We start from the raw sequence: 54,732 nt of genomic DNA, 5'->3' as shown, positions 1-54,732 counted from the left end.
GCGTGGCCGGCCGGTGGCGAAACTCCTGCAGGATCGGGAACAGCGCGTACACCGTGGGCAGCGTCCAGTGGCCCGTCCGCCCGCACAGCGCGCCCATGCGCAGGTTCTCTTCCACGGTGAGCGAAGGAAACAGCATCCGCCCCTCGGGCACCAGCGCGATGCCGCGCCGCGCGATGCGCTCGGCCGGCTCGGCTTCGATCGCCTGGCCGTCGAAGCGGATGCCGCCACGGCTGCGCGAGCCCAGCCCGGCAATGGCGCGGATCAACGTCGACTTGCCCGCGCCGTTGGCGCCGATGAGCGCGGTGGCTTCGCCTTCCGCCACGTCGAGCGACAGGTCGAACAGCGCCTGCAGGTCGCCGTAGTGGCTGCACAGGTCGCGCACTTCAAGCAGCGGCATGGGTGTGCTCCTCTTGCGCGTCTTCGTCGCCCACGCCCATGTAGACCTCGCGCACCTCGCGGCTGGCCATGGCGGCGGCGGGTGTGTCTTCCAGCAGCTTGCGGCCGAAGTTCAGCACCATGATGCGGTCGGCCACGGCCATCAAGGCCTGCGCGATGTGCTCGATCCAGATCATCGCCACGTCCTGCTTCAGCTCGAGCACCAGCGCCACCAGCACCTGCACCTCGGCCTCGGTGAGACCGCCGGCGATCTCGTCGAGCAGCAGCAGGTGCGGCCGTGCCGCCAGGCCCTTGGCCAGCTCCAGGCGCTTGCGGTCCAGCAGCGGCAGGCGGCCGGCCGGCACGTCGGCGCGGTCGGCCAGCCCGGTGCGCTCCAGCACGGCCCAGGCCTGGCGCGCGGCCTGCGCGCGCGGCAGCCGCGCGGCGAAGGTGGCGGCGGCCAGTGCGTTCTCGTAGGCGCTCAGGTGCGCGAAGGGCTGCGGGATCTGGAAGGCGCGCGCCACGCCCAGCCGCGCCCGCGCATCGGCACGCAGCCCGACCAGCTCGCGGCCTTCGAGGCGGATGCTGCCGGCGTCGGGCACGGCCACGCCGGTGATCAGGTTGAACAGCGAGCTCTTGCCCGCGCCGTTCGGCCCGACCACGCCCAGGCACTCGCCGCGCGCGAGCGAGAGCGCCACCTGGTCGGCCACGACGATCTCGCCGTAGCGCTTGCACAGGCCGTCGATGACGAGGCAGTCGGTCATGCAGCTTTCAGCTGCGACAGCAGCTTGAGCTCGTCTTCCACCGGAATCTGCTTGGCGGTGCTGTTGTGCGTGATGACCAGCTCGTACGGGAACTTGCTGCCCGCCTTGGTCTTGCGCCACTGGCCCGCCACCATCGGCGTGACGGCCACGCTCTTGATCGGGCTGCCCTTGAAGTCGATGCGCCCCACCACCGAATCGAGCTGCAGGTTGGCCAGCGCGTCGCGCACGGCCTTCTTGTCCTTCGGGTTGGTGGCGTTCTTCAGCGCGGCAATGCCGACCTCGAACAGCGCGTGGCCGTAGCCGATGGGCTGCGTCCATTGCTTGCCGGTGGTCGCCTCCCAGTCGGCCGCGAGCGCCTTGGCGCTCTGGCCCGTCAGCGAGGACTTGAACGGGAAGTTGGGCGTCCACCAGACCTCGGTCGACATGCCGTTGCCCGCCGCGCCCAGCGACTCCACGGCGCTCGGGAACAGGAACGACGCGGCCATCGTCACCACCTCGGGCCGGTAGCCCGCCTGCTGCGCCTGCTTCCAGAACGTGGCGAAGTGGTTGGCATAGGCAAAGCCCGAGACGATGTTCGCGCGCGCCGCCTTGAAGCTGGAGACCTGGTTGCTGAAGTCGTCGGTCGCGATCTTGAAGAAGCCGCCGTTGGTCTCCTTGTAGCCGCGCTGCTTCGCACCGCCCGGGATGCCCGTGGCCGGATCGGCGAAGGCGTGGCCCGGGCCGTTGTCGATGTACAGCGTGCCCAGCGTGCGCTCCACCTTCAGCGGCTCCCACATGCCGAAGAAGTTCTTCAGCACGTCGTCGGCGCCCCAGAAGAAATGGAACGAGAACGGAAAACCTTTTTGCGGCGTGGAGCCGCGCCCGAAGGTGATGGCCTGCCACGGGCCCATGGTCGAGACCATCGGCACGCCGTTGACGTCGCACAGCTGGCCGGCGGCCAGCGCGGCGTCGCTGTCCTGCACCAGCAGCAGGTCGACCTTCTCGCGCAGCAGCAGCTCGCTGGACATGGTGGCGCCGCGGTTGGCGTCGGACTGCGTGTCGCGCACCACGATCTCCACCTTGTAGGTCGTGCCGCCGATGGTCAGGCCGTCCTTCAGCGCGGCGCGCACGCGCTCCAGGCTCCACGGATCGGCCTCGCCGAAGTTGGCGCGAACGCCCGACAGCGTGGTGAGGTAGCCGATCTTGATGGTCTTCGATTGCGCATGCGCCAGCGCGGGCACGCCGGCCAGCGCGGCCGCGCCGCCGCCGATGACGAGTTGGCGGCGCGTGAGGGCGCCGGAGGCTGCGGGGAAAAGGTCGGCGGACATGGAGGTTCTCCTTGGCGGATGAAGGATGGACAGGTCCGCATCCTCTCTCTGCGCGCCGCCGCGGCGTTATCGAAAACTGGCAAAACGCGGGCCCGTGCCCGCGGATGTCATTCGGGCCGCAGGTTCACCGACTTGGCGATGGCGCGGTAACGCTCCATGTCGGCCTGGTAGCCGCGGCGCAGCTCGGCCAGCGTCTGTTCGGGCGCCACCTTGCTGCCGCCGAGTTCCAGCGCGCGGCGCAGCTCGGGCTTGAGCATCATCTGGTTGAAGGCCGTGTGCAGCCGCTGCTGCGCTTCCTCGGGCACGCGGTGCGACACCTGGATGCCCGCCCACAGGCTGTAGACGAAGTCGTCCAGGCCCTTGCTGTTGCGGATCAGCGGAATGGCCGTGAAGCGCTCGTGCGGCGCCGAGGCCGCGATGCCCAGCGCCTTGACCTTGCCGGCGTCCAGCAGGTCGGGCACGTTGCCGGCCAGCGGCGCAAACACCAGGTCGATCTGCCCGCCCAGCAGGTCGTTCACCAGCGGCGCGAAGCCCTTGTAGGGCACGTGCAGCATCTTGGTGCCCGTCTGCTGCATGAAGCGCTCGCCCAGCAGGTGGTAGAGCGAGCCGGGGCCGATGCTGCCGTAGCTCAGCTCTTTCGTGTCGGGGCGGCGCAGCAGTGCGATGAGTTCGTCGACGCTGCCCACGCCCAGGTCCTTGCGCGCCAGCAGCACCATCGAGGTGACGGCCATCACGCCGATGGGGCGGAAGTCCTCGGCCTTGTAGCGCGCGCTGCTGAGCGTGAGCGGCGTGAGCATCAGCTCCATCGGCGAACCCACGAGCAGGGCCGAGCCGTCGGCCGGCGCGTTGGCCGCCTTCATCACGCCGAGCGAGCCGCTGGCGCCGGGCACGTTGTCGACGATGGCCGGCTGGCCCAGCAGCCGCGACAGCTCGGGCGCGGCCAGGCGCGCATTGATGTCGGAGCCGCCGCCCGCGGGGTAGGGCACGATCAGGTTCAGGGTCTTGCCCCCCAGGCCCTGCGCCAGGGCGGGCAGGGCGATGGGGGACAGGCCGGCGGCCAGGCCGGCAGCAATCAGCGAACGTCTGCGCATGGGTTCTCTCCTCGGGTTGTGTGAGATGTGTCGGAGTACGGGAAACAGGGGGCTTGCTACTGCAGCAGCAGCGGCGATTGCAGGTTCGCGAAGGGCACGGCCTGGTGCCAGCCGTGCGCCATGCGCAGCACGTCGAGGTCGGCGCCGGGGCGGCCGATGAGCTGCAGGCCCATCGGCAGGCCGCGCGTGCCCTCGGCCTGCGAGAAGCCGGCCGGGATCGCCATCGCGGGCAGGCCGGCGAGCGAGGGGCCGATGGTCACTTCCATCCAGCGGTGGTAGGTGTCCATGGCGCGACCGCCGACCTCGCGCGGCCAGTGCACGTCGGCCGGCAGCGGGAACACCTGCGCGGCCGGCAGCACCAGGAAGTCGAAGCGTTCGAAGAGCTGCAGCAGCGCGGCATGCCACTGCGTGCGCGTGACGGCCGCCTCGTGCAGCGCCGCGGCGCTCAGGCGCTCGCCCTGCTCGATCTCCCAGCAGGCCTCGGGCTTGAGCTGCGCGCGCGTGGCCGGATCGGCATGCAGCCCGCGCAGCGCGCCGGCGACGATGAAGCCGCGCAGGCGCAGCCAGGCGGTCCACAGGGCGTTGAAATCGAAAGCGGGCACGGCGGGCGTGACGCTGCAGCCCAGCGTGTCGAAATGCCGCAGCGCCGATTCGCACAGCGCCATCACGCCCGGGTCCATCGGCAGGTGACCGCCGAGGTCGCCGAGCCACGCGATGCGCTGGCCGCGCAACTCTGCATCGAGCGGTTGCGCGAAGGCCTCGCCGTCGCCGGCCAGGCTCAGCGGCGAGCGCGCGTCGTAGCCCGCCTGCACCGACAGCAGCCAGGCCACGTCCTCAGGCGTGCGGCCCATCGGCCCTTCGCAGCCCAGCTGCTGAAAGAACAGCTCCGGCCCCGGCCCGGTGGGCACGCGGCCCAGCGAGGGGCGCAGGCCGTAGACGTGGTTCCAGGCCGCGGGGTTGCGCAGCGAGCCCATCATGTCGCTGCCGTCGGCCACGGGCAGCATGTGCAGTGCGAGCGCCACCGCGGCACCGCCGCTGCTGCCGCCGGCCGCGTGCTCGAGGTTCCATGCGTTGCGCGTGGTGCCGAACACCGTGTTGTAGGTGTGCGAGCCCAGGCCGAACTCGGGCGTGTTGCTGCGCCCCACGAAGAGCGCGCCGGCGCGGCGCAGGCGCTCGACCATGATCGCGTCGTGGGGCGTGACCTGCTTCGCGAACACCGGGCTGCCCATCGTCGTCGGCAGGCCGGCGGTGGCGACGAAATCCTTCGGCGCCATCGGGAAGCCGTGCAGCCGGCCCACCGCGTCGCCGCGCGCCAACTGTGCATCGCAGGCGTCGGCCTGGCGCAGCATCTCCTCGGGCGCTTGCAGCGACACCAGCGCGTTGACCTGCGGGTTGAGGCGCGCGATGCGCGCGAGGCAGGTCTGCATCAGTTCGCGGCACGAGAGCTCGCGGCGTTGCAGGGCGGCGGCGAGCGAACGGGCGCTGGGAAGGGGTGGCAGCGTGGCGGACATATGGCGGTCAACGATAGCGACCGCCTCCGCAAGCAGGTATCAAAAAACGGCAAAACTGGCGCCCCGAAAACCGAGGGATTCCCCTCGGCCCGTGCACCGGATCAGTGCCTCGTGAGCGCCGCGCCGCGCAGCGTCTGCGAGGGCAGCTCGCCGAACTGGCGCCGGTAGTCCGTCGCGAACTGGCTCAGGTGCCAGAAGCCCCAGTGCGCCGCGATGTCCTGCACCGAGCGCGACTCGGGCCGCTTCAGTGCGCGGCGCACGCCGTTCAGGCGCAGCGCCCGCAGGTAGCGCGCGGGGCTCAGGCCCAGCGTTTCCTGGAAGCAGTAGTTCAGCTTGCGCTGGCTCGCGCCGATGCGGCTGCACACCTGCAGCATCGACAGCGGCTCGTCGGGCCGCGACATCATCAGCTCGCAGGCGCGGCGCACCACGCGGCGGTGCGCTTCGGTGGAACGCAGCTCGCGCAGGTCGACGTCTTCGGGCAAGGCGTTGAGCCACGCCAGCAGCACGTCGTCGCGCAGCTGCACCGTGGCGACGGGGTCGTCGAGCAGGCCGGGCATGGCGTCGAGCGCACCGAAGGCGCCGCGCAAGGTGCCGCGCAGCGACTGCATGGTGGGGTCGTCGAAGTGCAGCACCACGCGCCGTTCGAGCCAGGCCGGCGGCGCGCGGTCGTTCAGGCGTTCGGTGAGCGACTGCAGCAGCGCGTTGTCGACCACGATGCCCGTCAGCTCGAAGCCCGGCGGGCTGCACAGGTCGAGCTCGTCGCAGCGCCCGACCATCACCGATTCGGTGTCCAGCCGCTGGCCCGAGAAGCGCGCCTCGCCGTCCTGCCGGCAGGTGAGGGCGAAGCCGCAGCAGTCGGGGTTCATCTCGCCGTGCTGACGCAGCGCGCGGTTGGTGGTCTCGCGCACCAGCCGCAGGCCGGGCAGTTGCACATGGTCGAGAAAGCCGGCGAAGCTGCCGCCCGAGAGCATGTCGCACGCCAGGTGCCAGCCGTTCTGGCCGCTGGCGTAGGCGTCGATGTCGTGCGTGGACAGGGTCCAGCGCGTCGCGACGGTGGGGGCGGGGGCAGGAAGAACGGAGGCGGTCTGGCTGGTCATGGCGGTCCGGCGAAGCGGTGGCAGGGGTGCGAAGACCCGTGCCGGAAGCAATCTCCAGACCAGATTGTTTCGTTGACAACGATCTTAAAGTGACAGGGCAAACCCCTAAGCCACCCGATCGTGGCCTATTCGAGCTCGCCGCTGGGCTCGAAGCCGGTGGTGCTGTCGAACAGCTTCTGCACGATGGTCTGCAGCACCTGGCGCTCGTCGGCCGTGAGCTGCGAGAACAGGCGCTGCGCCGTGTCGTGCGCCAGCGGCACCATGTCGCGGTACAGCGCCAGGCCTTCTTCCTCGAGCGACACGATGACCTTGCGGCGGTCGTCGGCCGAGGGGTGCATGTTGGCCAGCCCCAGGTCCACCAGCCGATGCTGCGCACGGCTCACGCGGGCCTTGTCCATGCTCGTCTTCTGTGCGATCTCGAGCGCCGACAGTGCACCGTACTTGCCCAGCACCACGACGATGCGCCACTCCGGAATCTGCAGCGAGAAGCGGCTGGCAATCGACTGGCCCACCGTCTGGCTCACGCGGTTGGCGACCACCGAAAGCTGGAAGGGCAGGAAGGTCTCGAGGTCGAAGGCCGGGGCGCTCGCGGCGCTGCTGCGTGCCTTGGGCAGGGGCTTGGCGCTGGGCCGGGAAGGGGTACGTGAACGGGGCACGGTGAGGTCGTGGCGTGGAGGCGTCGTGAAAGAAGATCGGCGCGGACAGTATAGGAAGGCCCTTGCGCATCACGCACGAGGCTGCGCGAGGTTTGCCAGTTTTCGATAACGCGGCAAGGGGCTCGCTCCCTATCGTGCAGGGCATGGACTACCCCGAACTCGCACTGCACATCGCCGGCCAATGGCGCACGCAGACCGCCGGCGGCCGCCGCGCGGTCGTCAACCCCGCCACCGAAGCCACCCTCGCGCAGCTGCCGCTGGCCGGCCGCGACGAACTCGCCGAAGCAGCCGCGTCCGCGCGTCGCGGCTTCGTGCAGTGGCGCGGCAAGAGCGCGCTCGAGCGCTGCAACATCCTGCGCACCGCCGCGCAGAACATCCGCGAACAAGCGAAGACCATCGCGCAGGTGCTTACGCTCGAACAGGGCAAGCCGCTGGCCGAGTCGCTGCGCGAGGTCACGCTGTCGGCGGACATCATCGACTTCCAGGCCGAGGAGGCCAAGCGCCTGTACGGGCGCCTCGTGCCGCCGCGCGTCGAGGGCATCCTCTCGCAGTTGGTTGTGCGCCAGCCCGTGGGGCCGGTGGCGGCCTTCACGCCGTGGAACTTTCCGGCCAACCTGCCGGCGCGCAAGCTCGCGAGCGCACTGGCCGCGGGCTGCAGCGTGGTCATCAAGCCGGCGGAAGAAACGCCGGGCACCTGCATGCTGCTGGTGCGCGCCTTTCTCGACGCGGGCGTGCCGCCCGATGCACTGAACATGGTGTGCGGCGACCCCGCCGAGGTGTCGTCCTTCCTCATCGACCATCCGGCGATCGCCAAGGTGTCGTTCACCGGTTCGGTGGCCGTGGGCAAGCTGCTGGGCGAGCAGGCGGCGCGGCATGTGAAGCGCTTCACCGGCGAACTCGGCGGCCACGCGCCGGTGATCGTTTGCGACGACGCCGACTTTCCGTTCGCGCTCAAGCAGTCGCTGGCCGCCAAGTTCCGCAACGCGGGCCAGGTGTGCGCGTCGCCGATCCGCTTCTACGTGCCGCGCGCCCGCTTCGGCGAATGGAGCGAGGCCTTCGTGCAGGCCGCGCGCGCACTGCGCCTGGGCGACGGCACCGACCCCGCCACGCAGATGGGCCCGCTCGCGCACGCGCGCCGCATCGAGGACATGCAGCGCTTCGTCGACGACGCCGTGGCGCGCGGTGCGCAGCTGCTGTGCGGCGGCCACCGCGTGCAGCGCCCCGGCTTCTTCTTCGAGCCCACCGTGATCGCCAACGCACCCGCCGACAGCCGCGTGATGCGCCAGGAGCCCTTCGGCCCCATCGCCGTGCTGCAGCCCTACGACACGCTGGACGAAGCCATCGCGCAGGCCAACGCCTTGCCCTACGGCCTGGGCGCCTACGCCTTCACGCGCGACCTGCACACCGCGCACCGCCTGGGCGACGCGCTCGAGGCCGGCATGGTCGGCATCAACCACTTCGGCGTCTCGCAGCCCGAGATGCCCTTCGGCGGCTGGAAGGAAAGCGGCATCGGCCAGGAGATGGGCGCCGAGGGCCTGCTGCACTACACCGAGGTCAAGACCCTCACCGTCGGCGTGCCGTCCTGAGCACGCGCATCGAACACTTCCGGAGACCTGCATGACAACGAAAGAAGCCGCCGCCGTGGCGGCGCTCAAGCAAGACAACGCCCAGTACCTGTGGCATCCCATGGCGCATCCGCAGGCCATGCTCAAGACGAAGCCCGACATCATTGCGCGCGGCCAGGGCTGCTGGATCTGGGACGTCGACGGCCACAAGATGCTCGACGGCGTCGGCGGCCTCTGGGCCGCGAACCTGGGCCACAGCAACCAACCGGTGCGCGACGCCATCGTGGCGCAGCTGGACGAGCTGCCCTTCTACAACGTGTTCCGCGGCACCACGCACCCGCGCGCCATCGAGCTGTCGGCGCGCCTGGTCAAGACCATGGAACCCGACGGCGTGGCCGCCGTGTTCTTCAGCAACGGCGGCTCCGACGCGGTCGAGGGCGCGCTCAAGCTCGCGCGCCAGTACTGGAAGCTCAAGGGCCAGGCCGACCGCTTCAAGTTCATCGCGCTGCGCCAGGGCTACCACGGCGTGCACTTCGGCGGCATGAGCGTGAACGGCAACCTGAACTTCCGCCGCGCTTACGAGCCGCTGCTGCCGGGCTGCTTCCATGTCGACACGCCGTGGCTCTACCGCAACCCCTACACGCAGGACCCGGAAGAACTCGGCGAGATCTGCGCCATGCAGCTGGAGCGCGAGATCCAGTTCCAGGGCCCCGACACCGTGGCCGCCTTCATCGCCGAGCCGATCCAGGGCGCGGGCGGCGTGATCGTGCCGCCGCCCAACTACTGGCCGCGCGTGCGCGAGATCTGCGACAAGTACGGCGTGCTGCTCATCGCCGACGAGGTCGTCACCGGCTTCGGCCGCGGCGGCGCCATGTTCGGCACGCGGCTGTGGAACGTGAAGGCCGACCTGTGGTGCCTGGCCAAGGGCATCTCGTCGGGCTACGTGCCGCTGGGCGCCACCGCCATCGGCAACAAGGTGGCCGAGGTCTTCCTCAACGACCCCACGGGCCAGGCCGCGGTGGGCCACGGCTACACCTACAGCGCGCACCCGGTGGCGGCAGCCGCCGCGCTCGCCACGCTGGACCAGATCGAGGCGCTCGACGTGCCCGGCAACGCCGCGCGCGTGGGCGCGCATTTCCAGGCGCGCGTGCGGCCCTTCGTCGACAAGTTCAGCTTCGTCGGCGACGTGCGCGGCATGGGCCTCATGCTGGGCATCGAGATGGTGGCCGACAAGGCCACGCGCACCACGCTGCCGCGCGGCAACCCGATCGCCGCCAAGGTGGCGCAGGCGGCCTACCAGCGCGGGCTGATGGTGCGCATCTCGGGCCCGAACCTCATCCTCTCGCCGCCGCTGGTCATCACGCGCGAGGAGGTGGACTTCATGGTCGATGCGCTCGAAGGTGCGTTCGCCGACGTGGAAGCGACGCTGTGAGTGCATCGCCCACGATCCTGCTGATCGGCACCGCCGACACCAAGAGCGCCGAGCTGCTGTTCATGCGCGAATGCATCGAGGCCGGCGGTGGCCGTGTCGTCGTGATGGACGTGGGCGTGCTCGACGGCGCGCCCTTCACGCCCGACATTCCCAACACCGAGGTGGCCGCCGCCGCCGGCAAGACCGTGGCCGAGGTGGCGGCCAGCGGCGACGAGAACAGCGCCATGACGCTGATGGCGCGCGGCGCCGCGAAGCTCGCCGCGCGCTGGCAGGCCGAGGGCCGCATCGACGGCCTGCTCGCACTGGGCGGCACCATGGGCACCGACCTCGCGCTCGACGTGGCGCAGGCGCTGCCGCTGGGCGTGCCGAAGGTGCTGGTGTCGACCATCGCCTACTCGCACCTGCTGCCGCCCGAGCGCATTCCGCCCGACCTCATCATGGTGCTGTGGGCCGGCGGGCTCTACGGCCTCAACAGCCTGTGTCGCTCGGCATTGAGCCAGGCCGCCGGCGCGGTGCTCGGCGCCTGCCGCCAGGCCTGCGTGCCGGCCTTCGAGAAGCCGCTGGTGGGCATGACCTCGCTGGGCTCCAGCGCGCTCACCTACATGAAGACGCTCAAGCCCGCGCTTGAGGCGCGCGGCTACGAGGTCGCCGTGTTCCACACCACCGGCATGGGCGGTCGCGCCTTCGAGGCGCTGGCCGCCGAGGGCCGCTTCTGCGCGGTGATGGACTTTAGCCTGCAGGAGCTGGCCAACCAGCTCGGCGGCTCGTGCGTGACGGCCGGCCCCGACCGCCTGCTCGGCGCCGGCCGCGCGGGCACGCCGCAGATCGTCGCGCCCGGCGCCATCGACATGCTCGACTACCCGGCCTGGCAGTCCACGCCCGAAGGCCTGGAAGGCCGGCCCACGCACATCCACAACCGGCTGCTGGCCTCGGCACTGAGCGCGCCCGCGTTCCGACGTGGCGTGGCCGCCGAGATCGCACGCCGTCTCGCGCGCGCCGAAGGTGCCACCTGCCTGCTGATGCCGCTGCAGGGCATCGAAGGCTGGGACCGCCCGGGCGAGCCGTTGCACGACCCCGAAGGCCTCGCGGCCTTCACCGAAGCGCTGCGCGGCAGCGTCGATCCGGCGCGGCTCGTCGAGATCGATGCGCACATCAACGACGGCGCCTTCTGCGATGCCGCATTGCGCGTGTTCGACGCCTGGGTGGCCGACGGCACCGTGCCCGCAGGGAGCCGCGCATGAGCCCCGTCGCACAAGCCCTCGTGCTCGACTTCGGCGGCGTCATCAGCCGCACGCTGTTCGAGACCCACGCCCTGACCGAAGAGGCGCTGTCGCTGCCGCGCGGCACGCTCACCTGGCGCGGCCCCTTCGACCTCGCGAGCGATCCGCTGTGGCGCGACATGCAGGCCGACAAGCTCTCGGAGCGCGACTACTGGATGGCGCGCACGCGCGAGGTCGGCGCGCTGGTCGGCGAACGCTGGGACCGCATGGAGACCTTCGTGCAGCGCGCGCGCGGCGCCGACCCCGAGGCCGCCATCCGCCCCGAGGCGCTCGCGGCCATCGAGGCGGCGCGGCGCGCCGGCTGCCGGCTCGCCATCCTGTCGAACGAGCTCGACCTGTTCTACGGCGCGGGATTTCGCCAGCGCCTGCCCTTCATGAGCGCCTTCGACGTGGTGGTCGATGCCACGCACACCGGCATCCTCAAGCCCGATGCGCGCGCCTACCAGCAGTGCCTGGACCAGCTCGGCCTGCCCGCCGATGCCTGCGTGTTCGTCGACGACCAGCTGCGCAACATCGCCGGCGCGCAGCGCGTGGGCCTGCGCACGGTGCACTTCGACGTGATGCATCCGGGCGCGAGCTATGCGCAGGCGCTCTCGATGCTGGGCGTTTCTGCTTCTTCTCCCCTTTGACCGAGTTTGCGATGACCCCGACCTTCGAACCCACCGTGCCGCGCGAGCGCGTGCAGGCCCTGATGCAGGCCGAACAGGCGCGCTACGCGCGCACCCACGCGCGCAGCGGCGAACGCTTTGCGCAGGGCCAGCAGGCCTGGCTCTACGGCGCGCCCTCGCACTGGATGCGCCGCTGGATCGGCGGCTGGCCGCTGTACGTGCAGGACGCGCAGCTGCCCTACGGCGCGCGCTTCGTCGACGTGGACGGCAACGGCTACGCCGACTTCTGCCTCGGCGACACCGGCGGCATGTGCGGCCACGGCCACCCGGCGGTGGTCGAGGCGCTGACACGGCAGGCGCGCGTGGGCAGCTCGCTGATGCTGCCCACCGACGATGCGGCCTGGGTCGGCGAAGAGCTGTCGCGCCGCTTCGGCCTGCCGTACTGGAACCTCACGACCTCGGCCTCGGACGCCAACCGCGCCTGCATCCGCCTGGCGCGCATGGTCACGGGCCGCCCGCGCGTGCTGGTGTTTTCGGGCTGCTACCACGGCTCGGTGGAAGAGGCGCATGTGGAGCTGCGCGACGGCGCCGTCGCGATGCGCAACGACATCCACCCCAACGGCTTTCCGCACGACCAGCTGTCGGCCGTGGTCGAGTTCAACGACGTGCCCGCGCTGGAGCGCGCGTTGCGCGCCGGCGACGTGGCCTGCGTGCTGGCCGAGCCGGCCATGACCAACTACGGAATGATCGCGCCCGCGCCCGGCTTTCACGACGCGCTGCGCCGCCTCACGCGCGAGACCGGCACGCTGCTGGTCATCGACGAGACGCACACCATCTCGAGCGGCCCCGGCGGCTACACGCGCCAGCACGGGCTCGACCCCGACATGTTCGTGATCGGCAAGGCCATCGCCGGCGGCATTCCCGCCGCCGCCTTCGGCCTCAGCGCCGAGACCGCCGAGCGGGTCTGGCAGGTGCTGCCCAAGCTGCACCCGACCAAGCGCCAGTCGGCGCACGCCGGCTTCGGCGGCACGCTGGCGGGCAACGCGCTCACCGTGGCCGTGATGCGCGCGGTGCTCTCGCAGGTGCTCACGCCCGAGGCCTTCGATCGCATGCTGGTGCTCGCGCAGCGCCTGGCCGAAGGCGTCAACGCCAGCATCGCCGCGGCGGGATTGCCCTGGCATGCGACGCAGGTCGGTGCGCGCGTGGAGACGCTCTTTTGCGCCGACGCGCCGCGCAACGCGAGCGACGTGCGCCGCACGCGCGACGGCGAGCTCGAAGCGCTGCTGCACCTGTACATGATGAACCGCGGCGTGCTCATCACGCCCTTCCACAACATGATGCTGTGCTGCCCCGGCACCACCGAGCGCGATGTGGACGAGCACAACGCGGCCTTCGCCGAGTTCGTGCGGGAGTGCAAGGGATGAGCACGCCCGACCTCTTCGGCCTGCAGGGCAAGGTCGCGCTGGTCACCGGCGGCGGGCGCGGCATCGGCGCGGCCATCGCGCAGGTGTTCGCCGAAGCCGGTGCCTCGGTGCTCATCGCCAACCGCACCGGCAGTGCGGGCGAGGCCGTGGCGGCGGAACTGCGTGCGCGCGGCTTCGCGGCGCAGGCGATGGCCTGCGACATCGGCCGGCGCGACGAGGCCGAGCGCGCGGTGGCCGAGGCGGTGCGCGCGTTCGGCGCGCTCGACATCGTGGTCCACAACGCGGCCGTCAACCCCTGGGCCGCCATCGACGCGATGACCGACGCGCAGTTGGAGCACACGCTGGCCGTCAACCTCAAGGCCTGCTTCTGGCTCACGCAGGCCGCTGTGCCGCACCTGCGCGCGCGCGGCGGCGGGCGATTGCTCGTCACCTCGTCGGTGACCGGCCCGCGCGTGGCCATGCCGGGCAGCGCGCACTACGCGGCCAGCAAGGCCGGCGTGAACGGCTTCATCCGCACGGCGGCGCTGGAGTACGCGCGCGAGGGCATCACCGTGAACGGCGTGGAGCCGGGCTACATCGCCAAGCAGGGCGGTTCGCTGCTGTCCGACCCCGCGAAGGCCGCGCGCATCGCGCGCCACATCCCGGCCGGCGAACTGGGGCGGCCTGAAGACATCGCCTACGCGATGCGCTTCCTGGCGAGCCCGGCGGCGCGCTACATCACGGGGCAGACGATCGTGGTCGATGGCGGTTCGACGCTGCCTGAAAGCCCGTTCTTCGCGGAGCAACCAACATGAGCGCGCGCCTGCATGGCAAGGCCTGCCTCGTGGTCGGCGCCGCCACCGGCATCGGTGCCGCCGTGGCCGCGCGCTTCGCGGCCGAGGGCGCACGCGTCGCGGTGGCCGGCTGGCCGCGTCCGCAGCCAGTGGGCGAGGGCCCGGCCTTCGACTGCGACGTGACCGACGACGTGGCCGTGCGCGCCACCGTGGCCGCGGTGCAGACCGTGTTCGGGCGCATCGACGTGCTCGTGAACTGCGCCGGTATCGTGCGCAACGACGACGCGGCCGACATCGATGACGGCGACTGGCACCGCCTGCACGAGGTCAACCTCGGCGGCACCATGCGCTGCCAGCGCGCGGTGCTGCCCGGCATGGTGGCGCAGGGCGGCGGCGCCATCGTCAACATCGCCTCGGTCGCGGCCTTCAACGCCGGCGCCGGCATGGCCAGCTATGCGTCCAGCAAGGCCGGCGTGGTCGCGCTCACGCGCTCGGCCGCGCAGGCCTACGGCCCGCAGGGCGTGCGCGTGAACGCGCTGTGCCCCGGCTGGGTCGACACGCCCATGAGCCGCCAGGAGATGCGCGACCTGGCCGCCGAACGCGGCATCGACGAAGACGCCGCGCGCGCGCAAACGGTGGCGCGCATCGCGCTCGGCCGCATGGCCTCGCCCGAGGAGATGGCCGCCGTGTGCCTGTTCCTGGCCAGCGACGAAGCCTCGTTCGTGACCGGCGCGGCGCTGGTGGCCGACGGCGGGGCACGGGTGCCCGCCGCCGCGCGCGCCGTGTAAGCGCCGAGAGACGCAACGCCCCGGCGGGCGTATGCTTGCGCGCCGCAGAGGGTTTTCAAAGATGCTTCCCATCGTCGTTGCGCTCATGGCGACCGTCATCCTGCTGGTCTGGATGGGGTTCTTCATGATGGGCTCGCTGCCCTTGCTCGTGCTCTCGCACGACACCCCGCTGGATTCGCGCTTCATCCGCGGCCTGTTCAACGTGTACTACGTGGCCGTGGTGTTCACCGCGAGCGCGGCGGCGCTCAGCTATGCGTGGTGCGGCAAGCCTTTCTTCGCGGTCGGCATGGCCCTCATCGCCGGCCTGGCGTTCGCGCTGCGCCGCTGGCTCATCATTCCGCGCATGGACCTGCTGCGCCACACGATCCCGGCGACGGTCACGTCGATCGTGCAGTTCCGCAAGCTCCACATCGCGGGCATGGTGCTCAACGTGATGCAGCTGGGCACGGTGGCCTGGGCGCTCACGCAACTGGGGCTGTGAGCGGCGCCGGCCTCTCTGTCTCTAACGCAGGAACCGCCCTTCCTTCGTCACCCGCACCATCTCGATGAAGCGCGAGCCCGTGTTGCTCGCACCGGTGAAGTCGATCTCCATGTTGCCGATACGCAGCTTCATCGCCTTCAGCGTGGCGTGCAGCTTCGCGCGCGTGAGGTCGCGGCCGGTGCGGCGCAGGGCCTCGATCATCACGAGCGCGTTCACATAGCCTTCGTAGCTCAGGTAGCCGATGTCGACCTTGGCGCGCTCGGCCAGCTGGCGGAACTCGCGCGCGGTGGCGTCGACCTCGCTCCAGGGGTAGGGCACGATCTGCGAGATGGCCAGGCCGCTGGTCTTGTCGCCCACGAGCTTGGCCGTGACGTCGCCCGGCACGATCGACATGCCGTAGAACATCTGGCGACCGCCGGCGGCCCAGGCGCTCTTCATCACCTCGCCGCCGATGCCGCCGCCCAGGTACATGAGCACGGCCTGCGCCTGGCTGTCGGCCAGCGCCTTGCCCGAGGCCTCGTTGGCCGTGCCGTCGCCCTTCACGGGCACCGCGGCCACGGGCTTGAGCTTGAGCGTGTCGAGCGCCGACTCGACCAGCCGCGCCACTTCGGCACCGCCGGGGTTGTCCAGGTAGGCCACGGCGATGCGCGAGACGCCGATGGTGCTCAGGTGCTGCACCAGCGCCTGCGCCTCGCGCGCGAAGGTGGCGCGCACGAAGTAGCCTGCGCCCGCGACCTTCTCGCGCGCCGAGTCCGACACCGCATAGCCGCCCACCATCGGCGCGCCGCTCTGGCCCAGCACCTTGGCCGCGGCGGCCGTGGTGCCCGAGCCCACGCAGCCGAAGAAGGCGAAGGCGCGGTGCTCGGCGAGCAGCTTCTCGTAGTTGGCGACGGCCTTTTCGGGCTTGAGCTCGTCGTCGAGCGAGACCAGCCTGAGCTTGCGGCCCGCGAGCCCGCCCTGCGCATTGACCGCGTCGAAGGCCAGCCCGGCGCCGGCCATCACGACCTTGATCGGCACGCCCAGCGGCCCGCTCAGGATGCCGGTGTGGCCCAGGACGATCTCGCCGTCGCTGACGCCGTTCTCGGCGGCCAGGACGGTGGAAGGCAAGGAAAGGAGGGGGCCGAGTCCGGCCGTCGCCGCGGCCGAGGCGGCGAGAAAACGTCTGCGATGCATGGAACCGATTCCGCTTCTAGATACAACTGATAACAATTGAAAGCGAAAGCGAGTCCCCGCGCCGCCGGGGTTTACCCCCTGTGTTGCGCCGTGTCCTCGCCGGGCGGCTCGCGCAGCTGCCAGGCCGCGCAGACGGCCAGCGCGCACAGGCCGGCCAGCATCAGGAACACCTCGTCGAAGGCGGCCAGCCGCGCGGGCGTGCTCACCGGGTTGGCGAGCGAGTCGCCGTGCGCGGCCAGGCGCCATTCGAGAATGATGGCGCACAGGCTCACGCCCACCGCGCCGCCGAGCATGCGCACGAAGCTGATCGCGCTCGCGCCCTGCGGGATGAGCGGCTTGGCCAGCGGGCGCATCGACCCGAGGTTGAGCGAGGGCAGGATGAAGCCCAGCCCGATGCGCCCGACGATGGCGAACACCACCAGCAGCCACAGCGGGCTGTCCAGCCGCAGCACGGCCATGAGCGCGAACGACACCGCCAGCAGCGCCAGGCCGATGCTCACCAGCAGCCAGGTCGGTTGCTTGTCGGCCAGCCGGCCCACGCCCGCGATGGTGAAGGCCAGCACGATGCCGGCCGGCAGCAGGGTGGTGCCCACGTGCGAGGCCGACAGGTGCAGCCCCACCTGCATGTACACCGGCAGCAGGTAGGTCGAGCCGAACAGCGCGGTGCCGTAGATGAAGGCGACCAGGCTGCCCATGGCGAACTGGCGGTAGCGAAAGAGCGCGAGGTTCATGAGCGGCGCGCCGCCCGAGGCCATGAGCCGGCGCTGCCACCACACGAAGGCGGCGAAGGCGACGAGCGCGCCGGCCAGCAGCAGCGCAGCCTGCAGCGGCGAATCGCCGCGCAACTCGACCAGCCCGTTCAGCAGGCACAGCGTGCCCACGGTGCCCAGCGCCAGGCCGCGCGCATCGAGCCCGCTGCCGCGCGTCGCGGCCACGCCGCCGGGCGCGGTCTTGGGCACGAACCTGTAGGCCAGCCAGATCGAGGCCAGGCAGAAGGGCACCACCATGAAGAAGATCGAGCGCCAGCCGAACAGGTCGACCAGCACGCCGCCGATGCTCGGCCCGATGGCCGGCGCCAGCACCACGCCCATGCCGAAGATGCCGCTGGCGCGCCCCTGCTCGTGCGGCTCGAAGGCGCGCAGGATGATGATGGCCGGAATAGGCTGCACCACGCCCGCCGCCAGCCCCTCGGCCACGCGCGCCAGCAGCACCAGCGGGTAGTGGTTGGCCACGCCGCCCACGACGCCGCCGGCCAGCAGCAGGAGCATGGTGCCGACGTAGGTGCGCCGGTAGCCGTAGCGCGACAGCAGCCAGGGCGTGGTGAGCATCGACACCGTCATGGCCACCATGAAGCCCGAGCTGACCCACTGCGCGCGCTCCTGGCCCAGCGCGAAGTGGTGGCTCATGTCGGGGATCGCCACGTTGACGATGGTCGAGGACATGATGGACGCCATCGTCCCCACCATGACCGACAGCAGCAGGTACCAGCGGTAGCGCTCGCCGTAGCGGGCGCGCAGGGCGCCCATGGAGGGCGGCGTGTCAGGGGTTTGTGGGGAGGTCATGGGGCGGCGCAGGGACGGTCGCGGGTCCGTCGTCCTACAAGCATATCGGTGTTTGCGGCGTCGACCGCGCGCGGGCCGGTCGCACAATGCGGCGGCTGTCCCCTGTGCGTCAAGTCTCCAAAGAACAAGCCATGCATCCATCGCCCCCCGACTCCGTCCACGACCCGGCCGTGCCCGATGCCGCTCCCACGCTCGCGGCCGAACTCGCCGCGCCCACCGTCAGCCGCGCCTACCGCTGCCAGTGCGGGCGCCCCGTGTTCCTGCGCAACAGCGAGTGCCTGGCCTGCCACACGCCGCTGGGCTACGTGATCGACCGGCTCGGCGTGGTGCCGCTGGCGCCGGCCGAAGGCGAGGGCGCGCTGCCCGACACCTTCACCGTCTTCGGCGACCCGCACGGCGCCACCTACCGCCGCTGCGCCAACCTCATGACGCCGGCCGCCTGCAACTGGATGGTGGCGCAGCCGCGCGAGGGCGAGACGATTCCCGCCGACACGCAGGGCCTGGCGCCCGGCTACTGCCTGGCTTGCAGCGTCACGCGCACCATCCCCGACCTGTCGGTGGAGGCCAACGGCGAACTCTGGCGCAAGCTCGAGATGCCCAAGCGCCGCCTGATCTCGCAGTTGCTCGCGCTCGGCCTGCCGGTGGTGAGCCGCCATGCCGATCCGGTGCACGGACTGGCCTTCGATTTCCTCAGCAACATGCCGGGCGCCCCGCACGTGATGACGGGCCACGAGCACGGCCTGATCACGCTCAACGCGGAGGAGGCCGAAGACGCCGTGCGCGAGCGCATCCGCGCCGAGATGCACGAGCCCTACCGCACGCTGCTGGGGCACTTTCGCCACGAGATCGGCCACTACTACTGGGACCTGCTGGTGCTGCCCACGCGCTGGATCGACGACTTCCGCGTGCTCTTCGGCGACGAGCGCGCCGACTACGGCGCCGCGCTGCAGCAGCACTACGAACAGGGCCCGCCGCCCGACTGGGCGCAGCGCTTCGTCAGCAGCTACGCGAGCATGCACCCGTGGGAAGACTGGGCCGAGACCTGGGCCCACTACCTGCACATGGCGGACACCGCCGACACGGCGATGAGCTTCGGCATCGACGCGAGCAACGTGGAGCTGCAGAACGATTTGTTCACCGCCGCCGACCTGTGGCAGCCCGAGCATCCCGATGCCGCGAAATTCCTCGACTTCATCAACGGCTGGGTGCTGCTGACCAGCATGCTCAACGAGCTGTCGCGCAGCATGGGCCAGCCCGACTACTACCCCTTCGTGCTGCCGCGCGCGGCGGTGGGCAAGCTGCAGTTCATCCACGGCGTGGTCACCGCGCAGCGCAGCGGCACGGCGCCGACGATGGTGACGGCAGGGGATGTGGCGGAGGCTGCCGAGCCTGCACAGGGGCAGTCGCAGTCCCAATCCCAGTCGCAGGGCGACGTCGCTCAGTCCTGAGGCTGCGGCAGGCCCGCGGCGCAGCGCGCGCAGATGCAGGCCTGGCCGCGCAACGCCGGCGGCAGCGTGTCGAGCGGGGCCAGCGAAAAATCGGCGGCCATGCACCAGCAGGGCGGCTGCGCCTGCCCGGTCTCGCGCTCGACCTCCATCGCGCAGCGGTTCGCCTCGCCGCACAGCGGACAGCGCGCGGTGTCGATGACCACCGTCATGCGAGCGTGAAAGCCGGCAGCTTCTTCGGCACCGCCACGTTGCGCAGCGTCGCGTACACCGGCAGGCCGTCGCGGTAGGCGGGGTAGTCCTCGCCCGCGATCAGCGGCAGCAGGTAGCGGCGGCACTTCTCGGTGATGCCGTAGCCGTCGTCCGAAATGAAATCGCGCGGCATCGGCTTCTCGACATTGGCCACCGCTTCGAGCGGCGCCGCACCCAGCGTGTAGGCATAGGGCACCTCGCTCGTGCGCTCGATGGTCGGCATCACCGCGTTGCGGCCTTCGAGCGCCAGCTCGACCGCGCGCTGGCCCAGCTCGTAGGCCTGCTTCACGTCGGTGGCCGAGGCGATGTGGCGCGCCGCCCGCTGCAGGTAGTCGGCCACGGCCCAGTGGAACTTGTGGCCCAGCGCCTCCTTCACCATCTGCGCGACCACTGGCGCCGCACCGCCCAGCTGCGCATGGCCGAAGGCATCGCGCGCGCCCTGCTCGGCCAGGAAGGTGCCGTCGGGATGGTGGCAGCCCTCGGACACCACCACCGAGCAGTAGCCGTGCTGCTGCACCATGGCGTCGACGCGCGCCAGGAAGCGGGCCGCATCGAACTCGATCTCGGGGAACAGCACCACCACCGGAATGCCATGGTCGGCCACCAGCCCGCCGGCCGCGGCGATCCAGCCCGCGTGGCGGCCCATCACCTCGAGCACGAACACCTTGGTGGAGGTGGCGGCCATCGAGCGCACGTCGAACGAGGCTTCGAGCGTGGACACCGCCACGTACTTCGCCACCGAGCCGAAGCCCGGGCAGCAGTCGGTCAGCGGCAGGTCGTTGTCGATGGTCTTGGGCACGTGAATGGCTTGCAGCGGGTAGCCCATCGATTGCGACAGCTGGCTCACCTTGAAGCAGGTGTCGGCCGAGTCGCCGCCGCCGTTGTAGAAGAAGTAGCCGATGCCGTGCGCCTTGAACACCTCGATCAGGCGCTCGTACTCGCGGCGGTTTTTTTCGAGCGACTTGAGCTTGTAGCGGCACGAGCCGAACGCGCCCGAGGGCGTGCTGCGCAGCGCCGCAATCGCCTCGGCCGGCTCGGCACTGGTGTCGATCAGGTCCTCGGTGAGCGCGCCGAGGATGCCGTTGCGTCCGGCATAGAGCGTGCCGATGCGGTCCGGGTGCTGGCGCGCCGTCTCGATCACGCCGCAGGCGGAGGCGTTGATGACCGAGGTGACGCCGCCCGACTGGGCGTAGAAGGCGTTGAGGAGGGGCATGCGCGGCATTCTCCCGCAGCCCTTTCCATGGCGCCAGTGGTGCCAAATGCGGGGCGCTTCAGCGCCCGCCGAGGCCCATCGCGCGCGTGATCACCTCTTTCATGATCTCGTTGGTGCCGCCGTAGATGCGCTGCACGCGCGCGTCGGCGTACGCGCGGGTGATCGGGTACTCCCACATGAAGCCGTAGCCGCCGTGCAGCTGCACGCACTCGTCCATCACCTTGCACTGCAGGTCGCTGGTCCAGTACTTGGCCATGCTCGCGGTGGCGGTGTCGAGCTTCTCGGCCATCAGCAGCTCGATGCACTTGTCGACGAACACCTGCGCCACCTGCACCTCGGTCTGCAGTTCGGCCAGCGTGTAGCGCGTGTTCTGGTAGTTGCCCACGGGCTGGCCGAACACCTTGCGCTCCTTCACGTAGGCCACGGTGTGGTCGATGGCGGCCTGCGATGCGGCCACCGCGCTGATCGCGATCTGCAGCCGCTCCCAGGGCAGCTGCTCCATCAGGCAGACGAAGCCGCGGTTGAGCTCGCCCAGCAGCGCCTCGGCGGGCAGGCGCACGTCGTTGAAGAACAGCTCGGACGTGTCCTGCGCCTTCAGGCCCAGCTTCTTCAGGCGCTTGCCCTTCTCGAAGCCCGGCATGCCGCGCTCGACGAGGAACAGGCTCGTGCCCTTCGCGCCGGCGGCCGGGTCGGTCTTGGCGACCACGATCACCAGGTCGGCATGCCAGCCGTTGGTGATGAAGGTCTTGCTGCCGTTGAGCAGGTAGCTGCCGTCGGCCTGGCGGATGGCGCTGGTCTTCACGGCCTGCAGGTCGCTGCCCGCGCCGGGTTCGCTCATGGCGATGGCGCCGACCATCTCGCCGCTGGCGAGCTTCGGCAGGTAGTGCTGCTTCTGCGCCTCGGTGCCGTAGCGCAGGATGTACGGTGCCACGATCTCGTTGTGCAGGCCGAAGCCGATGCCCGTGAAGCCGCGCGCCCACAGCTCCTCGAACTGGATCACCGAATAGAGCAGGTCGGCGCCCGCGCCGCCGTAAGTGTCGGGCAGCGCCATGCACAGGAAGCCGTTCTCGCCGGCCTTGGACCAGACGGCGCGGTCCACGTAGCCCTGCTCTTCCCACGCGTCGTGGAAGGGCGCGATCTCCTTGTCCATGAAGCGACGGAAGCTGTCGCGGAAGGCCTCGTGGTCGGCGGTGAAGAGGGTGCGTTCGATGGTCATGGGGACGTCAGCGGGTTTCGAAAACAGGGGGGCGCTTCTGCAGGAAGGCGCTCACGCCTTCACGGAAGCTGGGGCGGTCGATGAGCGCGCGCTGGCGCTCGCTCTCGTAGTGCAGTTGTTCCTTCAGCGTGTGGTGCTCCGAGGCGTCGAAGGCCTCGCGGGCTTCGAGCACCGCATGCGCCGGCAGGCGCGCCAGGCGCTGCGCGATGGCGCGGGCCTCGTCCATCAGTTGCTCGTCGTCGGCGCAGGCCCAGATCAGGCCCCACTGCACGGCGCGCCCGGCGCTCAGGCGCTCGTCCAGCAGCACCATGCCCATGGCGCGCGCACGGCCGGCGCGGCGCGGGATGGCCCAGGTGCAGCCCAGGTCGGGCACGATGCCGAGCTTGGGCAGGAAGGGCAGGTAGAAGTAGGCGCTGCGCGCGGCGATGGTCACGTCGGCTGCGAGCGCCAGGCCCACGCCCGCACCGGCCGCCGGGCCGTTGACCGCGGCCACCACCGGCACCGGCAGCGTGCGCAGCGTCTCGATGAGCGGGTTGCTGAGCTTCTGCATCCACTCGGCGGTCTGGTCGCCGAGCGTCTGGCCGGGCTCGCCGGGCGGTGCCATCGCGCTCAGGTCGGCACCCACGCAGAAGGCCTTGCCGGCGCCCGTGAGGATCACGGCGCGCACCGTGTGGTCGTCGCGGATGCGCTCGAGCGCGTCGCGCAGTTCGACCTGCAGGTCTTTCGCGATCGGGTTCAGCTTGTGCGGCAGGTTCAGCGTGAGCGTGGCGATGCCGTCGGCCTGCTCGCACAGGATGCAGGGTTGGGGTGTGGGTTGCGGCGCGGTCATGCGAGCGCTGCGCCGAAAGTGGTGGTCATGGGCGTGTCCCTTTCAAGGCAAAGAAGGAAAACGGACGCCCAAAGCAAAAAGCCGCCTGTCGTCACGGCGGCGCGCGGTGCTGCTCCCTGCGGGGGCGGTCCATGGCATCGAGGTTCGATGCCACGGCGCCCGCGGTCAAGCCGGGGACAACCCGTGCAGCGCCAGTCGCCAAGGCGACCGCACGCGAGCCTGTGCGCGCGAGGCCGGGTTCGGCAGCGCGGCGGGCTGCGCGTCCGACACCGAGATGCACGACGACTCCAGCGCCGACACCAGCACGCGCCGGTGCTCGGTGCTCTCGAAGCGCTCGCCCGGCCCGAGCACGATGTCGCGCGGGTCGCGGTCGAGCGTGATCCACACCGCGCCGCTGCGGCACTCGATGCCCACGCCCGCGCCGTCGGGCACGGCGAAGACGGCGCGGCTGGGCAGGCTCACGTGGAAGCGCGAGCTCGACGAGGAGAAAAAGGTGGAAGGGGACCGGTCGGTGGTGCTCATGGGAACCTCCATTGCATTCGTGATACGAATGAATATAGTGAGCCGAACCCTCTCTTACACGCGGTCATTCGGAACTCGTTGCATGCCTCCAGAGAATGCGAAAACCCCTGCCGGCGAGCTCCCGCCGCTCGAGCTGCTGCGCAGCTTCGAGGCCGCCGCGCGCCGGCTCAGCTTCACGCTGGCGGCGGGCGAGCTGCACCTCACGCAGTCGGCCGTGAGCCGGCAGATCCAGCAGCTCGAAGCCAGCCTGGGCGTGCTGCTGTTCGAGCGCCGCCACCGCGCGCTCGTGCTCACCGAGGCCGGCGGCGTGCTGCAGCGCGCCGTCACCGACAGCCTGGAGCGCCTGCGCGACGCCACCGCGCGCGTGCGCGCCAGCGCCGCGCCGCGGCAGGTGTCGATCACCACCACGCCGGGCTTCGCGTCGCTGTGGCTCATTCCGAAACTGGCGCGCTTCACCGGCACGCATCCGCAGGTCGACGTGCGCGTGTCGGCCACGCTCGACGTGCTCGACCTGGACGTGAGCCGGCTCGACCTCGCTGTGCGCTTCGTGCCCATCGGCCGCGGCGTGGGCCCGGCGCTGTTCGAGGAGTCGGTGATCCCGCTGTGCGCGCCGCAGGTGGCCGCGTCGCTGCGCGAGCTGTCCGATTTTTCCAAGCTCACGCTGCTGACCATCGAATACCCGGACCACAGCGAAGCCCCGACCACCGACTGGGAGCCGTGGCTCAAGGTGATGGGGCTGGAAGACCTGCGCATGAAGAGCACGCTGCGCTTCTCGCAGTACGCCGATGCGGTGGCCGCCGCGGTGGCGGGGCAGGGCGTGGTGATCGGGCGCCTGCCGCTGCTGCGCGAACTGGTGCGCGACGGCCGGCTCGTGGCGCCGCTCGGCGAGGGCGCGGCATCGCACCGCGGCTACTTCATCGAGACGTCGCGACGCGCCGCGGGCAACCGCGACGCGCAGGACTTCGCGCAATGGCTGCGCGACGAGGCGGAGGCCGCGCAGCGGGCCTGACTCAACCGGGCAGCAGCACCTTGTTGACGACGTGGATCACGCCGTTCGACTGGTAGACATTGGCGATCGTCACCGCCGCGGTGCCGCCCTTGGCGTCGGTCACCCACACCGTGCCGCCGCTCATCGTCGCCGTGAGCGTGCCGCCGCTGGCGGTCTTGAGCAGCGCCTTGCCGCCGCCCGCGTTGATCGCGCTCATCAGCGCCGCGCTGTCCATGCGACCGGGCACCACGTGGTAGGTCAGCACCTTGGTGAGGGTGGCCTTGTTCTCGGGCTTGAGCAGCGTGTCGACCGTGCCGGCCGGCAGCGCCGCGAACGAGGCGTTGGTGGGCGCGAACACCGTGAACGGGCCCGGGCTCTTGAGCGTGGCCACGAGGTCGGCCGCCTTCACCGCGGCGACCAGCGTCGTGTGGTCCTTCGAATTCACCGCGTTGTCGACGATGTCCTTCGTCGGGTACATCGGCGCGCCGCCGACCATGGGGGTGGCGGCACTGCTGCTGGCGTTGCTCATGCCACTGCCGGCGCACGCGCCGAGCAGGACCGACACGCCGAGGGCGATCACGAGTTTTTTCATGGATGTCTCCTGGAAGGAAAGGCTCTGTGGAAACCGCCAACAGCTCGGAGGCGCGATGCGCTTGAGATGCCATACGGCGCGATGTGCGAAGCGGATTCAACGCGCGCGTTCGTGTCAGCTTTGCGCCACAGCGCTGCGTGCCCCGCTTGCGCGCGGCGCGAGCCCTCGCCAGAATCCGCCCTTCCTTTTTCAGCGACAGTTTTTTCCGACACCACGCACGGCGACGATCAACCTCCCGGGCGAGAACACCATTCAATGAACCGTTCACTGAACACCTGACGCACACCGACCGCCCCGGCCGGATGTGCTCCTTCGCATCCGCCGCGGCCGAATCGACAAGGGCCCCGCGCGCAACTGCATTCGCCGGGGCCTTTTTGTTTCTTTCGGAGTGTGTGCACATGAGTGCTCAACGAAAGGCCCGCGACGACGACAAGCGTCTGGGCCGGTTCTACTTTGCGGTGCCCGCGTCGGCACCGCGCAATCCCGTGGTGGCCGCGATGGCGCGCCGCGAATCCAGCCAGGGCGCGGGCCGCCACCTGCGCACCCACCGCGCCGAGCGGCGCGCGCAGAAGGTGGCGCTGCAGAAGGCCGCGCGCGATTTCGGGCGGAGGGCCGACGATGCGTGACGACATGGACAAGGTGATCGTCGAGCGTCCGCGCGGCGGCTGGCGCGTGCAGGGCGATGGCCGCCCGTGGCGCAACAGCCCCGAGCGCGGTTCGCACCTGGGCATGAAGCGCGGCCTGCAGCATCCGAAGTGGCTGAGCGAAAACCTCCAGCCGCTCAAGCGCTGGCTGCACAAGCAGGTGCACCGGCCGTGGGACAAGGTGTACGCCGAGCTGTGCGCGGGCATCGACCGCCGCAGCACGGTGCAGGCGCACATCTTCCTGCACGTCGACGACTTCGTGGCGCGCGACGCGGTGCTGTGCGACGGCGAGGTGCGGGTGCGGCCCTACCGCTGGGGGGACCGGCCCGGTGTGCCGCTGCACGAAGCGCCGGGTGTCGAGCTGTTCGTGCATCCGCTCACTGGCATCCTGCTGCCGAACCGGCGCCTGCGCGAGGCGCGCGCGGCGCGCCGTGTGGACCGGGCCGCGCGGCGCGGCGACACGCCGCATGCGGTCTATCACGTGATCGACGAGACCACGCAGTGGCACTGCGTCGACGGCTGCTGGTTCGAGGTCGTGCTCGCGAAGTTTCCCGAGCGCGCAGGCGCGGCGCAAACGGAGCCCAAGTGCTACGACGTGTTGCGCCGCTGCATGGTCACGCGCTGCGGTGCGGCGCGACGTTCAGCGCCGGGCCTGCCCACGCACTTCGACATGTACGGGCGTCATGACGTGTATGCCGTCGCCAAGCGCCAGCTGAGCCGGCGCGAGGTGCGGGCGCGGTTGGGGGATGCGGCGTGAGCACCGCAGCACGGCTGTTCGCGCGATGATCGGGCGGACTGACATCACCTGCCCCTGAAGGAGCGCGCCATGACCCTCGCTGCATCATCGAACTGGTTCGTCTGGGCGATCCTGTCGGCCGTCTTCGCCGCGATGACGGCCATCCTCGCCAAGCTGGGCCTGGCCGGCGTCGATGCCGACATGGCGACGCTGGTGCGCACCGTGGTGATCCTCGTCGTGCTCGCGGCCTTCGTGAAGGCCACGGGCAAGTGGAGCAACCCCTTCGAACTGTCGCCGCGCACCTGGGCCTTTCTGGTGCTGTCGGGGCTGGCGACCGGCGCGTCGTGGGTCTGCTACTTCCGCGCGCTCAAGATGGGCAATGCCTCGCAGGTCGCGCCGGTCGACAAGCTCAGCGTGGTGCTCGTGGTGCTCTTCGCCGTGATGTTCCTCGGCGAGCGCCCGTCCGTGCGCGAGTGGGGCGGCGTGGCGATGATCGCGGGCGGGGTGTTGATGCTGGCGATCAAGCGCTAGGCGGCGCCGTCGGGCGCACCAACGCCTTGGCCCTCGGCAACACCCAGAACGCCAACGTCCCCGCCGCCAGCATCCCGCTCACCGTAAGGAACACCGCGCGAAACGGCTCGCTGCCCTGGGCCACGGCCCAGGAGGCGGCGACGCCGGTGGTCCATTGCATCAGCGAGACGCCGAGGAACATCGCCATGTTGAGCAGCGCCATCGCGCGGCCCGTCACGGCCGCCGGGTAGGCGTTCTTGGTGTACGCGTACAGCAGCACGCTGTAGCCCGACAGCATGCCGTAGACGATCGGCAGGCCGATGTCGATGGCGCGCGATTGCGTGAGGGCCATGGCCGCGAACATCGCCGCGCCGGCGAAGGCGCAGCGCATCATCCAGCGCGTGCGGCGCGCACCGCCGGGGTCGAGGCGGCCGAACAGCATGGGGCTGGCCATGCCGGCGACGGTCATCACCAGCGCCACGTTGCCACTGGCCACGAGCGAGAGGCCGTGGCGGTCGTGCAGCACGGGGCCCAGCCACAGGCCGCGCAGCGTGATGAAGGCGGCATACGACACGCAGGCGAAGCACAGAAGCCCGAGCGTGTGCGGCATGGCGAACAGCGGCAGCAGGTCGCGCACGGCCTGGCGCAGCGACTGGCGCTCGGGTGCGGGGTCGTCCGATGCGATCGTCGTGCGCGCGGGCTCGTGCACGCGCCAGAAGATGACGATCCACGAGAGCACGGCGAAGGCGGTCAGCGCGGCATAGCCGGCGCGCCACGAGGCGGCTTCGATCAGCAGCGCCAGCGGCGTGCCGGTGAACAGGATGCCCATGCCCGCGAGGCTCATCACCAGCCCCGACATGGCGGTGAAGCGCGCGGCGTCGAAGTGCCGCGCGATGAACACGGTGCAGGCCAGGAAGGCCGGCGCGCAGCCCACGCCGATCAGCGCCTGCCCCAGCAACAGCGCGCCGAAGCCTGGCGCCACGGTGCACAGCGCAGCACCCGCGATGGCGAGCGGAAAGGCGGTGAGCACGGTGCGGCGCACGCCGAAGTGGTCGATCGACACGCCCATCGCGAGCTGCATGATGCCGAAGGTGAAATGGAAGGTGCCGGCCCAGGTGCCCAGTGCCTGCGGCGTGAGGCCGAAGTGCTGCGTGAGCGGCGTGGCCATCATGGCGCCGACGGTGCGAAAGGCCTGGCTCAGCGCGAAGGCGGTGGCCAGTGCGACCAGCATGGCCGCGGCCGAGGTCGACCCGCGGGTCGGGGGCGGCGAAGCCGTGTGCTTGTTCATCGGGAGAAACGGAGACCGGAGAGAGAAGAGGGGGCGGCGTCGATGCTACCGGCATGTCGCGCCCCATGCAGAACGGCGCCCGAGGGCGCCGTTCGTTGCGTGTCTCCGAGGCGTCAGCGCCGGCGGTGGCCGGCACTGCGCATGGCGCGCGTCAGGCCGCGGCCTTGACCTTCAGGCGCCAGGCGTGCAGCAGCGGCTCGGTGTAGCCGCTGGGCTGCTCGATGCCCTTGAACACGAGGTCTTGCGCGGCCTTGTAGGCGGGGGAGGTGTCGAAGTGGCCGGCCATCGGCTGGTACAGCGCGTCGCCGGCGTTCTGCTCGTCGACCACCTTGGCCATGCGCTGGAAGGCCTCGTCGACCTGCGCCTTCGTGACCACGCCGTGCAGCAGCCAGTTGGCGATGTGCTGGCTCGAGATGCGCAGCGTGGCGCGGTCTTCCATGAGGCCGACGTTGTGGATGTCGGGCACCTTCGAGCAGCCCACGCCCTGGTCGACCCAGCGCACCACGTAGCCCAGGATGCCTTGCACGTTGTTGTCGATTTCCTGTTGCTTCTCGGCGTCGGTCCACTTCGCTTCGGCAGCGATCGGCACTTGCAGCAGCGCGTTCAGGATGTTCTCGCGCTCGCCGTCGGCGTCGATCTTCTCCAGCTCTTGCTGCACTGCGGTCACGCTGACCTGGTGGTAGTGCAGCGCGTGCAGCGTGGCGGCGGTGGGCGAGGGCACCCAGGCGGTGTTGGCGCCGGCCTTGGGGTGGGCGATCTTCTGCTCGAGCATGGCGGCCATCAGGTCGGGCATGGCCCACATGCCCTTGCCGATCTGCGCCTTGCCGCGCAGGCCGCAGTTCAGGCCGACGAGCACGTTGTTCTTTTCGTAGGCGCCGATCCAGGCGCTGGACTTCATGTCGCCCTTGCGGATCATCGGGCCGCCCTGCATGGCGGTGTGCATCTCGTCGCCGGTGCGATCGAGGAAGCCGGTGTTGATGAAGGCCACGCGCGCGGCGGCTTCGGCGATGCAGGCCTGCAGGTTCACGCTGGTGCGGCGCTCCTCGTCCATGATGCCGAGCTTGACAGTGTTGGCGGGCAGGCCGAGCAGCTGCTCGACGCGGCCGAACAGCTCGCTGGCAAAGGCAACTTCGGCCGGGCCGTGCATCTTGGGCTTGACGATGTAGATGCTGCCGGTGCGCGAGTTGCCCTTGCGCTTGACGTCGATCATCGCGATGGTGGTGGTGACCACGGCATCCAGGATGCCCTCGGGGATTTCCTTGCCGCCTTCGTACAGGATGGCCGGGTTGGTCATCAGGTGGCCCACGTTGCGCAGGAACATGAGCGAGCGGCCGTGCAGCTTCAGCGGCTGGCCGTTGGCGCCGGTGTACTCGCGGTCGGCGTTCAGGCCGCGCGTGAAGGTCTTGCCACCCTTGGCGACTTCTTCGGTCAGCGTGCCCTGCACGATGCCCAGCCAGTTCGCGTACGCGACGACCTTGTCGGCCGCGTCGACCACGGCGACCGAGTCTTCCAGGTCGAGGATGGTCGAGAGCGCGGCTTCGAGCACCAGGTCGCTCACGCCGGCCGCATCGCTCTTGCCGATGGCGGTGCTGCGGTCGATGCGGATGTCCAGGTGGATGCCGTTGTGCTTGAGCAGCACCGACGAGGGCGCGGCGGCGTCGCCCTGGTAGCCGATGAACTGCGACGCATCGGCCAGGCCGGTGGTGCTGCCCTGCAGCGCGACGACCAGCTGGCCGTCCTTCACGCTGTAGCCGGTGGCGTTCTTGTGCGAACCGTTGGCCAGCGGGGCGGCCTGGTCGAGCACGTTGCGCGCGAACTCGATGACCTTGGCGCCGCGCACGGGGTTGTAGCCCTTGCCCTTTTCGGCGCCGCCGGTTTCGGGAATGGCGTCGGTGCCGTACAGCGCGTCGTACAGCGAACCCCAGCGCGCGTTGGCGGCGTTCAGTGCATAGCGTGCGTTGAGGATGGGCACCACCAGCTGCGGGCCGGCCTGCAGCGCGAGTTCGGAGTCGACGTTGGCCGTGGTGGCCTTCACGCCCTTGGGCTGCGGCAGCAGGTAGCCGATCTTTTCCAGGAAGGCGCGGTAGGCCGGCATGTCGGCGATCGGGCCGGGGTTCTTCTTGTGCCAGGCGTCGAGTTCGCTCTGCAGGCGGTCGCGCTCGGCGAGCAGGGCGATGTTCTTGGGCGCCAGGTCATGGACGATGGCGTCGAAGCCTTTCCAGAACACGTCGCTGGCCACGCCGCTGGCGGGCAGGACCTTCTCTTCGACGAAGCGGTGCAGTTCGGTCGCGACCTGGAGTCGGTGGGCGGTGGTGCGGTCGGTCATGTGTTTCTCCTTGGGGAACGCAATGCAAAAAACAGGAAATCGGGGGGCGGCGCAGCAGTGGGGCGCACTTGCCCCAGGTGAAGCCATGGGAGAACTGTATTCGATACTTTGCGGGCCAGTAAGAGCCGAAAGTGAGATTTATCTGTGACAAAAATGAATGTAATCGACCCAGGCCCCAGCCTCGCTTCAAAGGGTAGGCCCTGAGGCCGGCCCGGTGGCAGCTGTATATATTTAACTTCTTAAATAATCAGCTCCCGCCGCAATGATCCTCCTGGCTTCCAACGAAAACCCGCTCGGCATGCCCGAGTCGGCCCGCCGCGCCGCCGCCGCCGCCCTCGAAGGTGCGGGCAACTACCCCGACAGCAACGGCACCGCGCTCAAGCAGGCGCTGGCCGCGCGGCTCGACGTGCCGCCCGAGTGGCTCACGCTGGGCAGCGGGTCGAGCGAAATCCTCGAGCTCGCGGCGCAGGTCAGCCTCAAGCCGGGCGAGAACGTCGTCTATTCGCAGTACGGCTTCATCGTCTATGCGGCGGCCACGGCGCACGCCCATGCGCGCGCCACCGTCGTGCCCTCGCGCGACTTCGGCCACGACCTCGACGCGATGCGCGCCGCCATCGGCGACGACACCAAGCTGGTCTTCGTGGCCAATCCGAACAACCCGACCGGCACCTTCATCGATGCTGCGCCGCTGCGCGAGTTTCTGCAATCGGTGCCCGCGCACGTGACGGTGCTGCTCGACGAGGCCTACACCGAGTACCTGGCGCCCGCGCAGCGCTATGACAGCGTCGAATGGGTGCGCCGTCTGCCCAACCTGATCGTGGCGCGCACCTTCTCCAAGGCCTTCGGCCTGGCGGGGCTGCGCATCGGCTACGGCGTGTCGCAGCCGGCGCTCACGGCGCGCATGAACGCGCACCGCCCGCGCTTCAACGTGACGACGCCGGCCCAGGCCGCGGCCGTGGCGGCGCTGGGCGACGCCGACTTCCTGGCGCGCACCTACGAACTCAACACCGCCGGGCGCGAACAGCTCGCCGCGGGCTTCGCCGCGCTGGGCCTGCCGCAGGTGCCATCGTCGGGCAACTTCGTGATGGTGCAGGTCGGCGATGCGCCGGCCGTGCACGCGCGCCTGCTGGCCGCCGGCATCGAGGTCTCGCTGCTCGGCCCCTACGGGCTGCCGCAATGGCTGCGCGTGAGCGTCGGCCTGCCGGCGCAGAACGAGGCGCTGCTGGCCGCGCTGCGCTGACGACCCCACGCACACCGAAGAACAACCACCCCGAGGAGACCGCCCCATGCAACGCCGCCAGTTCGCAGCGCAGGCCGCTGCCGTCATCACCGCCACGGCGCTCGCGCCGATGGCGTTCGCGCAGGAGCGCACGGTGCGCATCCTGATCGGCTTCCCGCCGGGCGGGTCGGCCGACGTGGTCGCGCGCATCCTGGCCGACAAGATGCGCGTGTCGCTCGGACAGAACGTCATCGTCGACAACAAGCCCGGCGCGGCCGGCCGGCTCGCGCTGGCCGAGCTCAAGCGCTCGCCGCCGGACGGCAGCGTGCTCATCTTCTCGCCCAGCGGCGCGATGGTGATCCACCCGTGGCTGTATTCGAACCTTGGCTACGACCCCGCGAAAGACTTCACGCCGATCGCGCTCGGCAGCACCTTCGACTTCGCGGTCACGGCCGGACCGGGCGCGCCGGCGGGCGACCTGAAGGCGGTGCTGGCCTGGATGAAGGCCAACCCGGGCAAGGCCAACTACGCGACCTCGGGCGCCGGCACGGTGCCGCACTTCGCGGGCCAATTGCTGGCGCAGGCCTCGGGCGTGCCGATGACGCACGTCGCCTACCGCGGCGGCGCGCCGGCCGCGCAGGACCTCATCGGCGGACAGGTGCCGCTGATGGTGGACACCGCCTCGGAAACCATCGAGCACCACCGCGCGGGCAAGGTCCGCATCCTCGCGGTGACGGGCGAAAAGCGCAGCCGCGCGCTGCCCGACGTGCCGACGCTGAAGGAGGCCGGCATCAACGTGACGGCCGATGCCTTCTTCGGGTTGTACGGCCCGCCGGGCATGTCGCCCGAACTGGTCGCGCGCATCGACAAGGCCGTGGCCGACGCGCTGCGCATGCCCGATGTGCAGGAAAAGATCTACGCGCTGGGGCTCGTGCCGGCGCATGCGGGGCCGGCGGAACTCGCCGCCATTCAGGCGACCCATCTGAAACGGTGGGAACTGCCGATCAAGAACTCGGGGTTCAAAGCCGAGTCCTGAGGCGCCCGTATTTCTCCCTCCCCTTCCGGGGGAGGGCAGGGGTGGGGGCAAGCGGCGTATCCATCGCCAGCTGCTTGTCAAAGGCCGCGTGCCCCCATCCCAGCCTTCCCCCGGAAGGGGAAGGAGCAAGACCGTCAGACCTGCCCGCTGAGTTCCTTTGCAGCGGCGCGCACAGGTTCGACGTAGCGTTCGTCATACCGATGCGTCGGCATCGTCAGCGTGACCGCCGCGGCCAGGCCGCCATCCGCATGGAACACCGGCGCCGAGATGCCCGCCAGCTCGGCCGTGCGGTCGCCCACCAGCGCGCAATAGCCTTGCGCGCGGATCGCGTCGTACAGCTTGCGTTCCTTCGCGCCGCGCGGCCGTTCGGCCTCGGGCCCGAAGGCGATCAGCACGCGCGCGCCCGCGCCCCGGTCGTTGGGCAGCAGGTCGCCCGCGCGCACGTGGTCGCGCACCACGTGCGAGGAGTCGACGCGGAACTGGCACAGCCGCACCCAGCTGTCGCCCTGGTCCTGCCGCACGTGGTACGCCGCGCTTTCGCCGGTGGCGGCGGCGAGCGTGCGCAGCACCGGCAGCACGAGGCGGTCGAGCGACTGCGACGCCGCGTACAGCCCGTGCAGCCGCGCGATCTCCAGCCCCAGCGCGTAGCGCCCGTCGTCCTGCCGACGGATCAGCCGCGCGTGTTCGAGCGAAGCCAGCAGCCGCAGCACCGTGCTCTTATAGAGCTGCGTGCGCTCGGCGAACTGCGCGAGCGACAGCGCCTCGTCGCCGGGCCGGAAGGCCGACAGCAGGCTCAGCGCGCGGTCGACCGCGGCGGCGCCGCCGGGGGCGGCGTTGAGGTCGGACACCGATTCGGTCTGGGCTTTGCGGGGCATGGCGTGGCTTGACAGTCGGCGGGCTTGCCGATTTAATTCTGTTTAACGGAATATAGTTCTGCAAGATAGAACAGTCAAGAAAGAACCCGATGACCTCCCCCGACGTTCTCATCAGCGAGGTCGGTCCGCGCGACGGCCTGCAGTCCGTGAAGGCCTCCATGCCCACGGCCGACAAGCTGCGCTGGATCGATGCGCTGCATGCCGCCGGCCTGCGCGAGATCGAGGTCGCCTCGTTCGTGCCCGCGAAGCTGCTGCCGCAGATGGCCGACGCCGCCGAGGTGGTGCGCCATGCCATCACGCTGCCCGGCCTCGTGGTGATGGCGCTGGTGCCCAACCGCAAGGGCGCGCAGGCCGCGCTCGAGGCGGGCGTGCACAAGCTCACGATGCCGGTGTCGGCCAGCGTGGCGCATTCGCTGGCCAACGTGCGCAAGACGCCGACCGAGATGGTCGAGGAGGTGCGCGCCATCGCCGAACTGCGCGGCGCCCTCGCGCCGCAGGTGAAGCTCGAAGCGGGCATCTCCACCGCCTTCGGCTGCACGCTGCAGGGCTTGGTGCCGGAAGACGACGTGATCCGCCTGGCCGTGCAGTGCGTCGAGGCCGGCGCGCAGGAGGTCGGCCTGTCGGACACCGTGGGCTACGCCAACCCCGCGCAGGTGCGCCGCCTCTTCAAGCGGCTGCGCGCCGAACTCGGCGTGCACGCGGGCGCGGCCCACATGCACAACACGCGCGGCCTGGGCATCGCCAATTGCCTGGCCGCGTGGGACGAGGGCGTGCGCACCTTCGACGCCTCGCTCGGCGGCCTCGGCGGCTGCCCGTATGCGCCGGGCGCGTCGGGCAATGCGGTCACCGAAGACCTCGTCTTCATGTTCGAGGCCATGGGCGTGCGCACCGGCATCGACATCGACACACTCATCGCGGCGCGCGCGCCGCTCAAGGCCGGCCTGCCCGGCGAGCCGGTCTACGGCATGACGCCCGAAGCCGGCCTGCCCAAGGGCTTTGTCCAGGAAACCATCCCTCATGTCTGAAGCCAATCCCTTGCCCTACGCGGGCGTGCGCGTCGTCGAGTTCACCCACATGGTCATGGGCCCGACCTGCGGCCTGCTGCTGGCCGACCTGGGCGCCGAGGTCATCAAGGTCGAGCCCATCGAGGGCGACAACACGCGCCGCCTGCTGGGTTCGGGCGCGGGCTTCTTCCCGACCTTCAACCGCAACAAGAAGAGCATCGCGCTCGACCTGAAGAAGCCCGAAGGCGTGGAGGCCGCGCTGCGCCTGATCGCCACCGCCGACATCGTGAGCGAGAACTTCAAGCCCGGCACGATGAAGAAGCTGGGGCTCGATTACGACACGCTCGCCAAGCTCAACCCGCGCCTCATCTACGTGAGCCACAAGGGATTTTTGCCCGGCCCGTACGACCACCGCACGGCGCTGGACGAGGTGGTGCAGATGATGGGCGGCCTGGCCTACATGACCGGCCGCGCGGGCGATCCGCTGCGCGCGGGCACCAGCGTGAACGACATCATGGGCGGCATGTTCGGCGCCATCGGCGCCATGGCCGCGCTGCGCCAGCGCGATCTCACGGGCAAGGGCTGCGAGGTGCAGTCGGCGCTGTTCGAGAACAACGTGTTCCTCGTCGCGCAGCACATGATGCAGTTCGCCGCCACCGGCAAGGCCGCCGACCCGATGCCCAGCCGCATCTCGGCCTGGGCCGTGTACGACGTGTTCACGGTGAAGGACGGCGAGCAGATCTTCCTGGCGGCGGTCAGCGACAAGCAGTGGGCCATCTTCTGCAAGGCCTTCGGCCTCGAGGAGATGCTGGCCGATCCGCGCCTGAAGACCAACAACGACCGCGTGCGCGCACGCGACTGGATGATGCCGATCCTGCGCTCGCACCTCGCCAACCACAGCGCGGCCGAACTCAGCGCGGTGTTCGAGCAGAACGAGCTGCCCTTCGCGCCCATCACCAAGCCGCAGGAGCTGTTCGACGACCCGCACCTGAACGCCACCGGCGGCCTCGCGCCCGTGCGCATGAACGACGGCCACATGGCCAAGGTGCCGCTCGCGCCGTTCACGCTGGGCGGCGAACGCCCCGGCATCCGGCTGCAGCCGCCGCACATCGGCGAGCACAGCGCGGCGCTGCTGAAGGAAGTGGGCTACAGCGACGGCGACATCGCCGCGCTGCGGGCGCAAGGCGTCACGGCTGGCGACTGATCTTCGGTGGCGGGCGATATAGTTCCCGCGCCATGGACCGCCTCAAGCAGCTCGAATCCTTTGTCTCGGTCGCGACCCGCGGCAGCCTCACCGCGGCGGCCAAGGCAGAAGGCGTGGCGCCCGCGATCATGGGCCGTCGCATCGACGCGCTCGAAGAGCGCCTGGGCGTCAAGCTGCTGGTGCGCACCACGCGCCGCATCGCGCTCACGCACGAAGGCAGCGCCTTTCTCGAAGACTGCCAGCGCCTCTTGACCGAGTTCGCGAACGCCGAGGCCAGCGTGAGCGCCGGCGGCGTGAAGGCCAGCGGCCACCTGCGCGTGACCGCGCCGGCCGGCTTCGGCCGCCGCCACGTCGCGCCGCTGGTGCCGCGCTTTCATGCGCTGCATCCCGAGGTGACGATCTCGCTGAACCTCAGCGACCGCGTGGTCGACGTCACGGGCGAGAGCTTCGACTGCGCCGTGCGCGTGGGCGACCTGCCCGACTCGTCGCTGGTGAGCGTGCGCCTGGCCGACAACCGCCGCCGCTGCGTCGCGACGCCCGAGTTCCTGCGCCGCCACGGCGCGCCCAGGCACCCCGGCGAGCTGTCGCGCTTTGCCTGCCTCACGTTGTCGAGCGATGCCTCGCAGACGCGCGGCTGGGCCTTTCGCATTACCAGCGAGGAGGGCGTGCAGGAACTCATCCACCTGCGCCCCAGCGGCCCGCTCGACTGTTCCGACGGCCAGGTGCTGCACGACTGGTGCCTGGCGGGCCACGGCATCGCCTGGCGCAGCACCTGGGAGGTCGAGGCCGAGATCGACGCCGGCCTGCTCGTGCCCTTGCTCGACGACTTCGCCGCGCCGCCCAACGGCATCTATGCGGTGTTCACAGGCACCAAGCACCTGCCGCTGCGCGTGCGACTGTGGCTTGATTTCCTCAAAGCGCAGTACGGGCAGCCGGAATTCTGGGGCGGGCGGTCCTGAAAGCGTGACCGGGCGGCACAATGCTTTTTGCATTTGCTTGCAACCCCGATGAAGAAAGTTTCCGATGACCCTCGAAGCCATCCTCGCCTACCTGCATCTGTTGGCCATCCTCACGATGGTCGTGTTCATCTCCAGTGAAGCTGCGCTGTGCCGCGTGCAATGGCTCAATGCCGCCGTGGTCGAGCGGCTGGCCAAGGTCGACATGGTCTACGGCATTGCCGCCATCGCGGTGCTGGCCACCGGCATCGCGCGCACCTGGTGGGGCGTGAAGGGCACGGCCTGGTACTGGACCAACCCGCTGCTGCACGTGAAGCTCACGCTGTTCATCATCGTGGGCGTGCTGTCGATCTTCCCGACGCTGACCTACTTCCGCTGGCGCAAGACGCTGCGCGCCACGGGCAAGCTGCCTGCGGAGGCCGACATCCTGAAGACGCGCAAGCTGGTGATGATCCAGGCGCACCTGATCGCGCTGATCCCGCTGGTGGCGGTGTTTCTGGCGCGCGGCTTCGGCAAGTAATCAATACAAAGACAAAAAGAAAAGGCCCGCATGAGCGGGCCCCTTCGGGAGTAACAAATGTCAGCGCCGCAGACCGGCGCCGCGCCGGATCAGGCCTTGGCCGCGTCGGCTTCGCACTTCTTCATGAAGCTGTTCTTGGCGGCACCGGCCAGGGCCTTGCCGTTCTTGTCGAGGGCCTTGGCGGCGCAGGCGGGTCCGGCGGCGGCCTTGTTGCACTTCTTCATGAAGCTGTTCTTGGCGGCGCCGGCCAGGGGCTTGCCGTTCTTGTCGATGGCCTTGGCATCGCAGCTGGCGCCACCGGCGGGTGCAGCCGCGGCGGCAGGGGCTGCCGCAGGTGCGGCGGCGGCGGCGGGGGCCACGACCGGTGCGGGTGCCTTGTCCTGCGCGTAGGCGCTGAACGACAGGCAGGCGCCGAGCGCGACGGTGGAGGCGACCAGGGAAAGGAGCTTCTTCATGGTGGATATGTCCTTGCAAGGTTGGGTTGTGACAGACGCCCCGCCTTGGGGCCGACCATCCTAACGGGCGACATCGCCCATCGGATGACGATCGTTAACTGGGTCCGGGTTTGCCCCCGGTAAAATTCACAGATGCTATTGGTCAAACAGGAGCTGCTCGCGGCGCTCGCGAACACGCTCGAAACCCTCTCTCCCGGCGCCGGCGCCAAAGCCGCGTTCGAGTCGCCCAAGGTGGCGGCGCACGGCGATTTCGCCAGCACCGCTGCCATGCAGCTCGCCAAGCCGCTGGGGCGCAAGCCCCGCGAACTGGCCGAGGAACTGAGCGCTGCGCTGCTCGCCACCCCCGCTTTCGGCCAATGGGTCGAGGCCATCGAGATCGCCGGCCCCGGCTTCCTCAACATCCGCCTGAAGGCTGCCGCCAAGCAGCAGATCGTGCGCGAGGTGCTGGCCGCCGGCGAAACCTTCGGCCAGCAGCCCGCCACCGGCGAAAAGGTGCTGGTCGAGTTCGTCTCGGCCAACCCGACCGGTCCGCTGCACGTCGGCCACGGCCGCCAGGCCGCGCTGGGCGACGCCATCTGCAACCTGCAGGCTTCGCAGGGCCAGAGCGTGTGGCGCGAGTTCTATTACAACGACGCCGGCGTGCAGATCCAGACGCTGGCCAACAGCACGCAGCTGCGCGCCAAGGGCTTCAAGCCCGGCGACGCCGAGTGGCCCAGCGGCGAAAAGGCCCCGGCCTACAACGGCGACTACATCGCCGACATCGCCGAGGACTTCAAGGCAAAGAAGACCGTCAAGTCGGACGACCGCGAGTACACCGCCAGCGGCGACATCGACGACCTGGACAGCATCCGCGAATTCGCCGTGGCCTACCTGCGCCGCGAGCAGGACCTGGACCTGCAGGCCTTCCGCGTGCGCTTCGACAACTACTACCTCGAGTCCAGCCTCTACACCAGCGGCCGCGTCGAGGCGGCCGTGGCCAAGCTCGTGGCCGCCGGCAAGACCTACGAACAAGACGGCGCGCTGTGGCTGAAGTCGACCGACTACGGCGACGACAAAGACCGCGTGATGAAGAAGCAGGACGGCACGTACACGTACTTCGTGCCCGACGTCGCGTACCACATCGCCAAGTGGAAGCGCGGTTTCCACAAGGTCGTGAACATCCAGGGCACCGACCACCACGGCACCATCGCGCGCGTGCGCGCCGGCCTGCAGGCCGCGGGCGAAGGCATTCCCGAGGGCTACCCCGACTACGTGCTGCACACCATGGTGCGCGTCATGAAGGGCGGCGAAGAGGTCAAGATCAGCAAGCGCGCCGGCAGCTACGTCACGCTGCGCGACCTGATCGAGTGGACCAGCACCGATGCCGTGCGCTTCTTCCTGCTCAGCCGCAAGCCCGATACGGAATACACCTTCGACGTCGACCTCGCGGTCACCAAGAACAACGACAACCCCGTGTACTACGTGCAGTACGCCCACGCGCGCATCTGCTCGGTGCTCGCGGCCTGGGGCGGCGACGTGGCCGCGCTCAAGGCGGTCGACCTGTCGCCGCTGGACAGCCCGGCGGCCCAGGCGCTGATGCTGCTGCTGGCCAAGTACCCGGCCATGCTGACAGCGGCGGCGAAGGATTTCGCCCCGCACGACGTGACTTTCTACCTGCGCGAACTCGCGGCCAGCTACCACAGCTACTACGATGCCGAGCGCATCCTGGTGGACGACGAGCCGGTCAAGCTGGCGCGTCTCGCACTCGTCGCAGCGGCCGCGCAGGTGCTGCACAATGGCCTCGCGATCCTCGGCGTCAGTGCGCCGAACAAGATGTGAATCACCCTCTGAACATGAAGAAGACAAGCAGACAACGCGGCAACATCGTCATCGGGCTGATCATCGGCCTGGTGCTCGGTCTGGGCGTCGCCCTGGGCATCGCGGTCTACGTCACCAAGGTGCCGATCCCGTTCGTCAACAAGACGCAACGCGGCGGTGCCGAGCAGGACGAAGCCGAAGCCCGCAAGAACCGCGACTGGGACCCGAACGCACCGCTGGCCGGCAAGGCCGGCGCGCCCAAGCCGGCGGCCACGCCACCGGCCGCCACGGCCACCGGCCCGGTGAACCCGATCACCGGCGCCCCCGTCACCGCGGCACCGGGCACGGCGCCCACCACCGTCACCCCGCCGGTCACCGCCCCCGCCCCCGTGGTGGTGGCGCCCAAGCCGGCACGCCCCGCGCCGGTGCCGGCCGAAGCCAACGCGCTGCCGCCGTCTAACGATCCGCTGGGCGACCTTGCCCGGGCCCGCGCAGGCGGCAGCACGACCACCGCGTCCGCTGCGCCGAGCCACACGGCCGCCGCACCGTCGCCGTCGGGTGCCGATCCCTTCATGTACTTCGTGCAGGCCGGCGCCTTCCGCACCACCGACGACGCCGAGGCGCAACGCGCCAAGCTGTCGCTGATGGGCGTCGAGGCCAAGGTCACCGAACGCGAGCAGGCCGGTCGCACGGTCTACCGCGTGCGCGCCGGCCCGTTCAACAAGAAGGACGACGCCGACCGGCTCAAGGAACGGCTCGACGGCGGCGGTCTCGAATCGGCGCTGGTGCGCGTGCAGCGCTGACCGACGCTTTTCTTGAACAGCCATTAAGCTCTCGCCCGCGCGGCATTCGCCGCACGCGTTTGTCAATTCCAGCGCCTCGGTCGCGCCGCCCACGGGGAACTCCCGGCGGCGCGCCGGCTCTGTACTGCGGTACCCACAGGAGAATCTTTTCCATGAAACGTCGTGACTTTTCGCTGGCCGCCACTTCGATCGGGCTGCTTTCGCTGGCTGCCGTTCCGGCACACGCCCAGCGCGCCCCCAAGGCCGGCTCCGATTTCCTCGTGCTCGACAAGCGCGTGCCCGTCGATGCATCCGCCGGCAAGGTCGAGGTGGTCGAGTTCTTCTCGTACAACTGCCCGCACTGCAACGACTTCGAGCCCTCGCTCGAAGCCTGGGTCAAGGCAGCCCCGAAGGAAGTGGCGTTCCGCCGCATCCCGGTGCCTTTCGTGGGCAACGACGTCGAAGCCAAGCAGCGCCTGTACTTCACGCTCGAAGCCATGGGCAAGCTGGAGGAATACCACCCGAAGGTGTTCGCTGCGATCCACGCACAGCGCCAGAACCTGAACGGCGAAGCCAACATCCAGGCCTGGGCCGAGCGTGCCGGCCTCGACGGCGCCAAGTTCAAGGAAACATTTGCGTCCTTCGGCGTGGCCAGCAAGGCCCGTCGCGCGTCGCAGCAGACCGAGGCCTACAAGGTCGCCGGCGTGCCGGCCCTGGCCGTGGCAGGCCGCTGGTATGTCGACGGCGAAACCGCCGGCAGCATGGCCAAGGTGCTGCAGGTTGCGACTTTCCTGATCGGCGAAGCCAAGAAGGGCTGACCGACCCGGCGACCTGCTTTCCTGGTCGAACGCAAGGCCCGCTTCGGCGGGCTTTTTCATTGGCGGCGGTGGTCAATCACCGTCCCACGCATACAATGTTTCAGAGCAAGTTTCGTGCCTTTATGACATTGCCCTCCATCCCCACATTCCCCACCCTTCGTCGCCTCGGCCGCCTGGCCTTCGGCGCGCTGTTGCTGGCCGGAGCCGCCTCCGGCGCCCTGGCTGAAACCGCCGACCGCACCAAGCCGATGAACATCGAGTCCGACTCGATGCGCTACGACGACCTGAAACAGACCAGCGTGTTCACCGGCAACGTGCTGGTCACGAAGGGCACGATCATCATCCGCGGTGCGCGGCTGGACGTGCGCCAGGACGCCGAGGGCTACCAGTACGGCGTGGTCACGGCGGCGCCCGGCAAGCTGGCCTATTACAAGCAGAAGCGCAACGCCGGCGACGAGTGGATCGAGGGCGAGTCGGAAGTCATCGAGTACGACAGCCGCGCCGACAACGTCAAGTTCATCCGCCGCGCCGTCATGCGCCGCCTGATCGGCGCCACGGCCAACGACGAGAGCAGCGGCGCGCTGATCGTCTACGACCAGAGCAACGACACCTACACCGTCAACGGCTCCCTCGTGCCGCCGAACGCCGGCGTCTCGGCGGGCGGTGGCGGTCGCGTGAAGGCCATCCTCACGCCGAAGGCCACGCCGGCCCCGGCGGCGCCCGGCGCTGCACCGGCGGCCGGCGGCAAGAAGCCCGCGGCCCCGGCGCCCACCCCCGCGCCCGGCGCCGGGCTGCGCTCGAGCACCACGCTGGGCGGCACCGAAGGGGAAGGGCGCAAGTGATCGAAACCGCAGGAACCCCGCCCGCCGACGGCGTCCCGGGCAGCCGCCTCGTGGCGCGCGGCCTCAAGAAGAGCTATGGCAGCCGCACGGTCGTGAAAGACGTCTCGCTCGATGTGCAAAAGGGCGAGGTCGTCGGACTGCTCGGCCCCAACGGCGCCGGCAAGACCACGTCGTTCTACATGATCGTCGGGCTGGTGCGCGCCGACGCCGGCGAGATCACCATCGACGGCGAGCCCATCGCCCACATGCCGATCCACCGCCGCGCGCGCATGGGCCTGAGCTACCTGCCACAGGAAGCCTCGATCTTCCGCAAGCTCACGGTCGAGGAAAACGTGCGTGCCGTGCTCGAGCTGCAGCGCGAGCCCGACGCCAACGGCCGTCTGGTGGCGCTGTCCAAGCAGCACATCGACGAGCGCCTGACCGACCTGCTGGCCGACCTGCGCGTGGACCATCTGCGCGATTCGCCTGCGCTCGCACTGTCGGGCGGCGAGCGCCGCCGCGTCGAAATCGCGCGCGCGCTGGCCACCCAGCCGCGCTTCATCCTGCTGGACGAGCCCTTCGCCGGCATCGACCCGATCGCGGTGATCGAGATCCAGCGGATCATCAGCTTCCTGAAGGAACGTGGCATCGGCGTGCTCATCACCGACCACAACGTGCGTGAAACGCTGGGCATCTGCGATCACGCGTTCATCATCAGCGACGGGCACGTGCTGGCACAAGGCACACCCTCGGAGATCGTCGACAACGCCGAGGTACGCAGGGTGTACCTGGGCGAGCACTTCCGCATGTAAGGGAGGGTCGGGTCTCCATGAAGCAAGGGCTGTCCCTTCGCGTCTCGCAGCATCTGGCGCTGACGCCACAGCTGCAGCAGTCCATTCGCCTGCTCCAACTCTCCACGCTCGAGCTGAGCCAGGAGGTCGAGCAGATGCTGGACGAGAACCCGTTCCTCGAACGCACCGCGGAAGAAGCGGCGCGCGAGGAGTTCGGGCTCGATGCTGTCGACACGCCCGTGCCGCGCGACGAGGGCGGTGAAACCGGCGAAGGCGATTTCGCCCCGGCGCCGACCAGCAGCGCGACGACCACCACCAGCGAAACCACGTCCACGCCCGACTCCGATGGCCCCGCCGCCGAGATCACCGAGCGCGAGCCCGACTGGGAAGGCGACGGCACCGTCGAGATGGCGCCCGACGACAGCGAGTGGGGCAGCGATGCACCCGCGCGCCAGAACAACCTGGGCGACGACGAGCGTGCCGACGCCACCGAGCTTGCGCGCAGCCAGGAGTCGCTGCAGTCGTTCCTGCACCGCCAGGCGCTGAGCCTGCGGCTCAACGAAAACGACTGTGCCGCGCTGCGCTTCCTGATCGAATCGCTCAACGACGACGGCTACCTCGAAGACTCGCTGCCCGCATTGGCCTCGGGCCTGGCGGGCGACGACAACGACCAGTTCGACGACCTCGTGCACCATTTCCAGGTGGCGCTCGGCCTGCTGCAGAGCCTGGAGCCGGCGGGCGTCGGCGCGCGCGACCTCGGCGAATGCCTGAGCATCCAGCTGAAGGCGCTCGCCAGCGAAGACGAGACCGAGGCCGAAGCGCTCATCCGCAAGACCGCCATCGCGATCTGCAAGCAGCCGATGGAGCTGCTCGCGCGGCGCGACTTCAAGCGCCTGGCCACGCTCACGCGCACGAACGAAGAGCTGGTGCGCTCGGCGCTGCAGATCATTGCGCGCCTGGAGCCCAAGCCGGGCCGGCGCTTTGTGGACGTCGAACGCAACATCGTCATTCCCGACGTGATCGTCACCAAGACCGGGCGCGGCACGAACGTGAAGTTCCGCGTCATGCTCAACCCCGAGGTCATGCCGCGCCTGCGCGTGCACGACATCTACGCCGGTGCGCTCAAGTCGCACAAGGGCGAGGGCAGCCAGGCGCTGTCGCAGCGGCTGCAGGAGGCGCGCTGGTTCATCAAGAACATCCAGCAGCGCTTCGACACCATCCTGCGCGTGAGCAACGCCATCGTCGAGCGGCAGAAGAGCTACTTCGTGCACGGCGAACTCGCGATGCGCCCGCTGGTGCTGCGCGAGATCGCCGACGAGCTGGGCCTGCACGAATCGACCATCTCGCGCGTGACCACCGCCAAGTACATGTCGACGCCCTTCGGCACGGTCGAGCTCAAGTACTTCTTCGGTTCGGCGCTGGGCACCGAGACCGGCGGCAACGCGTCGAGCACGGCAGTGCGCGCGCTGATCAAGCAGTTCGTGAGTTCCGAGAGCATCAAGAAGCCGCTGTCCGACAGCCAGATCTCCGAGATGCTGAAAGAGCAGGGCATCGAGTGCGCGCGCCGCACCGTCGCCAAGTACCGCGAGGCGCTGCGCATCGCGCCCGCCAACCTGCGCAAAGCTCTGTAGAAAGCCCACGATGACCCGTCGCCTGCTGTCGCGCTGGGGGCATTGGGTCTTCGCCCTCGTGGCTGCATCGCTGTTCGCCGGTTGTGCCACCTTGCCCGACGAGGCGCCGCGCCCGCCCACCAAGGCCATCGCCGTCTCGGCCGACACCGCGCTCGGCAAGATCGCGCTGGCCTCGCAGCCCGACCCCGACCTCAGCGGCTTTCGCCTGATGCCCGGCGGCGACTTCGCCTTCGACACGCGGCTGCAGCTGGCGCGCCGCGCGCAGCGCACGCTCGACGTGCAGTACTACCAGATCGAGAACGACGAGACCGGCCGCTACCTGCTGCGCACCCTGCGCGATGCGGCCCAGCGCGGCGTGCGCGTGCGCCTGTTGATGGACGACCTCTACACGTCCGGCGAAGACGAGCTGCTGCTCGGCCTGGCCGCCACGCCGAACGTCGAGCTGCGTCTGTTCAACCCGTTTCCGGCGGGGCGCGGCAGCCTGCTCAAGCGCTTCACCGCGTCACTGTTCGACTTCAGCCGCGTCAACCGCCGCATGCACAACAAGCTCTTCATCGCCGACGGCGCGATGGCGGTGGCGGGCGGGCGCAACATCGGCAACCAGTACTTCCGCCGCACCACCGGCCCGAACTTCATCGACCTCGACACCTTCGTCACGGGCGCGCTGATCCCGCGCCTGGGCGTGCTGTTCGACCAGTACTGGAACAGCCCGCACGTGCGCCCGATCGGCGCGGTCGTGCACACCGACCTGCCGCGCGAGGAACTGCAGCGCCGCTTCGACGCCGCCACCGGCCCCGACACCACGCCGCCGCCGCCCAGGCCCGCGCCCAACGACCTGCTGGGCTACAGCCCGGTGGCCGACGACCTCGACGCCGGCAAGCTCGGCCTGATCTGGACCACCGCCGAGGCGTATGCCGATTCACCCGACCGCGTGATCGGCAAGACCGCGTCGTACGGCGGCGTGCCGCTGCTCGACGTGGACAGCGTGCGCTACAACGTGGTCGAGCAGATGCGCCGCGCGCGCAGCGAGGTGACGCTGGTCTCGCCCTACCTGATCCCGGGCGCGTCGGGGCTGGAGGTGATGCGCGAGATCCGCGGGCGCCACGTGAAGATCAGCGTGGTCACCAACTCGCTCGCCGCCACCGACGAGCCGCTGGTGCACACCGCCTACCGCCGCTACCGCGCCGACATGCTCGCGCTGGGCGCCGAGCTGCACGAGCTGAGTTCCGCGCGCACGCGGCGCAGCGTGCGCCTCGGTTTGTTCGGCACGTCGGTGGGGCGGCTGCACGCCAAGTCGGCGGTGATCGACCAGCGCATCCTGTTCGTCGGCTCGATGAATTTCGATCCGCGCTCCGAGGTCCACAACACCGAGATCGGCCTGTTCATCCGCAGCCCCGAGATGGCGCAGCAGACCCTGAAGCTGCTCGACGTGCTCAAGCAGCAGGGCGCCTACCGGCTGCGCTTTGCCGAAGGCGCCGATGCGGGCGCCACCGGCTCGCGGCGCATCGAGTGGGTCAGCGAGGAAGGCGGCAAGACCACCGTGCTGCACGAAGAGCCCGACTCGGGCTTCTGGGACCGCACCATGCTCGAGCTGCTGGCGCCGCTCACGCCCGAGAGCCTGCTCTAGGGCCTCAGGTGCCGCGCATGGCCGACCACACCAGCCGCAGGCCCAGCAGTCCCATCACGCCGCCGGCGGCGCGGTCGATCCAGGTCTTGTAGCGCAGGTAGGCCGCGCGTGGCGCGGCCGAGGACAGCGCCAGCGCGACGATCGCGTACCAGCCCGTCTCGATGCAGAAGATCACGGCCGGCACCGCGAGCGCCAGCACCAGCGGCACCTCGCGCGGCAGGAAGGCCGCGAAGATGCTCGCGTACACCACCGCCGTCTTCGGGTTGCTGACCTGCGTGGCCAGGCCGAGCAGGAAGGTGCGTCCGCTGCGGCCTTGCTGGCGCGGCGAGGCGTCCGTGTCGGGCGTGATCGCGAGCGGCTGACGCGCGCCGCGCCAGATGCGAAAGCCCAGGTAGATCAAATAGGCGCCGCCGAAGGCCTTGATCGCGAGGTACAGCCCCGGCACCGCGAGGAACGCCGCCTGCAGGCCGGCCAGCGCCGCGATGGAGAAGGCCAGCCCGCCGGCGCCCATGCCCAGGGCCGCCGCCAGCCCGTCGCTGCGCGAGGCCACGGCCGTGCGCGCCACCATCACGAAGCTCGGGCCCGGGCTCATCGCGCCCACGGCCATGGCGCCGGCGATGCCGAGCAGGGAAAGGGTGGTGTCCATCATCGCGTGGCTCCTTGCGTCGTCGTCATTGCTGCACGTTCACGGCTTCGACCTGCACCAGCAGCTTCACCTTGTTCTCGAAGCCGAAGTTCAGGCCCCAGGTGATGCCCCAGTCGCTGCGCTGCACGGTGGCTTCGAAGTCGCCGCCGCAGACCTGGCGGTTGATGAGCGGGTTCAGGTAGCAGTTGAAGCGCACGGCCTTCAGCGTCACCGGCTTGGTCTGGCCCATGAGTGTGAGCGTGCCGGGCACGTCGGTCACCTTGTCGCCGCTGAAGTCGATGCGCTCGGCCACGAAGCGGCCGGTGGGGAATTCGGCGACGTTGAAGAAGTCCTTGCTCTGCACGTGGCGGTTGAGCAGGTCGACGCCGGTGTTGATGGAGCTGATGTCCATCGTGATGTCGACCTTGCCGCTGGCGCCGGTGCCGTCGATCTGCACCGAGCCGTCCTTGGTGCTGAAGCGGCCGCGGTTGGTGGTGGTGCCGTAGTGGCCCATCTCGTACATGACGAAGGTGTGGGTCGGGTCGATCACGTAGCTCGCATTTTTGGCCGGCCCGCCCGCGGGCTTGGCGGCCAGCGGCGGCGCCGTGTATTCCTGGGCCGTGGCGGCCAGGGGCAGGGCCGCGCCCGCGCACAGGGCCGCGGCGAAGAGGAGCTTGTTCATGGCAAGGGAAGAAGGATGCATGGGAAATGAAATCGTCGTCACAGCGGCCCGAGGCCCGCGAGCGTCAGCTTGAAGCGCACCTGCACCTCGTTGCCGACCACCGAGGTGTCGGTCCATTCGCCGTCGCCCACCTTGTAGTCGAGCCGCTGGATCGTGAGGGTGCCCGTGGCGACCGAATACGCGCCGCCCGACGACACGATGCTCACGGGCACCGTCACGTACTTGCTGACGCCCTTGATGGTGAGCTTGCCGGCCATCTCGAAGCGGCCCTCGCCCAGCGCCTTGATGGCGCTCGAGCGGAAGCTAGCCTGCGGGAAATGCGCGGTGTCGAACCAGGTCGGCTTGGGCAGCTCGGCATCGCTCATGGGCACGCCGAAGCCAGCGCTGGCGGTGTCGATCTGCAGCACGACCGATCCGCCCTCGGGCTTCTTCGGGTCGAAGGCGACCTGCGCGTCGAAGCGCTTGAAGCTGCCTTCCACCGGCACGCCCATCTGCTTGCTGACGAAGGCGATCTGGCTCTTCTCGGGCACCAGTTTCGCGGTGGTGGCCGGCAGGGGCTCGGCCGCGGCGTGCAGCGCGAGGCCGAGGAGGGCGGCGGTGCCCCACAAAAGACGGGTCGTCATCCGGCGGATTCCTTGCGTGGCGCGGGCCACATGCGTTGCAACAGACCGTCGTGGTCGATCCAGTGGTGCTTGAGCGCCGCCGCCACGTGCAGCAGCGTGACGCCGGCCAGCAGGAAGGCGCTGCGCTGGTGCAGCGGCTTGAGCACGGCCTCGGCGAAGTCCTTGTCGACCGCGACCAGGTCGGGCAGCGGCAGCAGGCCGAACCACACGACCGGCACGCCCATGCCCGAGCTGTAGGCCCAGCCGAACAGCGGGACCGCGAAGAACAGCAGGTACATCAGCGCATGGCTGATGCGGTGGGCGGCCCGCTGCCAGGCCGGCATGGCCGCCAGCACCCGCGCCGACAGCGGCGGCGGGCGGTGCGTGAGGCGCCACAGCAGCCGCAGCGCCGACAGCAGGAGGATGGTGATGCCGGCCCACTTGTGCCAGCTGTAGAGCTTCAGGCGCTGCGGCGAGAAGGGCAGGCCCGTCATGTAGAGCCCCACGCCGAGCGAGCCGACGATCATCGCCGCGAGCAGCCAGTGCAGGGCCATCGCGACCCGCCCGTAGCGGGGCTCGCGCAGGGCGGCGGCGCCAACGGCAGGGGCGGAAAGTGGTTCGACGGGCATCGGGGCAGGGGCGGCGGCGGCCTGTGCGCGGAGCATAGCTCGGAAGCGATGACACCGCAGCGGGGCCGGCCCGCGCCGAGCGCTACGACGGCGACGGCGGTTGTTGTTGCTGCTGCTGCTGGGCCCGCAGCAGCACGCGCCGCAGCGCGTCCGGCTGCACCGGCTTGCGCAGCGCATGCCAGCCGCGCGCGGCGGCCAGCTGCTGCGTGGCTTCGGTGATGTCGGCCGAGATCAGCGCGATCGTCAGCGCGGGCTTGCGCTGTGCCAGCCGCTCGGCCAGCGCGATGCCGTTGAACGCGCCGGGCAGGCGGATGTCGCACAGCGCCGCGTCGAGCGCGTCCAGGTCGGCCAGCGCGAGCGCCTCGGCGGCGCTGGCGTAGATGCGCGGCGCCACGTGCCAGTGCCGCAGCAGCGCCGAGAGGCTGTCGGCCACCACGATGTTGTCCTCGACCACCAGCACCGCGAGGCCGGGGCGCAGCACGGCATCGGCGTCGGGCTCGTCCAGCGCCACCGCGGGCGCGGGGGCCGGCACGGCCGCCGCACCGGGGCGGGCCGCCGGCAGCTCGAAGCTGAAGACCGAGCCCTTGCCCGGCGCCGAACGCAGCGCGACCTCGATGCCCAGCTGCCCCGCCAGCCGCCGCACGATCGCCAGCCCCAGGCCGTGGCCGTGCTGCAGGTTGCGCTCCACGTTGCCGACCTGCTCGAAGTCGTCGAACACGCGCGTCTGCGATTCGGCGGCGATGCCGATGCCGCTGTCGCGCACCTCGACGCGCCACGCGCGCCCAGTCTCTGTGCCGGGCCGGCGGCGCGCCCGCACGGCCAGCAGCACGCGCCCGCGCGGCGTGAACTTGAGGGCGTTGTCCAGCAGGTTGGAGAGCACGCGGCGCAGCGCCACCGCGTCGGTCCAGGCCACCGCATCGGCCGGGCAGCGCACCGCGACGCGGCCTTCGCCGGCCTGGCGCGCCAGCTCGTTCAGTAGCGGCGCCAGCGCCACCGCCGCCGGGCGCAGCGGATCGACCGCGGCCTCGATGCGGCCGATTTCGAGCAGCTGGTTGGTCAGGCCCTCGAGCGCCTGCTGCGCGCGCGAGAGCGAGGCCACCGTGTGCTGCACCGCCGCGCTGTCGGTGCCGTGCTGCAGCTGCTGGCGCAGCACCTCGGCCTGCAGCCCGATGGCCATCACCGGCTGGCGCAGGTCGTGGTTGGCCGCCGAGAAGAAGCGCAGCCGCTCGGCCTGGGCCTGCTCGGAGGCGCGCAGGCCGGCCAGCGCCTGTTCGCGCAGCGTGCGCTCGTTCAGGCGCAGGCCGATGTTCTCCTCGAGCTGGCGCGAATGGTCGGCCACCAGCTTCCACATCATCGCGGTCAGGCCGATGCCGATCACCGCGACGGCCATCATCACCGGCGCCCCGAGCCACAGGCCCGTGACGATCACCGGCGCCAGCAGCAGCGTGATGGCCAGCTGCGTGGCCGGCGTGTAGAACGACACCGAGAACGCCGACGACAGCGTCATGCCCATGAGGATGAGGCCCAGCAGCAGTTGCAGGTCGGGCCGCTCGGGGTTGAACAGCAGCACGCCCGCCAGGCCGTGCGCCAGCTCCCAGATGGCCGTGCGCAGCGTGTGCTGGCGCTGCGCGGCGCGCAGGGTGGCGGGGGTGAAGGGCTCGGGCAGGCGCTGCGGAAAGAAGCCGCGCATCACCGTGACCCCGGTGACCAGCGCCAGCCACACCAGCGCGCGCAGCGGCGAGAACTGCCAGGCGAAGAGCGCCGCCACGCCGCAGTTGAGCAGGTACTGCACCAGCAGCACCGGCCCGAGCGGGCGGATCGACAAGCGCAGCACTTCGCACTGGATCGCGAAGCGGTGGTCGCCGTCGCGGGCGTCTGCCGGGGGGGCCGCGGAGGCGGGGGTGGGCGTCATGGGCAAATCGACTATATAGAGAAGGCCCCAGCCCCGGCGACAATGGGGGCCCTTAGCGGGCTTCCCGATGGCCGACTTTCCGTGAACGATCTCTCATTTTTCCTGCCTTGCGCCGCCGGCGTCGAGGAATTCCTTGCCCAGGAGGTGCATGCCCTGACCGGCCGTGCCGGGCAGGACCTGCTCACCCTGCGTGGTGGCGTGCGCGTGCGCGCCGACTGGCGCGACGGCCTCAAGCTCAACCTGCACAGCCGCCTCGCGCAGCGCGTGCTGGTCGAACTGGCCCATGGGCCGTACCGCAACGAGAACGACCTGTACGCCATCGCCAACGGCGTGGCCTGGGAGATCTGGTTCACGCCCAAGCAGACCTTCAAGATCGAGACCACGGCCCAGCACAGCCCGCTGCAGAGCCTGAACTTCGCCACCCTGCGCATCAAGGACGCCGTGGCCGACCGCTTCCGCGCCAAGGCCAACGGCGTGCGCCCGAGCATCGAGACCCAGTGGCCCGACTGCCGCATCTTTGCGCACCTGACCACCGACAGCTGCACGCTGTACATCGACACCTCGGGCGAGCCGCTGTTCAAGCGCGGCTGGCGCCAGGACAAGGGCGACGCCCCGCTGAAGGAAACCCTGGCCGCCGCCATGCTGGCCGCCAGCGGTTGGTGGAACCCCGAGACCGGCGAGGTCGCCAAGGCCCCGCTGTACGACCCCTGCTGCGGCAGCGGCACCATCGCCATCGAGGCCGCGCAGATCGCCAGCGGCATCGCGGCGGGCTCGCTGCGGCGCTTCGGCTTCGAGAAGCTGCTGCCGTTCCAGGCGCATGTCTGGGCGTCGATCCAGAAGGAAGCGGCCAACGCGCAGCATGCGAGCGCCATCGCCGTCTTCGGCTCCGACGTCTCGCACCGCATGGTCGACTTTGCCGAGCGCAACGCTGAACGCGCGGGCGTGGCCGGCGCCATCGAGTTCCGCGGCGGCGATGCCCTGCAGCGCATGCCGCCGGCCGAGGGCGGCGTGATCATGCTCAACCCGCCGTACGGCGAGCGCATCGAGGTCGGCGGCGTGGCGCGCTTCGGCGCCCGCGAGGCCGCCCAGACCCCGGGCGATGGCGAAGGCGGCGATGGCGGCGACTTCTTTCCGCAGCTCGCCACCCACTGGAAGAAGAACTACGCGGGCTGGACCGCCTGGGTGCTCACGCCCGACCTGAAGCTGCCCAAGCAGATGCGCCTGAAAGAGTCGCGCCGCGTGCCGATGTGGAACGGCCCGATCGAATGCCGGCTGTTCCGCTTCGACATGGTGCGGGGCTCGAACCGGGCCGCGCCGCCAGACGCGCCCACCTGAACTAACTCTGCAGCTTCAGGCCCGCGATCCCCAGGAAGATCAGCGCGATGCACACCAGCCGCAGCGGCGCGGCGCTTTCCTGGAAAAAGAAGATGCCGATCAGCGTGACGCCGATGGCGCCGATGCCGGTCCAGATCGCGTAGGCCGTCCCGACCGGCAGCGTCTTCATCGCGGCGGTGAGCAGCACGATGCTCGCCAGCGCGGCGCCCAGGCCCAGCGCGCCGGCGCCGGGGCGCTCCCAGCCCGCCGCGGCCTTCAGCGCGAGGGCCATCACGATCTCCACCAGTCCGGCGGCAAGCAGAAGAAGCCAGGCCATGGCGTTCGCTCCTTTCACAGCAGCTTGATGATGGCCACGCCGAGCAGCAGCACGGCCACGCCCGCCATGCGCAGGCCCGACACCGGGCGCTGCGGCAGCCGGAACCAGCCGTAGCGGTCGACGAACACCGACGCCACCTGCTGCCCCGCCACCGTCAGCCCGACCGCGGCCGCGGCGCCGATGGCCGGGATCGCCGTGAACACCGTCGTCACATAGGCCGCGCCCGCAAAACCGCCGAGCCAGCCCCACCACGGCATGCCGCGCAGCGCGGTGCCTTGCGGTGCCGCGGCCGCGGGCGCACGCCGGAACAGCGTGACCAGCAGCAGCGCCAGGGCCATCGCCAGCGTCGCCACGAAGAAGCTCACCGCGCCCACCGCGAAGGGCGCGCCCAGGTCCTGCCGCAGCAGGCCGTTGACCACGCCCTGCACCGGCAGCACCGCGCCGGCCAGCAGCGCCAGCACGATCCAGTCGGCCTTGCCCGCCAGCGCCTGGCGCAGGCTGCCGGCCTGCCCGGCGACGATGGCCCCGGCCCCGAGCAGCACCGCCAGCGTGCCGCCGGCCATGGCCGGTGTCAGCGCCCTCGGTGCCACGCCGAGCAGGCCGAAGGTGTCGAGCGCGAACGAGGCCAGCATCTGCCCTGCGATGAACAGGCCGACCGCCACCACCGCGCCCAGGCGCGGAAACAGCAGGATGGTCGAGACCACGTAGAAGGCGCTGGCCGTGCCGCCGATCACGTGCCACCACGGCACGCCCGGCAGGCCGGCCAGCGCCGTCAGCGTGCCCGTGGCGAGCGCCACCGCCAGCAGGGCCAGCGTGCCGACCGACAGCTGCAAGGTCGTGGCGGTGAACGGGCTGCCCGTGGCCTTGGAGAGCTGGGCGTTGGCGCCGGCCTGCACCGCGAGCAGGCCCCCGGCGACGAGCGAGGCGGGAATGAAAAACGCGTCCATGGTGGTTCGACCTCCGTGTGATGTGGATGCGGGGCGGGTGAGTCGCGGCCCCTTGCGGACGACTGTAGGATCCGCACGTTTGCAAAGCCATTCGAAAAAATCGCATCCGGGGTATGCATCAATGCAGGACACAGACTGGGACGACTTTCGCGTGTTCCTGGCCGTCGGCCAGGCCGGCTCGCTCTCCGGCGCCGCGCGCCAGCTGGGCGTGAACCACTCCACCGTGCTGCGGCGCCTGGGCGCGCTCGAGGCGCGCATGGCGGTGCGCCTGTTCGACCGCCTGCCCGCCGGCTATGCGATGACGCTGGCCGGCGAGGCGCTGCGCGAGCGCCTGCAGGGCGTGGGCGAGCAGATCGACGCCGCGCAGCGCCACCTCATGGGGCTCGACCTGCGGCTGACCGGCGTCATCCGCATCACCAGCACCGACACCTTCATGGCCGGGCTGCTCGGGCCGATCCTGGCGGACTTCCGGGCGCTGCACCCGGGCATCGAGCTGCAGGTGGTGATGAACAACCTCTTCCTGAGCCTCACCAAGCGCGAGGCCGACGTGGCGATCCGCCCGACCAATGCCCCGCCGGACCATCTGGTCGGGCGCCGGGCCGGGCGCCTGCAGACGGCGGTGTACGCGTCGAAGGCCTACCTCGCGAAGCACCCGGCGACGACCCCGCTAGACCAGCACGACTGGGTCGCGCCCGACGAAGGCCTGTCGCACCTGCTGCAGGCCAAGTGGCTGCGCGAGCAGGTGCCGCCGGCGCGGATCGCGGTGCGCGTCGACAGCCTCGTCGGAATGACGCAGCTCGTGAAGCGCGGCCTGGGCCTGGGCATGCTCCTGTGCATGCTGGCCGATGCGGAAGACGAGCTGGTGCAGGTCGAGCCGCCAAGGGAGGCGCTCGACACGCAGGTCTGGGTGCTGACGCATCCCGACCTGAAAGAGGTCGCGCGGATCAAGGCCTTCACCGACTTCGCCTACGCGCGGCTCGTCGCCGACGCGAAGGTGCAGGCGATGCCCTCAGGGCGGCCGGCGGCCCGCTAGAAGCCCGGGCGCCGCATGGTGCAACATCGGCGATAGACAGATTTCACGCGACCCATGACCTTGCCAGCCTCCGACCTCGTCGTCATCGACACCAACATCGCCCTCGACCTGCTGGTCTTCGAAGACCCGGCCTGGGCGCCGCTGGTCGACGACCTCGCGCGCGGCGCGCTGCGCTGGCTGGCCACGCCCGCGATGCGCAGCGAACTGGAACGCGTGCTGGGCTACCCGTTGATCGCCCGGCGCATGGCGCAGCGCGAGCTGACGATTCCGGTGGTGCTCGCGGATTTCGATGCGCGCGTGCAGCTGGTGACCGAGGTGCCGGCGCGCGCGCCCTGCGTGTGCAGCGACCCGGACGACCAGGTGTTCATCGATCTATCCGTGGCGCACGGGGCGCAGCTGTTCAGCAAGGACAAGGCGGTGCTGTCGATGAAGAAGCGGCTGGCGCTGCGCGGGGTGGCGGTGCGCTCGGCGCTGGTGGGATAGGCCTGACACCTCCTCGCACGGCGAGGGAGGTGTTTGACCATTGTTATCAGTGTGATCGCGAGGCGACTCGCAAACTGCGCGACCTGTTTTCCTCCCAAGGAAGTCGCCGATGCCGCGCACGCTGTCTGTTTCTTCTGCTGCGATCCCTGTTGTTCTTGGTCAGGCTGCACTGGTGCCCGTGCGG

At 70.1% G+C, this 54,732-nt stretch carries 54 protein-coding genes and 1 pseudogene (1 of these 55 only partly in view); 29 read left to right on the top strand and 26 right to left on the bottom strand.

Annotated elements, in window-relative coordinates; genetic code table 11:
• The 7 genes from AC3WQM_RS29290 to AC3WQM_RS29260 all read right to left on the bottom strand — a co-directional run.
• On the bottom strand, window positions 1-397 hold the 5' portion of the coding sequence (locus AC3WQM_RS29290) for an ABC transporter ATP-binding protein (RefSeq protein ID WP_139702206.1). It extends 302 nt beyond the left edge of the window; only the first 397 of its 699 coding nucleotides appear in the window; it begins with the start codon at window positions 395-397; the stop codon falls past the left edge of the window.
• Window positions 384-1,139 (bottom strand): ABC transporter ATP-binding protein, encoded by a 756-nt coding sequence (locus AC3WQM_RS29285; RefSeq protein ID WP_159278774.1) that lies wholly within the window; start codon window positions 1,137-1,139, stop codon window positions 384-386. Before AC3WQM_RS29285 ends, AC3WQM_RS29290 begins: the two co-directional genes overlap by 14 nt.
• Window positions 1,136-2,446 (bottom strand): ABC transporter substrate-binding protein, encoded by a 1,311-nt coding sequence (locus tag AC3WQM_RS29280; RefSeq protein ID WP_307636095.1) that lies wholly within the window; start codon window positions 2,444-2,446, stop codon window positions 1,136-1,138. The genes AC3WQM_RS29285 and AC3WQM_RS29280 overlap by 4 nt, the downstream gene beginning before the upstream one ends.
• Window positions 2,447-2,553: 107 nt before the next feature.
• Entirely contained in the window at window positions 2,554-3,537 is a 984-nt protein-coding gene (locus tag AC3WQM_RS29275) for a Bug family tripartite tricarboxylate transporter substrate binding protein (protein WP_307697063.1), read from the bottom strand.
• 56 nt (window positions 3,538-3,593) lie between these two features.
• A complete protein-coding gene (locus AC3WQM_RS29270; protein WP_492683474.1) occupies window positions 3,594-5,048 on the bottom strand; it encodes an amidase in 1,455 nt (484 codons plus the stop codon).
• A 101-nt stretch (window positions 5,049-5,149) separates the two neighbouring features.
• Window positions 5,150-6,145, bottom strand: coding sequence for a helix-turn-helix domain-containing protein (locus AC3WQM_RS29265; RefSeq protein WP_354348011.1), 996 nt, complete (start codon window positions 6,143-6,145; stop codon window positions 5,150-5,152).
• 125 nt (window positions 6,146-6,270) lie between these two features.
• Window positions 6,271-6,801 (bottom strand): MarR family winged helix-turn-helix transcriptional regulator, encoded by a 531-nt coding sequence (locus AC3WQM_RS29260; protein WP_070063702.1) that lies wholly within the window; start codon window positions 6,799-6,801, stop codon window positions 6,271-6,273.
• Between the two features lie 143 nt (window positions 6,802-6,944).
• Here AC3WQM_RS29260 and AC3WQM_RS29255 point away from each other — a divergent pair, with 143 nt between their 5' ends.
• The 8 genes from AC3WQM_RS29255 to AC3WQM_RS29220 all read left to right on the top strand — a co-directional run bounded on the left by AC3WQM_RS29255 (window position 6,945) and on the right by AC3WQM_RS29220 (window position 15,152).
• Window positions 6,945-8,387 (top strand): NAD-dependent succinate-semialdehyde dehydrogenase, encoded by a 1,443-nt coding sequence (locus AC3WQM_RS29255; protein WP_492683473.1) that lies wholly within the window; start codon window positions 6,945-6,947, stop codon window positions 8,385-8,387.
• Between the two features lie 31 nt (window positions 8,388-8,418).
• Window positions 8,419-9,798 carry an aminotransferase class III-fold pyridoxal phosphate-dependent enzyme gene (locus AC3WQM_RS29250; RefSeq protein WP_492683472.1) on the top strand — a complete coding sequence of 460 codons (1,380 nt, stop codon included), beginning with the start codon at window positions 8,419-8,421 and terminating at the stop codon, window positions 9,796-9,798.
• The gene (locus tag AC3WQM_RS29245) at window positions 9,795-11,039 is read left to right on the top strand and encodes a Tm-1-like ATP-binding domain-containing protein (protein WP_492683471.1); all 1,245 of its coding nucleotides are present in this window, start codon (window positions 9,795-9,797) and stop codon (window positions 11,037-11,039) included. The genes AC3WQM_RS29250 and AC3WQM_RS29245 overlap by 4 nt, the downstream gene beginning before the upstream one ends.
• Entirely contained in the window at window positions 11,036-11,707 is a 672-nt protein-coding gene (locus AC3WQM_RS29240; protein ID WP_492683470.1) for an HAD-IA family hydrolase, read from the top strand. Before AC3WQM_RS29245 ends, AC3WQM_RS29240 begins: the two co-directional genes overlap by 4 nt.
• A gap of 11 nt (window positions 11,708-11,718) precedes the next feature.
• Window positions 11,719-13,110, top strand: a complete 1,392-nt coding sequence (locus tag AC3WQM_RS29235) for a transaminase (protein ID WP_492683469.1) — start codon at window positions 11,719-11,721, stop codon at window positions 13,108-13,110.
• Window positions 13,107-13,904: an SDR family oxidoreductase gene (locus AC3WQM_RS29230; RefSeq protein ID WP_492683468.1), complete on the top strand. Its 798-nt coding sequence runs from the start codon at window positions 13,107-13,109 to the stop codon at window positions 13,902-13,904. Before AC3WQM_RS29235 ends, AC3WQM_RS29230 begins: the two co-directional genes overlap by 4 nt.
• Entirely contained in the window at window positions 13,901-14,671 is a 771-nt protein-coding gene (locus AC3WQM_RS29225) for an SDR family NAD(P)-dependent oxidoreductase (RefSeq protein ID WP_492683467.1), read from the top strand. The genes AC3WQM_RS29230 and AC3WQM_RS29225 overlap by 4 nt, the downstream gene beginning before the upstream one ends.
• Window positions 14,672-14,732: 61 nt before the next feature.
• Window positions 14,733-15,152 carry a hypothetical protein gene (locus AC3WQM_RS29220; protein ID WP_492683466.1) on the top strand — a complete coding sequence of 140 codons (420 nt, stop codon included), beginning with the start codon at window positions 14,733-14,735 and terminating at the stop codon, window positions 15,150-15,152.
• A gap of 21 nt (window positions 15,153-15,173) precedes the next feature.
• On the opposite strand, the gene AC3WQM_RS29215 is transcribed toward AC3WQM_RS29220, so the two are convergent.
• A complete protein-coding gene (locus AC3WQM_RS29215) occupies window positions 15,174-16,259 on the bottom strand; it encodes an ABC transporter substrate-binding protein (protein ID WP_492683465.1) in 1,086 nt (361 codons plus the stop codon).
• 137 nt (window positions 16,260-16,396) lie between these two features.
• Window positions 16,397-17,887 (bottom strand): DHA2 family efflux MFS transporter permease subunit, encoded by a 1,491-nt coding sequence (locus AC3WQM_RS29210; RefSeq protein ID WP_492683464.1) that lies wholly within the window; start codon window positions 17,885-17,887, stop codon window positions 16,397-16,399.
• A gap of 131 nt (window positions 17,888-18,018) precedes the next feature.
• Here AC3WQM_RS29210 and AC3WQM_RS29205 point away from each other — a divergent pair, with 131 nt between their 5' ends.
• A complete protein-coding gene (locus AC3WQM_RS29205; protein ID WP_492683463.1) occupies window positions 18,019-19,335 on the top strand; it encodes a zinc-binding metallopeptidase family protein in 1,317 nt (438 codons plus the stop codon).
• Here the strand turns inward: AC3WQM_RS29205 and AC3WQM_RS29200 are convergent.
• From AC3WQM_RS29200 to AC3WQM_RS29180, 5 genes are all read right to left on the bottom strand, one after another.
• Window positions 19,326-19,544: a cysteine-rich CWC family protein gene (locus AC3WQM_RS29200; RefSeq protein WP_492683462.1), complete on the bottom strand. Its 219-nt coding sequence runs from the start codon at window positions 19,542-19,544 to the stop codon at window positions 19,326-19,328. The two genes, AC3WQM_RS29205 and AC3WQM_RS29200, sit on opposite strands and share 10 nt — an antisense overlap.
• Window positions 19,541-20,797 carry a 6-phosphofructokinase gene (locus AC3WQM_RS29195; RefSeq protein WP_492683461.1) on the bottom strand — a complete coding sequence of 419 codons (1,257 nt, stop codon included), beginning with the start codon at window positions 20,795-20,797 and terminating at the stop codon, window positions 19,541-19,543. The genes AC3WQM_RS29200 and AC3WQM_RS29195 overlap by 4 nt, the downstream gene beginning before the upstream one ends.
• A 58-nt stretch (window positions 20,798-20,855) precedes the next feature.
• On the bottom strand, window positions 20,856-22,013 hold the full coding sequence (locus AC3WQM_RS29190; RefSeq protein ID WP_159278758.1) for an acyl-CoA dehydrogenase family protein: 1,158 nt from the start codon (window positions 22,011-22,013) through the stop codon (window positions 20,856-20,858).
• 7 nt (window positions 22,014-22,020) lie between these two features.
• Window positions 22,021-22,842 carry an enoyl-CoA hydratase-related protein gene (locus tag AC3WQM_RS29185; protein ID WP_492683460.1) on the bottom strand — a complete coding sequence of 274 codons (822 nt, stop codon included), beginning with the start codon at window positions 22,840-22,842 and terminating at the stop codon, window positions 22,021-22,023.
• Window positions 22,843-23,007: 165 nt separating this feature from the next.
• The gene (locus AC3WQM_RS29180; protein ID WP_062479754.1) at window positions 23,008-23,364 is read right to left on the bottom strand and encodes a DUF2917 domain-containing protein; all 357 of its coding nucleotides are present in this window, start codon (window positions 23,362-23,364) and stop codon (window positions 23,008-23,010) included.
• Window positions 23,365-23,446: 82 nt separating this feature from the next.
• Between AC3WQM_RS29180 and AC3WQM_RS29175 the strand changes: the two genes are divergently transcribed.
• Window positions 23,447-24,373, top strand: a complete 927-nt coding sequence (locus AC3WQM_RS29175; protein ID WP_492683459.1) for a LysR substrate-binding domain-containing protein — start codon at window positions 23,447-23,449, stop codon at window positions 24,371-24,373.
• A gap of 1 nt (window position 24,374) precedes the next feature.
• Here AC3WQM_RS29175 and AC3WQM_RS29170 read toward each other — a convergent pair whose 3' ends face one another.
• Window positions 24,375-24,944, bottom strand: coding sequence for a fasciclin domain-containing protein (locus AC3WQM_RS29170; RefSeq protein ID WP_070063718.1), 570 nt, complete (start codon window positions 24,942-24,944; stop codon window positions 24,375-24,377).
• Window positions 24,945-25,342: 398 nt separating this feature from the next.
• On the opposite strand from AC3WQM_RS29170, the gene AC3WQM_RS29165 reads away from it, so the two are divergent.
• The 3 genes from AC3WQM_RS29165 to AC3WQM_RS29155 all read left to right on the top strand — a co-directional run bounded on the left by AC3WQM_RS29165 (window position 25,343) and on the right by AC3WQM_RS29155 (window position 26,855).
• Window positions 25,343-25,570 carry a hypothetical protein gene (locus AC3WQM_RS29165; protein ID WP_062479749.1) on the top strand — a complete coding sequence of 76 codons (228 nt, stop codon included), beginning with the start codon at window positions 25,343-25,345 and terminating at the stop codon, window positions 25,568-25,570.
• Window positions 25,563-26,345 (top strand): hypothetical protein, encoded by a 783-nt coding sequence (locus tag AC3WQM_RS29160; RefSeq protein ID WP_492683458.1) that lies wholly within the window; start codon window positions 25,563-25,565, stop codon window positions 26,343-26,345. The genes AC3WQM_RS29165 and AC3WQM_RS29160 overlap by 8 nt, the downstream gene beginning before the upstream one ends.
• Window positions 26,346-26,414: 69 nt before the next feature.
• Window positions 26,415-26,855 (top strand): EamA family transporter, encoded by a 441-nt coding sequence (locus tag AC3WQM_RS29155; protein WP_489059982.1) that lies wholly within the window; start codon window positions 26,415-26,417, stop codon window positions 26,853-26,855.
• On the opposite strand, the gene AC3WQM_RS29150 is transcribed toward AC3WQM_RS29155, so the two are convergent.
• Together AC3WQM_RS29150 and AC3WQM_RS29145 are read right to left on the bottom strand one after the other, a co-directional pair.
• On the bottom strand, window positions 26,845-28,122 hold the full coding sequence (locus AC3WQM_RS29150) for an MFS transporter (protein ID WP_492683457.1): 1,278 nt from the start codon (window positions 28,120-28,122) through the stop codon (window positions 26,845-26,847). The two genes, AC3WQM_RS29155 and AC3WQM_RS29150, sit on opposite strands and share 11 nt — an antisense overlap.
• 151 nt (window positions 28,123-28,273) lie before the next feature.
• Entirely contained in the window at window positions 28,274-30,448 is a 2,175-nt protein-coding gene (locus AC3WQM_RS29145; RefSeq protein ID WP_492683456.1) for a malate synthase G, read from the bottom strand.
• Window positions 30,449-30,704: 256 nt separating this feature from the next.
• Here AC3WQM_RS29145 and hisC point away from each other — a divergent pair.
• A pseudogene (gene hisC / locus AC3WQM_RS29140) lies at window positions 30,705-31,688 on the top strand (histidinol-phosphate transaminase); the annotation flags it as partial.
• 46 nt (window positions 31,689-31,734) lie between these two features.
• A complete protein-coding gene (locus AC3WQM_RS29135) occupies window positions 31,735-32,703 on the top strand; it encodes a Bug family tripartite tricarboxylate transporter substrate binding protein (protein ID WP_492683455.1) in 969 nt (322 codons plus the stop codon).
• A 134-nt stretch (window positions 32,704-32,837) separates the two neighbouring features.
• Here AC3WQM_RS29135 and AC3WQM_RS29130 read toward each other — a convergent pair whose 3' ends face one another.
• On the bottom strand, window positions 32,838-33,578 hold the full coding sequence (locus AC3WQM_RS29130; protein ID WP_492683454.1) for an IclR family transcriptional regulator: 741 nt from the start codon (window positions 33,576-33,578) through the stop codon (window positions 32,838-32,840).
• Between the two features lie 89 nt (window positions 33,579-33,667).
• Here AC3WQM_RS29130 and AC3WQM_RS29125 point away from each other — a divergent pair, with 89 nt between their 5' ends.
• From AC3WQM_RS29125 to AC3WQM_RS29110, 4 genes are all read left to right on the top strand, one after another.
• On the top strand, window positions 33,668-34,603 hold the full coding sequence (locus AC3WQM_RS29125; protein ID WP_492683453.1) for a hydroxymethylglutaryl-CoA lyase: 936 nt from the start codon (window positions 33,668-33,670) through the stop codon (window positions 34,601-34,603).
• Window positions 34,596-35,786: a CaiB/BaiF CoA transferase family protein gene (locus tag AC3WQM_RS29120; protein ID WP_492683452.1), complete on the top strand. Its 1,191-nt coding sequence runs from the start codon at window positions 34,596-34,598 to the stop codon at window positions 35,784-35,786. Before AC3WQM_RS29125 ends, AC3WQM_RS29120 begins: the two co-directional genes overlap by 8 nt.
• A 32-nt stretch (window positions 35,787-35,818) precedes the next feature.
• Window positions 35,819-36,745: a LysR family transcriptional regulator gene (locus tag AC3WQM_RS29115; protein ID WP_489059970.1), complete on the top strand. Its 927-nt coding sequence runs from the start codon at window positions 35,819-35,821 to the stop codon at window positions 36,743-36,745.
• Window positions 36,746-36,809: 64 nt separating this feature from the next.
• A complete protein-coding gene (locus AC3WQM_RS29110; RefSeq protein ID WP_056584391.1) occupies window positions 36,810-37,262 on the top strand; it encodes a DUF2214 family protein in 453 nt (150 codons plus the stop codon).
• 89 nt (window positions 37,263-37,351) lie between these two features.
• On the opposite strand, the gene AC3WQM_RS29105 is transcribed toward AC3WQM_RS29110, so the two are convergent.
• A complete protein-coding gene (locus AC3WQM_RS29105; protein WP_139702177.1) occupies window positions 37,352-37,717 on the bottom strand; it encodes a hypothetical protein in 366 nt (121 codons plus the stop codon).
• Window positions 37,718-37,849: 132 nt separating this feature from the next.
• On the opposite strand from AC3WQM_RS29105, the gene argS reads away from it, so the two are divergent.
• The 7 genes from argS to AC3WQM_RS29070 all read left to right on the top strand — a co-directional run bounded on the left by argS (window position 37,850) and on the right by AC3WQM_RS29070 (window position 45,984).
• Complete coding sequence (gene argS, locus AC3WQM_RS29100) at window positions 37,850-39,535, top strand: arginine--tRNA ligase (protein WP_492683451.1); 1,686 nt, start codon at window positions 37,850-37,852, stop codon at window positions 39,533-39,535.
• 14 nt (window positions 39,536-39,549) lie between these two features.
• On the top strand, window positions 39,550-40,317 hold the full coding sequence (locus AC3WQM_RS29095; RefSeq protein ID WP_159278746.1) for an SPOR domain-containing protein: 768 nt from the start codon (window positions 39,550-39,552) through the stop codon (window positions 40,315-40,317).
• Window positions 40,318-40,469: 152 nt separating this feature from the next.
• Window positions 40,470-41,114: a thiol:disulfide interchange protein DsbA/DsbL gene (locus tag AC3WQM_RS29090; RefSeq protein WP_492683450.1), complete on the top strand. Its 645-nt coding sequence runs from the start codon at window positions 40,470-40,472 to the stop codon at window positions 41,112-41,114.
• Window positions 41,115-41,236: 122 nt separating this feature from the next.
• A complete protein-coding gene (gene lptA / locus AC3WQM_RS29085; RefSeq protein WP_492683449.1) occupies window positions 41,237-41,956 on the top strand; it encodes a lipopolysaccharide transport periplasmic protein LptA in 720 nt (239 codons plus the stop codon).
• Window positions 41,953-42,747 (top strand): LPS export ABC transporter ATP-binding protein, encoded by a 795-nt coding sequence (gene lptB / locus AC3WQM_RS29080; RefSeq protein ID WP_099794768.1) that lies wholly within the window; start codon window positions 41,953-41,955, stop codon window positions 42,745-42,747. The genes lptA and lptB overlap by 4 nt, the downstream gene beginning before the upstream one ends.
• Window positions 42,748-42,764: 17 nt before the next feature.
• Window positions 42,765-44,357: an RNA polymerase factor sigma-54 gene (gene rpoN / locus AC3WQM_RS29075; RefSeq protein WP_492683448.1), complete on the top strand. Its 1,593-nt coding sequence runs from the start codon at window positions 42,765-42,767 to the stop codon at window positions 44,355-44,357.
• Between the two features lie 10 nt (window positions 44,358-44,367).
• Window positions 44,368-45,984, top strand: a complete 1,617-nt coding sequence (locus AC3WQM_RS29070; RefSeq protein ID WP_492683447.1) for a phospholipase D family protein — start codon at window positions 44,368-44,370, stop codon at window positions 45,982-45,984.
• A gap of 4 nt (window positions 45,985-45,988) precedes the next feature.
• Here the strand turns inward: AC3WQM_RS29070 and AC3WQM_RS29065 are convergent, their stop codons facing one another.
• The 5 genes from AC3WQM_RS29065 to AC3WQM_RS29045 all read right to left on the bottom strand — a co-directional run bounded on the left by AC3WQM_RS29065 (window position 45,989) and on the right by AC3WQM_RS29045 (window position 50,434).
• Complete coding sequence (locus AC3WQM_RS29065; RefSeq protein ID WP_492683446.1) at window positions 45,989-46,633, bottom strand: LysE family translocator; 645 nt, start codon at window positions 46,631-46,633, stop codon at window positions 45,989-45,991.
• A 22-nt stretch (window positions 46,634-46,655) separates the two neighbouring features.
• Window positions 46,656-47,291: a YceI family protein gene (locus AC3WQM_RS29060; RefSeq protein WP_492683445.1), complete on the bottom strand. Its 636-nt coding sequence runs from the start codon at window positions 47,289-47,291 to the stop codon at window positions 46,656-46,658.
• A gap of 38 nt (window positions 47,292-47,329) precedes the next feature.
• Window positions 47,330-47,914, bottom strand: coding sequence for a YceI family protein (locus AC3WQM_RS29055; protein WP_095743358.1), 585 nt, complete (start codon window positions 47,912-47,914; stop codon window positions 47,330-47,332).
• Window positions 47,911-48,522: a cytochrome b gene (locus AC3WQM_RS29050; RefSeq protein ID WP_307587630.1), complete on the bottom strand. Its 612-nt coding sequence runs from the start codon at window positions 48,520-48,522 to the stop codon at window positions 47,911-47,913. Before AC3WQM_RS29050 ends, AC3WQM_RS29055 begins: the two co-directional genes overlap by 4 nt.
• Before the next feature lie 82 nt (window positions 48,523-48,604).
• Window positions 48,605-50,434, bottom strand: coding sequence for a sensor histidine kinase (locus AC3WQM_RS29045; RefSeq protein WP_492683444.1), 1,830 nt, complete (start codon window positions 50,432-50,434; stop codon window positions 48,605-48,607).
• 81 nt (window positions 50,435-50,515) lie between these two features.
• On the opposite strand from AC3WQM_RS29045, the gene AC3WQM_RS29040 reads away from it, so the two are divergent.
• On the top strand, window positions 50,516-51,769 hold the full coding sequence (locus AC3WQM_RS29040) for a THUMP domain-containing class I SAM-dependent RNA methyltransferase (RefSeq protein WP_492683443.1): 1,254 nt from the start codon (window positions 50,516-50,518) through the stop codon (window positions 51,767-51,769).
• A 1-nt stretch (window position 51,770) separates the two neighbouring features.
• Here AC3WQM_RS29040 and AC3WQM_RS29035 read toward each other — a convergent pair whose 3' ends face one another.
• On the bottom strand, window positions 51,771-52,085 hold the full coding sequence (locus AC3WQM_RS29035) for a DMT family transporter (protein ID WP_492683442.1): 315 nt from the start codon (window positions 52,083-52,085) through the stop codon (window positions 51,771-51,773).
• Between the two features lie 14 nt (window positions 52,086-52,099).
• Window positions 52,100-53,032: a DMT family transporter gene (locus AC3WQM_RS29030; protein ID WP_492683441.1), complete on the bottom strand. Its 933-nt coding sequence runs from the start codon at window positions 53,030-53,032 to the stop codon at window positions 52,100-52,102.
• Window positions 53,033-53,153: 121 nt separating this feature from the next.
• Between AC3WQM_RS29030 and AC3WQM_RS29025 the strand changes: the two genes are divergently transcribed.
• Window positions 53,154-54,065: a LysR family transcriptional regulator gene (locus AC3WQM_RS29025; protein ID WP_492683440.1), complete on the top strand. Its 912-nt coding sequence runs from the start codon at window positions 53,154-53,156 to the stop codon at window positions 54,063-54,065.
• A 54-nt stretch (window positions 54,066-54,119) separates the two neighbouring features.
• A complete protein-coding gene (locus AC3WQM_RS29020) occupies window positions 54,120-54,548 on the top strand; it encodes a PIN domain-containing protein (RefSeq protein ID WP_489059944.1) in 429 nt (142 codons plus the stop codon).
• The last annotated feature ends 184 nt before the right edge of the window (window positions 54,549-54,732 follow it).

The organism is Variovorax sp. FW301-JW7 (assembly GCF_058788795.1).
This window is presented reverse-complemented; position numbering and strand designations above follow the sequence as displayed.

Bases quoted from the DNA above. Each gene is read 5' to 3' on its own strand.
- AC3WQM_RS29285 (WP_159278774.1), bottom strand. From the start codon at position 1,139: ATGACCGACTGCCTCGTCATCGACGGCCTGTGCAAGCGCTACGGCGAG.
- AC3WQM_RS29280 (WP_307636095.1), bottom strand. From the start codon at position 2,446: ATGTCCGCCGACCTTTTCCCCGCAGCCTCCGGCGCCCTCACGCGCCGC.
- AC3WQM_RS29275 (WP_307697063.1), bottom strand. From the start codon at position 3,537: ATGCGCAGACGTTCGCTGATTGCTGCCGGCCTGGCCGCCGGCCTGTCC.
- AC3WQM_RS29270 (WP_492683474.1), bottom strand. From the start codon at position 5,048: ATGTCCGCCACGCTGCCACCCCTTCCCAGCGCCCGTTCGCTCGCCGCC.
- AC3WQM_RS29265 (WP_354348011.1), bottom strand. From the start codon at position 6,145: ATGACCAGCCAGACCGCCTCCGTTCTTCCTGCCCCCGCCCCCACCGTC.
- AC3WQM_RS29255 (WP_492683473.1), top strand. From the start codon at position 6,945: ATGGACTACCCCGAACTCGCACTGCACATCGCCGGCCAATGGCGCACG.
- AC3WQM_RS29250 (WP_492683472.1), top strand. From the start codon at position 8,419: ATGACAACGAAAGAAGCCGCCGCCGTGGCGGCGCTCAAGCAAGACAAC.
- AC3WQM_RS29240 (WP_492683470.1), top strand. From the start codon at position 11,036: ATGAGCCCCGTCGCACAAGCCCTCGTGCTCGACTTCGGCGGCGTCATC.
- AC3WQM_RS29235 (WP_492683469.1), top strand. From the start codon at position 11,719: ATGACCCCGACCTTCGAACCCACCGTGCCGCGCGAGCGCGTGCAGGCC.
- AC3WQM_RS29230 (WP_492683468.1), top strand. From the start codon at position 13,107: ATGAGCACGCCCGACCTCTTCGGCCTGCAGGGCAAGGTCGCGCTGGTC.
- AC3WQM_RS29225 (WP_492683467.1), top strand. From the start codon at position 13,901: ATGAGCGCGCGCCTGCATGGCAAGGCCTGCCTCGTGGTCGGCGCCGCC.
- AC3WQM_RS29220 (WP_492683466.1), top strand. From the start codon at position 14,733: ATGCTTCCCATCGTCGTTGCGCTCATGGCGACCGTCATCCTGCTGGTC.
- AC3WQM_RS29210 (WP_492683464.1), bottom strand. From the start codon at position 17,887: ATGACCTCCCCACAAACCCCTGACACGCCGCCCTCCATGGGCGCCCTG.
- AC3WQM_RS29205 (WP_492683463.1), top strand. From the start codon at position 18,019: ATGCATCCATCGCCCCCCGACTCCGTCCACGACCCGGCCGTGCCCGAT.
- AC3WQM_RS29200 (WP_492683462.1), bottom strand. From the start codon at position 19,544: ATGACGGTGGTCATCGACACCGCGCGCTGTCCGCTGTGCGGCGAGGCG.
- AC3WQM_RS29195 (WP_492683461.1), bottom strand. From the start codon at position 20,797: ATGCCCCTCCTCAACGCCTTCTACGCCCAGTCGGGCGGCGTCACCTCG.
- AC3WQM_RS29190 (WP_159278758.1), bottom strand. From the start codon at position 22,013: ATGACCATCGAACGCACCCTCTTCACCGCCGACCACGAGGCCTTCCGC.
- AC3WQM_RS29185 (WP_492683460.1), bottom strand. From the start codon at position 22,842: ATGACCGCGCCGCAACCCACACCCCAACCCTGCATCCTGTGCGAGCAG.
- AC3WQM_RS29180 (WP_062479754.1), bottom strand. From the start codon at position 23,364: ATGAGCACCACCGACCGGTCCCCTTCCACCTTTTTCTCCTCGTCGAGC.
- AC3WQM_RS29175 (WP_492683459.1), top strand. From the start codon at position 23,447: ATGCCTCCAGAGAATGCGAAAACCCCTGCCGGCGAGCTCCCGCCGCTC.
- AC3WQM_RS29170 (WP_070063718.1), bottom strand. From the start codon at position 24,944: ATGAAAAAACTCGTGATCGCCCTCGGCGTGTCGGTCCTGCTCGGCGCG.
- AC3WQM_RS29165 (WP_062479749.1), top strand. From the start codon at position 25,343: ATGAGTGCTCAACGAAAGGCCCGCGACGACGACAAGCGTCTGGGCCGG.
- AC3WQM_RS29160 (WP_492683458.1), top strand. From the start codon at position 25,563: ATGCGTGACGACATGGACAAGGTGATCGTCGAGCGTCCGCGCGGCGGC.
- AC3WQM_RS29155 (WP_489059982.1), top strand. From the start codon at position 26,415: ATGACCCTCGCTGCATCATCGAACTGGTTCGTCTGGGCGATCCTGTCG.
- AC3WQM_RS29150 (WP_492683457.1), bottom strand. From the start codon at position 28,122: ATGAACAAGCACACGGCTTCGCCGCCCCCGACCCGCGGGTCGACCTCG.
- AC3WQM_RS29145 (WP_492683456.1), bottom strand. From the start codon at position 30,448: ATGACCGACCGCACCACCGCCCACCGACTCCAGGTCGCGACCGAACTG.
- AC3WQM_RS29135 (WP_492683455.1), top strand. From the start codon at position 31,735: ATGCAACGCCGCCAGTTCGCAGCGCAGGCCGCTGCCGTCATCACCGCC.
- AC3WQM_RS29130 (WP_492683454.1), bottom strand. From the start codon at position 33,578: ATGCCCCGCAAAGCCCAGACCGAATCGGTGTCCGACCTCAACGCCGCC.
- AC3WQM_RS29125 (WP_492683453.1), top strand. From the start codon at position 33,668: ATGACCTCCCCCGACGTTCTCATCAGCGAGGTCGGTCCGCGCGACGGC.
- AC3WQM_RS29120 (WP_492683452.1), top strand. From the start codon at position 34,596: ATGTCTGAAGCCAATCCCTTGCCCTACGCGGGCGTGCGCGTCGTCGAG.
- AC3WQM_RS29115 (WP_489059970.1), top strand. From the start codon at position 35,819: ATGGACCGCCTCAAGCAGCTCGAATCCTTTGTCTCGGTCGCGACCCGC.
- AC3WQM_RS29110 (WP_056584391.1), top strand. From the start codon at position 36,810: ATGACCCTCGAAGCCATCCTCGCCTACCTGCATCTGTTGGCCATCCTC.
- AC3WQM_RS29105 (WP_139702177.1), bottom strand. From the start codon at position 37,717: ATGAAGAAGCTCCTTTCCCTGGTCGCCTCCACCGTCGCGCTCGGCGCC.
- argS (WP_492683451.1), top strand. From the start codon at position 37,850: ATGCTATTGGTCAAACAGGAGCTGCTCGCGGCGCTCGCGAACACGCTC.
- AC3WQM_RS29095 (WP_159278746.1), top strand. From the start codon at position 39,550: ATGAAGAAGACAAGCAGACAACGCGGCAACATCGTCATCGGGCTGATC.
- AC3WQM_RS29090 (WP_492683450.1), top strand. From the start codon at position 40,470: ATGAAACGTCGTGACTTTTCGCTGGCCGCCACTTCGATCGGGCTGCTT.
- lptA (WP_492683449.1), top strand. From the start codon at position 41,237: ATGACATTGCCCTCCATCCCCACATTCCCCACCCTTCGTCGCCTCGGC.
- rpoN (WP_492683448.1), top strand. From the start codon at position 42,765: ATGAAGCAAGGGCTGTCCCTTCGCGTCTCGCAGCATCTGGCGCTGACG.
- AC3WQM_RS29070 (WP_492683447.1), top strand. From the start codon at position 44,368: ATGACCCGTCGCCTGCTGTCGCGCTGGGGGCATTGGGTCTTCGCCCTC.
- AC3WQM_RS29065 (WP_492683446.1), bottom strand. From the start codon at position 46,633: ATGATGGACACCACCCTTTCCCTGCTCGGCATCGCCGGCGCCATGGCC.
- AC3WQM_RS29060 (WP_492683445.1), bottom strand. From the start codon at position 47,291: ATGAACAAGCTCCTCTTCGCCGCGGCCCTGTGCGCGGGCGCGGCCCTG.
- AC3WQM_RS29055 (WP_095743358.1), bottom strand. From the start codon at position 47,914: ATGACGACCCGTCTTTTGTGGGGCACCGCCGCCCTCCTCGGCCTCGCG.
- AC3WQM_RS29050 (WP_307587630.1), bottom strand. From the start codon at position 48,522: ATGCCCGTCGAACCACTTTCCGCCCCTGCCGTTGGCGCCGCCGCCCTG.
- AC3WQM_RS29045 (WP_492683444.1), bottom strand. From the start codon at position 50,434: ATGACGCCCACCCCCGCCTCCGCGGCCCCCCCGGCAGACGCCCGCGAC.
- AC3WQM_RS29035 (WP_492683442.1), bottom strand. From the start codon at position 52,085: ATGGCCTGGCTTCTTCTGCTTGCCGCCGGACTGGTGGAGATCGTGATG.
- AC3WQM_RS29030 (WP_492683441.1), bottom strand. From the start codon at position 53,032: ATGGACGCGTTTTTCATTCCCGCCTCGCTCGTCGCCGGGGGCCTGCTC.
- AC3WQM_RS29025 (WP_492683440.1), top strand. From the start codon at position 53,154: ATGCAGGACACAGACTGGGACGACTTTCGCGTGTTCCTGGCCGTCGGC.
- AC3WQM_RS29020 (WP_489059944.1), top strand. From the start codon at position 54,120: ATGACCTTGCCAGCCTCCGACCTCGTCGTCATCGACACCAACATCGCC.